Source organism: Sphaerisporangium sp. NPDC004334, assembly GCF_053602655.1.
On the sequence record NZ_JBSGDZ010000034.1, the window covers coordinates 57,672 to 100,614 of the forward strand.

Consider the following 42,943-nt stretch of genomic DNA (forward strand, 5'->3'; position numbering starts at 1 on the left):
AGAAAGGGGCCTTCGTGGGTGCCGGTGACCGTCCATTCCGTCACAGCGGGGTTGTCGGCGTCGCCGAGTTCGAACACAGGCGTCTGGTGGTAATCGGGGAACCCCCCGAAAAACTGCTGGTAGATCCAGGCGATCTGCTCACGTCCTTCGGCGATGCCCACCGGCGAGACGAAAACGGCGTCCGGGCTGTAGCAGTCGAGCACTCGTTCCATGTCGTGAGCGTTGACCGCCTCGCACAGACGATGTTTGAGATCCCAGAAATCAGACATGACAGTGGTCCTCCGCAGGGGGCGCCGCCCTCCCACGCTACCCAGCCAGGGGCCAAGCCGCCCTCACGGCCACGTCATGCCGGGGTCAGGTGTGCGACGCGGACTCTCCCGTGGCCGCCGGCCGTTCCCGCAGGCCGGCGGCTCCTGGCGACTGTGCGCGGTGCCGGGCTCAGCCGGTGATGCTGGGACGGCCGTTCTCGATGTGGCCCATCAGGCGCCGGCCGAACGACGGGTCCTCCTCGCAGGAGACCTGGACGTCGTACCAGCCGTGGGCCGCCTTGGCCGGCCAGGGCACCTGCCTGCGCTCCCCGGGCCGCAGGACGACGCGAGCAGACGTACCCGCCGACGGTCCACGGCGAGACGACGATCATGGGCACGCGGACGCCCAGGCCGATCGGCTTGCCGTCGTAGTACTCCTCGGCCCGCTCGGCCGGCGGCCGCGGCGGCGGCACGTGGTCGAAGAAGCCGTCGTTCTCGTCGTAGGTGATGAACAGCGCGGTCGAGCGCCACACCTCGGGGGTGGAGGCGATCGCGTCGAGGATGTCCCAGGTGATCCGCGCGCTCTGGACCGGGGAGGACGCGCTCGGGTGCTCGGAGTCGGCCGCCGACGGGATGATGTAGCTCACCTCGGGCAGCCGGCCCGCCTCGACGTCGGCGCGGAAGCTCGACGCGAGCGTCCCCGGCCGCACCCGGCGCAGCGCGCCGTCGCACAACGGCATTTCCGGTTAACCGTTGACGAATCTCGGCACGGCGAAGCGCCGGGGCGCCCGGGGGCGTCTCGCGCCGGGCCGCGGCGTGCCCGCGGGGAGGGCCGCCGCTCGTGGCCCTCCCCGCGGTGCGATGCCCTCGGGGGATCAGTACACGAAGACGCTGCCCGCGTTGAAGCTGATGCTCGGGTAGCTGCCGGGGTAAATGGGCAGGGGGGTGCCGGTGCAGTTGGTGTTGGTCCACAGCGTGGCGATCTGGGTGGCGGTGTTGATCGCCGAGTGGGCCCGCCCCGAGCCCCAGCCGTGTGCGGTGAGATCGACGCAGACGCCCGCGGGAGGAACCAGCGACTGCGCGGTGAACCTCGCGCCGGTGTACCCGGTGCCCTCGAATAAGCAGAGGGTGCGGCTGAACTCGCACGTCCCGGCGAGCGCCGAGGTCGACGAGGCGGCGGCGGGGGTGGCGGTGAGGCCGCCGGCGAGCAGCGCGGCCGCCGCCAGTGACGCCGCGACCGCGAACCTGCCCTTGAGGTTGATCCTGGAAGCGTTCACTTTCTCTCCCTTTTATGCTCGATGAAACCCTGACGGCGGCAAGAAGAATGGATTTCCGCCACCTGGCGCATAACGCGGTCGCGCATGCGCGCCTTTGCTCGGTAAGCGTTTTCGGCCGCGCGGAATAGGCGGAACGGGTGCCGGTGCGACCGGCGGCCGGATTACGACGTAGAGCCTCGCGCGTCCCGCGCGGCAGGACACGCGTAAGTGCGCCTCACCGGCCATGTGACCGGCGCGGACACGACTACGGTCAAGATTCGGACGGAAATTCGGGAGGGCGGGCGCGATGGGACGATGAGCGGCTGCGCCGTGCCTCGCGACGGTTCGATGGAAAGCGGTCCGGATGGCCCATGGCTCGCCAGGGCGCCGGCTTCGTGGCTCTGAACAGTGCCTTTCTCACACTCACGGCGTCCCCGTACGCAGTCGAATGGTGGAGAAACAGGAATCACTTACCGAGCAGTCGAACGCGCAGAAAAGTAACACATCATTGACCACAGCCGCAAGATCCCGAACAAGCGGCCATTCGCGGGAATTGCGAACTGCGCGCCGGACATGAGGTCCGCCCCGGCGACCGGACGGTCTTCTCGCGCGCCCGGACGCGTCCCTGGCCGCCGAAAGGTCGCACCGGGAGAGACGACGGTGCCCCCCGGCTGCCCGGCGGCGGAAAGCGGATCTCAGGCGGTGACGGAGGACGCCGGGGTGAGCGCCACCGCCGCCTCGGCGGTGTGCACCAGGAAGGTCAGCGTCTCCTGGAAGTAGAGCTCGACGCTGGTGGCGTCGTGGGACAGGTAGCCGATCGACAGGTCCTGGCCGATGCACAGTTCGAAGTCGCCGCCGCGGCTGGACAGCAGGAAGGCCCCGTCGATGGCGGGCGCCCAGATGATCCGCCCGTCGAGAAGCCGCGCGATGTGCTCGATGACCGGGTAGCCGTGGACGGCGGTCTCGCTCACCGCCGTGTAGGCGTCCGCGCTCAGCGCCAGGTCGTACGGGCCGCCGACGCCGGCCAGGCGCAGCGCCGAGATGGCCCGGCTCACCACGTCGGGGTAGTCGCCCACCTCGGCCGGCAGCGTCAGCGCCGGGTTGGAGGAGCTGTCGCGGATGCCCGCGATGCCCGCCGCCGCGTACCCCTGGAACACGGCGCGGTCCTCGGCGAAGGCGACGCGCTTGGCGGCGTCCTTCACCGGCTGCCAGTCGGCGTCCTTGGCGCCCCGCTCGACGTCGTCCACCTGGCGCCGGTCGACGGTGAACGGCACCCGCAGCTCCAGGATCGGCTGGGACCGCCGGGTGCGGGCGACCACTCCCGACGCGGGCGGCTCGATGGCGTCCAGGTGGCCGGTCGAGACCGCGGCCAGCTCCAGCCCGGCCGGCTCGGGGACGTCGACGACCCGCCGGCCGGCCACGTGGCGTTGGAACGTGCGCCGCGCCTCCTCCGAGAGGTCGGCCCACGCCGCGTCGGAGATGGGTGCCAGTTCGCGGTGCAAGTTGTTCATCGGGACGTGCTCCTCTTGAGATCGCCGATGCCAAGCGACCCGTCGTCCGGGACCTGGACCTCGGGGTTCGTAGCGGCTCCGGCCACGATGCCGGCGCCCGGCGGGTCTGGTAGGTCGTCGAGGAAGTCGATGGTGGGCACGAAGAACAGCGTGCCGGTCACCGCCGTGGAGAAGTCGAGGATGCGGTCGTGGTTGCCCGGCGGGTCCCCGAGGAACATGTTGTCCAGCATCTTCTCGGTGACGGCGGGGGTGCGGGCGTACCCGATGAAGTAGGTACCGAACTCCCCCTTGCCGACGTTGCCGAACGGCATGTTGTCGCGCAGGATGCGCCGCTCGGTGCCGTCCGGGTCGGTGATCGTGGTGAGGGCGACGTGCGAGTCGTCCGGCTTGACGGCGTCCTCCAGTTCGATGTTGGACAGCTTGGTCCGCCCGATCACCTTCTCCTGCTCGTCGACCGGCAGGGCGTTCCACGCCTGGAGGTCGTGCAGGTACTTCTGCACGATGACGTAACTGCCGCCGGCGAACTCCTCGTCCTCCGGGCCGACCAGGACGGCCTCGCTCGCCACCGGGCCGACCGGGTTCTCCGTGCCGTCGACGAAGCCGAGCAGGTCGCGCACGTCGAAGTACTTGAAGCCCTGGACCTCGTCGCGGACCACCACGGCGCCGCGCAGCCGGTCCATGATCTGCGAGGCCAGTTCGAAGCACAGGTCCAGCCGCATCGCCCGGATGTGGAACAGCAGGTCGCCCGGGGTGGACACCGCGCGGTGCCGCGGGCCGTCCAGCTCCCGGAACTCGTGCAGCTCGGCCGGGCGCGGCCCGGCGAACAGGCGGTCCCACGCCTTGGACCCGATGCCGGCGACGACGCTCAGCCTGCCGTCGGCGGCGCGGAAGCCGACCGACCGCTGCAACGCCGGCAGGTCGGTCAGCAGTTCCCTGGCGACCGGCTCGCCGCCCGGGGCGACCGTCACCACCAGGAAGATCGCCGTCGTCGTCAGCGGGCTCAGCACCGGCTGCGGGACGGCCGGTCTGCCGGGCGGCCCGGCGGGCACCTGCTGCGTCATCTCAACGCCCTCCCTGCGTTCGCACCTCAGAAGCACAGCCTGTCAGCCGCGCCCGCCGGTGCTCGTGCCGGGGGCGGTGTCAGGCCGTCAGGTCCAGCGCGAGGGTCGCGACGGCGAGCAGCAGGAATCGGGTCACCGGCGGAACCGAGGGCGGGCCGGGGTCATGGGCGGAAGGCGTCGGCGTGTTCGGCGGCCCATTGGGCGAACGTGCGGCCGGGGCGGCCGGTGACGGCCTCCACGACGCCGCTCACCGTGGAGCCCGCCTTGTGCGCGGCGCCGTACACCTTGAGCAGGAACTCGACCTTCTCGCCGTCGCCGATCGCCGGGTCGTCGCCGAACACCTTGAACAGCAGCATCTCCGGCGGCCTGCCCCGCTCGATCCACTCCGCGCGGGTCTGCTCGGGAGTGAGCTCCTCGAACCGCAGGTCCCGGCCGGTGGCCTCGGCGAGGATGCGGATCTTGTCGCGGGGTGTCAGGACCTCGGGCCCGGTGATGAGGTAGGTGTGCCCCGCGTGGCCGTCCTCGGTGAGGGCCGCCGCCGCCACGGCCGCGATGTCGGACTCGTGGACCGGCGCGCTGCGGCGGTCGCCGTACGGCTCGCGGACGACGCCCCGCGCGCGCAGCCGCCCGGCCCAGTCGGCCAGGGTGTTGCCCATGAACTCGACGGGCTTGAGCTTGGTCCACTCCAGCGCGCTCGCCTGGACGGCCGGCTCCAGGGTGCCCTCCTGCCAGCCGCCCAGCATGGTGACCCTGGTGACGCCGGCCCGCGCCGCCGCCGCCGCGATCTCCGGCCCGTTCCACAGCGGCCGGTAGTCGCCGGCGAAGTTGATCAGGTGCGCGGCGGTCACGCCGTCGAGCACGGGCGCGAGGCCGGCGGCGTCGGTGAGGTCGCCGGCGACGACCTCCACGCCCTGCGGCAGACCGGCCCGCGCGGGGTCGCGGGTCAGCGCCCGCACCTTGTGGCCGGACTCCAGCAGGTGCCGGACGAGGTGGCGGCCGACGGTGCCGGTCGCCCCGGTGACCAGGATGGTCATGGCATGCTCCCTTGTCGGGGTTCGGGATTGTCCGGACCCAAGAGGCACAGGCGGCGCCGGGTGTGACATCGCGGGCGGCCGGTGAGACGCAGGTCACCTCCCGCCGCCGGATGTCACACCGCCGGCCGCCGGCGGCTCTCATGGGGAAGGAGCGGCACGACATAAGGAACATCCATGCCTGACATCCCCGAAGACCCCACCACCGGCCCCTCCGGCCACCCTCAGGCCCCGGACCCCGCCGGCCCGGTTCCCGCGCAGGACGCGACGCGGGTGTTCGCGGGGTATCGGGAGCTGCTGTTCTCGATCGTGTACAACCTGCTGGGGAACGTGGCCGACACCGAGGACGTCCTGCAGGACACCTGGCTGTCGTGGGCGGCCAGACACCGGGACCCGGCGGCCGGGGAGATCGAGAACCGGCGCGCCTATCTGGTGCGCATCGCGGTCAACCACGCGCTGGCGCGGCAGAGCGCGATCCGGCGCCGCCGGGAGACCTACGTGGGCCCCTGGCTGCCCGAGCCGCTGGTGTCCGGCGACCCGCCGCCGGACCCGGCCGAGCCGGCTCTGCGGGCGGAGTCGGTGTCGATGGCGCTGCTGGTGGTGCTGGAGACGCTCACCCCGCTGGAGCGCGCGGTCTTCGTCCTGCACGAGGTGTTCGGCTACGCCCATCCCGAGATCGCCGGCATCCTCGGCCGCACCCCGGCGGCCGTCCGGCAGCTCTCGCACCGCGCCCGCGAGCACGTGCACGCCCGCCGCCCGCGCTACCAGGCCGACCCGCGCGTCCAGCGGCAGGCGACCGAGCGCTTCCTCGCCGCGGCGCTGGGCGGCGATCTGGACGCCCTGCTGCGGATCCTGGCGCCGGACGTGACGATGTGGACCGACGGCGGCGGCAAGGCGCGGGCCAGTGTCCTGCGCCCGGTGCAGGGCCGCGACAGGGTCGCCCGCATGATCGTCGGCGTGACGTCCCGTGCGCCGGAGGAGCTGGAGGTGCGCTACCGGACGGTCAACGGCGACCCGTCGGCGGTGCTGTTCGCCGACGACTCCCCCTTCGCCGTCATGGTCATCGACCTCGCCCCGGACGGCGAGCAGGTCCGCGGCATCTACACCGTCACCAACCCCGACAAACTCTCCCGAGTCCCGGACGGGGCGGAACCACCCGCCGCAGCCGAACCCCCATCGGAGGCCCCCGGCGGGCAAGCGCCGTGACGGCAGGACCCGCGACGGCAGGCCCACGGCCGGCCGTCACCGACGTGACGACCCGGGAGGGCTAGACGGGCCCGACCTCGGTCCTGGCCTCGCCGGCGGTGGGCAGGCCGTGGCCGGCCAGCAGCCGGTTGACCGCCTGCTGGGCGGTGACGACGTCCTCCAGGGCGCCGCGCACGCCGGTGAGCGGCGGCTCGCCGAGGGTGACCATCTCGTGGAAGGCGACCAGCTCGCGCTCGAAGGACGGGGTGACGTCCTGGAAGGACAGGCGTCCCTGGACGCTCACGTCGGTGAGCCGGGCCGCCGCGCCGAGCAGGTACGGCGTGGGGAAGACCACCTCGAAGGAGCCCGTCGCGTGGTGCACGGCCACGGTCTCGCGGTAGGAGGGATAGCCCTCCAGGTAGTGCCAGTGGACGGCGTACCTGCCGCCGGTCCGCAACGGCCCCGACAGCTCCACCGATCGCCCGCCCGGCCCCGGCCAGGTGGCCGCGTGGTCCACCCCGCCCGGCCCGCCGGCGAGCAGGCGCAGCAGCGACAGGTCGTGGCAGATGCTGTTGAGGATCGTCATGTAGAGCCACCGCGCCTCTGTCCCGGCCTCGCCGATGGCGGCGCGCACCAGTTCGTCGTCCCGGGCGCGGAGCCGGTCGGCCACCTCGGCGGGCACGTCACCGGCCGGCGGAGGGAGCCGGGCGAAGGCGAGCTGCGAGCCGTCGCCCGGGTGCAGCACGGTCACCTGGACGGCGCGCACGCCGGTCAGGCGCCCGGCCATCCGCTGCACGGCGGGGTCGTACTGCTTCATGTACCCGACCATCAGCCGGGGCCGCTCGGGGTCCTCCAGCGCGGCGATCCGGTCGACCTCGGCGCGGGTGTAGGCGAGCGGCTTCTCGCACAGGACGGCGTGGCCGCGGCGGAGCGCGTCGGCGACCACGTGGCCGTGCGAGCCGGAGGTCAGCACCAGCAGGGCGTCGAAGCCGCCGCCGTCGAGCATCGCGGTCACGTCGGTGTGGCGCCGGGCCACGCCGTACCGGTCGGCGACCCGGCGGGTCACCGACGGCGAGATGTCGCACACCGCCACCACCTCGAACAGATCGCTCCGCCGCTCCAGCAGGGGCAGGTGCACCGTCTGGGCGATGGCGCCGAGCCCGGCGACCGCCACCTTCAGCCTCACGAACCCACTCCCTCGAGCAACGCGCGGCCGCCCACCGGCCGGCTGGCGAGATCGGGCCGCTGCCACGGACCGGCCCCACCACCCCTGTGAGAATAATGAAGGGTTCGACCCATGTATCCGATGACCACGTACGCAAGATCGCGCACCCGCGGCAGTGCTTCCGCGAGAGGCGGTGGTTCCGCGAGAGTAGGACCGAAGGACGGGCATGGCGAGGATGCGAGGCGGGTGATCTGGACATCGTGCTCACGAACCCGCCCGTGGAGCCGGTGACCGGCGTCGCACCGCATGACGCGGGGGTAGGGGTGATCGAGGTATGAGACTGACCATTCTCGGCGGCGGCGGCTTCCGGGTCCCGCTGGTCTACCGGGCGCTGCTCGCGGACCGCGGACAGGGCAGGGTGACCCACGTCACCCTGCACGATCTGGACCCCTCCCGCATCGCGGCGATCGGCCGCGTGCTCGCCGAGCAGGCGCGGCAGGTCCCCGGCGCCCCGGAGGTGCGGATCACCACCGACCTGGACGAGGCCCTCACCGGCGCCGACTTCGTCTTCTCGGCGATCCGCGTCGGTGGCCTCGAAGGGCGGGCCGTGGACGAGCGGGTCGCCCTGGAGGAAGGCGTCCTCGGCCAGGAGACGGTGGGCGCCGGCGGCATCGCCTACGGGCTGCGCACGCTGCCGGTGGCCGTGCACATCGCCCGCCGGGTGGCCGCCCTCGCCCCGGACGCCTGGGTCATCAACTTCACCAACCCGGCGGGCACCGTCACCGAGGCGATGTCCCGCCACCTCGGCGACCGCGTCATCGGCATCTGCGACTCGCCGGTGGGCCTCGGCCGGCGGGTGGCGCACGCGCTCGGCGTCGACCCCTCGGCGGTCCGGCTGGACTACGCCGGCCTGAACCACCTGGGCTGGCTGCGCGCCGTACGCGTGGGCGGCCGCGACCTGCTGCCCGGCCTGCTCGCCGACGACGCCGCCGTGACCTCCTTCGAGGAGGGCAAGCTGTTCGGCGGCGAGTGGCTGCGCACCATCGGCGCCATCCCGAACGAGTACCTGCACTACTACTACTTCCATCGCGAGGCGGTGGAGGCCGCGCGCGCCGCCCGGAGCACGCGCGGGGCGCTGCTCATCGAGCAGCAGCGGCGCTTCTACGCCGAGACCGGCGGCTCGGCGCTCGAGCTGTGGGAGAGCACCCGGCTGGAGCGCGAGACGACCTACATGGCCGAGAACCGCGAGGCCGCCGGCGCCGGCGAGCGGGCGTCCAGCGACCTCGCGTCCGGCGGCTACGACCGGGTCGCCCTGGCGCTCATGCGCGCGATCGCGCTGGACGAGCGCACGACGCTCATCCTCAACGTCCGCAACCGCGGCTCCATCGCCGCCCTCGACGAAGACGCCGTGGTCGAGGTGCCCTGCTTCGTCGACGCCAACGGCGCCCGCCCGATGGCGGTGGACCCGCTGCCCGGCCACGCCCAGGGCCTGGTCACCAGCGTCAAGGCGGCCGAGCGCGCGGTGATCGAGGCGGCGGCCACCTGCTCGCGCCGCGCCGCCCTGCGCGCCTTCGCCGTCCATCCGCTGGTGGACTCCGTCGCGCTCGCCGGACGGCTGCTCGAACGATACGAACGGGAACTGCCCCAGCTGGGCTACCTGGGCGGAGGGAACTGACCCCCCGCGCACGACGACGCGAGCCCGTCGATGCGCGCATCGACGGGCTGCCGCGGCGACCGCCTGATCACCGCGCGAGCCTGGGTGTGACACACCCACCGTGAATGCGCCGGAACGCCGTACGTTGACAGAATGGAGGTTCTGGCTGACTTGCTGCGCGCGCTGCGCGAGACGGCGCCGCCGCCCGGTGCCCCGGTCCGGGCGGACGGCCACCGGCGGACCCCGGGGCTGCGACGGGAAGAGGTGGCCGCGCTCGCCGGCCTGCATCCCGCGTACTACGCACGGCTTGAGCAGGGGCTCGAGCGAGATCCCCCCGACTGGGTGCTGGCGGCCCTGGCGCGGGTCTTCGACCTCGACGCGGCGGGAGCCGAGCGGATGTACCTGCTCGCCCACCCGCCCGCGGGACCGACCCGGCTCTCCCAGCGGGTGCGCTGGACCGTGGAGAACTGGCACACCGCCCCGGTGTTCGCCGTCAACCGGCGGCTGGACGTGCTGGCGGCCAACGGCATGGCGCGCATCCTGTTCGACGGCATGGACCACACCGACAACCTGATGCGGCACGCCTTCCTCGCCCCCGCCGCGCAGGAGTTCTTCCCCGAGTGGGAGCGGGAGGCCGGCTCGAAGGTCGCCCATCTCCGCGAGGCCGCCACCGAGGCCCCCACCGAGGCCGACCGCGGCCGCCCCGAGCTGTACGAGCTGGTCGACCAGCTCTCCTCGGAGAGCGCCGACTTCCAGCGGATGTGGTCCCGGCAGGACGTCGAGGTCGACGAGTACAAGCGCATGTACCACCACGCGGTGGGCGAGATCCTGCTCCGGCACGACACGCTGACCGTGCGCAGCGCCCCCGGCGTGCTGCTCTACGTGTGCCACGCCGAGCCCGGCACCCCCTCCGAGGAGGCCCTCACCCTCCTCGGCATCCTCGCCGCCGGCGAGACGAGCCCGGGGCGTCCCTAGCCCGCCGAGCCCGGCCGCCTTGCTCGCCCCAGGGTGGCCGGCGATCATCCCCCGCGCCGGAGCGCCCCCCGCGCATGCCCCTCGCATGCCCCGCGCATACCGACCCGGTGGTCCGGGACCGGAGCACCGGGGTCACGCCAGGGCGTGGGCCGGGGTCCACAGGGCGTCGATGGCCCGCTGCGCCGCCGTGAGGCTCTCGGCGGCCTGCGGGATCAGCTCGGCCATCGACGGCTGCACCTCCGCGAGGGTGAGCTCGGCGGTGATGAAGCGCGGTTCCAGGCCCGTCATCGAGATCCCGTGCGGCAGCCACGACTGGGCGTGGTCCCAGCCCTCGCGCGGCGTGCCCTCGCCGTACCCGCCGCCGCGGGAGGCGATGACCACGAAGTCCCTGCCGCCGAGCAGGCCCGCCCCCGTGGCGGGGTCGGTGGACAACCCCGGGGCGATCAGGTGGTCGACCCACGCCTTGACCGTGCTGGGCACGCCGAAGTTGTACAGCGGCAGGCCCAGCACGACCGTGTCGGCCTCCCGGATCTCGCCGATCAGTTGCGCGGTCAGCGCCCAGGAGGCGGCCTGGGCGGGCGTGTGCTGCTCGGCCGGCACCATCCGTGCCAGCCCCCCGGCCTCGTCGAAGTGCGGCAACGGGTGACGGCCCAGGTCACGGTAGGTGACGGTGCCGCCGGGGTGTGCCGCGCGCCAGCCCTCGACGGCCCGGGCGGTGAGCCTGCGGCTGACCGAGTGCTCGCCCCGGATGCTGGCGTCGATGTGCAACAGATGAGCCATGTCGCTTCTCCTCCACAAATCGTTTGTGTAGGACAAATCATTAGTGCCCCGCCGACCGAACGTCAAGTCGGCTAGACTTCTCGCCATGACCTCCCCGCCGGCCGCCGAACGGCAGTCGCACCGGTCGGGCCCCCTGCTCGACCACCTGGCGCGCCGTGTCCGGCTCCGCGCCGAGACGGTGCTCGTCCCTCTCGGCCTGCGCCCGCGCCACCTCGTCGCCCTGACGGTGCTGCGCGCCCAGGGCGGGTGCTCCCAGCAGTCGCTCGCCGCGACGCTCGAGATGGACGGCACCAACATCGTCGGGCTGCTGAACGAGCTCGAGACGGGCGATCTCATCGCGCGCCGCCGCTCCCCCGAAGACCGCCGGCGCCACATCGTCGAGCTCACCCCCGCGGGCACCGATCTGCTGCGCCAGGCCGAATGCGCCATAGCCGCCGCCGAGGACGAGGTCTTCGGCGCCCTCGACCAGGCCGAGCGCGAGAGCCTCTACGCCCTGCTCAGCAAGGCCGCGACCGGCTCCGAGATCCCCTGCGCCGCCGACTCCGCCGCCGAGTCCGCGGCCTCCTGCGCCGCCGCCGAGTCCGCGGCATTCTGCGCCGCCGCCGACCACGACTGAGGGTCGGCGGTGGGCGCCGACCCGGTCGGATATGCCGTCCTGGACCTGGAGACGACCGGCCTGCGGCCCTCACGGCATCGCGTCGTCGAGATCGGCGTGGTGCACTTGGCTCCCAGCGGCCGGTTCACCGGCCAGTGGTGCACCCTGCTCGACCCCGGACGCGACCTCGGGCCGCGGAGCGTCCACGGCCTCACGGCCGCGGACGTCCGCGACGCCCCCGCGTTCGGCGACATCGCGGGCACGCTCACGGGCCTGCTGCGCGGCCGGGTGCCCGTCGCGCACAACCTGCGCTTCGACCTGGCCTTCCTTCGCCGGGAGTTCGACCGGCTCGGCGCGGCGCTCCCGCGCCTGGACCGCATCGGCGTGTGCACGATGGCCGAGGCCGCCCGGCTGCTCGCCTACGCGCCGCGTTCCCTCGCCGCCTGCTGCGCCGCGGCCGGCGTCCGCCTCGAACGGCGCCATGACGCGCTGGCCGACGCCCGGGCCACGGCCGGCCTCCTGCAGTACTACCTCGACGTGACCGCCCCCGCCCCGCCGTGGCACGGGCGCCTGGCCGAGGCCGCCGTGACCTGCTGGCCGGCCGTCTCTGGCACCGCGCCGCCGCGCGCGCGGCCCGGCGCCGCCCGCCACGGGAGCGGCGCCAGCGACCGCTGAGCACACGGGCGTGCCGTAGGACGCCGACGGACCGCGGGATGTCGACCTCCAGGCGCGCGGTCCAGGCGCGCCGGTCGGTCACCCCGCGCCGGCCGCCCGGTCAGGCGGTGGCGACGGCGTCGAGATAGGTCCAGGCGCCCTGGTGGCGGGCGAAGCGGCTCTTCTCCCGCAGTTCGCCGGGGCGCCCACGGTAGGTGTAGCCGGCGCGGAAGGTGACCGTGCCGTCGGTGTGGACGGGGCTGCCGCCGGAGACGTCTCCGATCTCCAGGCCGGTCCACCGCATGCCGCGTTCGAACTCCACGCGCGGCGGCCGGGTCGTCGGATGCCAGGTGCGCAGCAGATACGCCTCGTCCTCGACCGCGAAGGCGGCGTAGCGCGAGCGCATGAGCGCCTCGGCCGTCGGCGCGGCGGCGCCGGCGTGGAACCGGCCGCAGCACTCGCCGTAGGCGGCGGGCAGGCCGCAGGGGCAGGCCCGCTCCGCGCGCGGCGGCGTACGTCGGGGTTGGGAGCCGTGCTTCACCCCGCGAGGCTATCGCGTGGCCGGCGCCTGGAGCGGGCGCGCCCGGCCGCTCCAGGCGAGCCGTCAGCGCCCGGTCCGCGCGAGCCACCGGCACCCGGTCCACACGAGCCGCCGGCGTGTCCGATTCCGTCGTTGGCGTGATCACGCCACGCCCGGCGCGCGGCGCGCGGAGGCGGGGCGGCCGGCCCACCTTGGGACGGTGTTCCCGCAGGTCGCGCCACTTGGCCGGCAGGCGAAGACGACCGGCCCGCGATTCATCCTCACATATGCGTGTTAATTCTTGTTTAACGCTCTTTGTCCCGCTCTTGCCCTGAAAGCCACGATCCAACCACGATGCTCCACGTGGGTGTGCAAGATCCCCTATAACCCCTTTTTCCGTCCCCCACGGGTACCCCACGGCCCGTGAAGGAGATCGTGTGTCCATCCCCCGCCTCTGGCGAGCGGCCCTGATCGGGACCACCGCACTCGCCCTGCTGGCCCCCCAATCAGTGGCGTACAGCGCCACGCAGGCCGCCCCCGCGTCCGACAAGATCGATCGCGTGGTCCGGGCCGACCTGTCCAAGGACGACAAGGCCACCTTCTGGGTGCGCCTGAAGGACGGCGCCGACCTGCGCGCCGCGCGCGCGGCCAAGACCAAGGCCGACAAGGGCCGCCAGGTCTACCGCGCCAAGACCGAGACCGCCGCCTCCTCCCAGGCGGGCCTGCGCAAACTGCTGAAGGCCGCGCACGCCGACTTCACCCCCTTCTGGATCGTCAACGCCGTCAAGGTGACCGGCGACGCGGCCCTGGCGGCCGACATCGCCGAGCTGCCCGAGGTGGCGGCGATCGAGCCGTCCAAGGTCGTCCCGCTGCCCGACCCCGCGCCGGGCACGGCCAAGGCCACGACCGCCTCCGTCGAGTGGAACATCGACCGCATCAACGCCCCCAAGGTGTGGAACGAGCTCGGCGACCACGGCGAGGGCATCACCATCGCCAGCATCGACACCGGCGTGCAGTGGGACCACCCCGCGCTGGTCTCCCAATACCGCGGGACCGGACCAGACGGCACCGTCGACCACGACTACAACTGGTACGACCCCGCCGGCGCCTGCCCCTCCAAGGCCCCGTGCGACGACCGCGGCCACGGCACCCACACCATGGGCACCATGGTCGGCGACGACGGCGGCGCCAACGCCATCGGCGTCGCCCCCGGTGCCAAGTGGATCGCCGCGAAGGCGTGCTTCACCGTCGGCGGGTGCCCCGACTACGCCCTGCTCGCCGCCGGGCAGTGGATCATCGCGCCCACCGACCAGAACAACCAGAACCCCCGGCCCGACCTCGCCCCCGACATCGTCAACAACTCCTGGGGCGGCGAGGGCATCGACCTCTGGTACACCGACATGGTGTCGGCATGGGTCGCCGCCGGCATCTTCCCCGCCTTCTCCAACGGCAACGCGGGCCCGGCGTGCGGCACCACCGGCACGCCCGGCGGCTACGTCGCCAGCTACAGCGCGGGCGCGTTCGACGCGAGCGGCCACATCGCCTACTTCTCCTCCCGGGGCCCCGGCGAGAACGGCGAGATCAAGCCGAACATCTCCGCGCCCGGCGTCGACATCCGCTCCGCGCTGCCCGGCGGCGCCTACGGCCTGAAGTCCGGCACCTCGATGGCCAGCCCGCACGTCGCCGCGACGGTGGCGCTCATGTGGTCGGCCTCCCCGTTCCTGCGCAACGACGTGGACAACACGCGCGCGCTGCTCGACGGGACCGCGGTCGACGTCGACGACGAGGGCTGCGGCGGCACCGCGCAGGACAACTTCGTCTGGGGCGAGGGCATGCTGGACGCCTACGCCGCGGTCAAGGCCACCCCGGCCGGCGAGCTCGGCACGCTGACCGGCAGGGTCACCTCGGGCGGCTCTCCCGTCGAGGGAGCCACCGTGAGCGTCTCGGGCCCGCTGAGCCGCGCCGTCCCCACCGCGCAGGACGGCACCTACACCCTCCCCCGCCTGCTGAGCGGCGAGTACAAGCTCACGGTGAAGAAGTTCACCTACGACGACGCGACCGCGACCGTCACCGTCTCCACCGACCGGACCGTCACCCAGGACCTGACGCTGACCGCACAGGAGCTGAGCACGGTGTCGGGAACGGTCACCAGCGTCGGGCAGCCCGAGCCGGGCGCCACCGTGACCGCGGATGGCGCCCCGGCCACCACGGTCACCGACGCGAACGGCCGTTACGAGTTGCGGCTGCCGCACAAGACCTACGACCTCAAGGCCGCACCGACCTCGCTGTGCTCGGAGAAGACCACCGTGCCCGTCACGGTGACCGGTGACACGGCCAAGGACATCGAGCTGACCGTCCGCAGTGACGCCTTCGGGCACACCTGCAGGAGCGACGCCAAGCCGTTCGTCAAGGGCGCGCACCTGGAGCCGCTGGCCTGGGACGACGAGACCCAGACGGTCGGCCTGCCCTTCGCCTTCCCGTTCTACGGCAAGACCTACACCAGCGGCGTCGTGAGCACCAACGGCTACGTCAGCTTCGGCACCGACCGCTACTCCTTCCCGACCCACGGCCCGCTGCCCTCCACCGACGGGCCCAACGGCGCGATCTACCCGTACTGGGCCGACCTGCAGATCATCGAGGGCGAGGGCGGGCTCTACACCTCCACCATCGGCACGGCGCCGAACCGTACCTTCGTCCTCGAATGGCGCAACGCGCGGTTCCTCGGCGTCGACGGGATCATCTCCTTCGAGGCGCTGCTCGGCGAGGACGGCTCGGTCGAGTTCCGCTACAGCGGAATCGACGACACCTACAAGGCCGGTCAGAAGGCCACGGTCGGCATCGAGAACGGGGACGGCACCGACGCGTTGCAGTACTCCCTGGACGACGCGGCGGTTCGCGACGACCAGACGCTGGTCTTCGCCGCTCGGGGTCACGGACTGGTGGCCGGGACCGTCACCGACGCCAACGACGGCAAGCCCCTGACCGGCGCGACGGTGAAGGTGGGCGACGCGGCCTCCTTCACCACCGCGGCCGACGGCACCTTCCTCGGACAGGTTCCCGCCGGGGACTACGAGCTGGAGGTCTCAGCGGAGAACTACGGCACCTTCACCAAGGAGGTCACCGTCACCGCCGGCGCGCGCAGCGCGTTCGACACCGCGCTCGCCACCGGCCGGGTCACCGCCTCGACCGGGCGGCTCACCCTTGTCATGCCCGCCTCCGCCACCAGGAAGGGCACCGTCGAGCTGTCCAACACCGGCGCGGACGCGACCTACACCGTCGAGACCGACCCCGCCCAGACCTGGCTGACGGTCACCCCGGCGAGCGGGCGCATCGCGGCGGGCGGGTCGGTGACGCTCCAGGTCACCGCCTCCAGCTCCGGCGTGCGGCCGGGCGAGTTCCGCTCCGGCGCGCTGGTCGTGCGCTCCTCCAGCGGCCGGGTCCCGGCCTTCCCGATCGCCGTGACCGTCGTGGTGCCCAAGCTGCGGGTCGCCATCGACGCCGGCGGCGACAAGAGCACCGTCGACGCCGCGGGCGACACCTGGACGGCCGACCGGAAGTACGCCCGTGGCGGCAGCGGCCGCGTGGGCGAGGGCAAGACGTCCACGACGAAGAGCACGATCTCCGGCACCGCCGACCAGGCGCTGTTCGCCAGTGCCCGGGAAGGGATGCACGGCTACCGGTTCGACGGCGTGCCCGACGGCGTCTACACCGTCGAGCTGGGCTTCGCCGAGACCCGGAACAAGCGGCCGGGCCAGCGCGTCTTCGACGTCCGCATCGACGGCAAGGTCGCGGCGCAAGCGCTCGACATCGCCCGCGAGGCCGGCCAGAACGCCGCGCTGACCCGGCAGTACACGGTGAAGGTCACCGACGGACGGCTCGACGTGAACTTCGTCGCACGGACCGGCGATCCGATCGTCAGCGCCATCCGCCTCACCGAACGCCCCGACAAGACGGCCGGCTGATCCTCGCCCGTCCCCCGTCTCCCGACCACCGGCCCGTCGCCATCGCGGCGGGCCGGTCCCATGCCCGGCGGCTCCAGGGGCAGGCTCACTCGCCGATGCGCAGGCCGGCGATGAGGCCGTCTCTGAGGGTGAAACCGTAGGTCAGCCGCACCTCGCCGCCGGGGAAGTCACCCCGGACGAGCGTGTGCGCCTCGTAGTCGTCCCCGCCGGTGTGCGCGGTGTCGAGGACGGTGACCGTGTAGGTCCACCTGCCCGCCGTCGCCTCGCGCCAGCCCCCGATCTCGCTCCGGCCGCGGTAGGTGTGCCCCTCGTCGGAGACGGTGCCGTCCTCGGTGAAGCAGCGGGCGACCGCCTCGTGGTCGTGCCCCTCGGCCGCCCTGAAGTACCGCTCGATCTGCGCGCGCCGAGGTGATGCGGTCGGTGCGGGGCGTGCCGCTGGGACGGCCCGGGCGCCCGGAGGAGGTCGCCGAGCTGGTCGCCTTCCTGGTCTCCGACCGCGCGTCCTGGATCACCGGCGCCGAGTACGTCATCCACGGCGGCTCCATACCCGCCGTCCACTGACCCACCGGCCACCACGACGCCCGCCCGGCCCTCACCTGCGCGGGGTGGCGCCGGTGTCAGCGGCTCGCTCCGTTGGCGGGCGGCCCGTCGAAGCGGATCTCGCGGAGCCGATCGGCGGCCTCGCGGTCCAGCAGGATGACGCTGGCGGCGGGGGGCAGTTCGCCGGAGCGGGCGCGTTCGACCAGCGATCGCCAGCGCCGGCAGTGCCGGGCGAAGGCGCCGACGGTGACGACCCGGCCGCGCGCGTACTGCCCGGCCCGGGCGGTCGGCGGCGGGATGTCGAGCAGGATGACGTGCGTGCCGGCGCCGCGCCGGCGGGCGAGCCAGGCGAAGCCGTACAGGATGTGCGGCCAGGTGCCCCTGGTGTGGGCGACGACGGAGTGCCCGCGCAGCACCGCCCGCGCGATGCGCACCACGTGGGTGGCGTGCACGAGAGGAGTGCGCGCCCGCGGCGGGACCGGCCCGAGGAATCGCGCCCACCAGTTGCGCGACTGCCGCGAGTCGATCACCCGCACCTCCCCCGCCGGCACCGGCCCGGTCTCACCGCCGTCCAGGTCGTACAGGCGCGCCAGCAGGGTGCTCTTGCCGGCGCCCGGCAGCCCGGCCAGCAGCACCAGCGACCGGGCCGGGTAGCGCAGCCGCTCGGCCCGGACCACGCCGGGGGCCCGGCGCGACTCCTCCCGCGGCGGGGGACCGCTCTGCTCAGGGATCATCGACCTCTCGTCCTTCCGATCGAGAGCCCGACGGGAAGCGGGCGGAGAGCACCGGCCCCAAGGGCCCGTTGCCCTGACCAACGCGCGAGCCGCGCCGGGAGTTTCACCTGGCCCGACCCGGCCCCCTGGGCGCCGCTGACACACCGCGCTCCTGGAGCCGTACCTGCGGCTGCCGGACGGCCACGGCCGCGTCCCCATCCTCGCGACGCCTGGGCGTTCGCGGGCACGCCCCCTTTGTACTACCGGCCGCCGGTGGCCATGATCGGTCTGGTGCCCTCCTGGAAGAACGCCGGCCGGGTGCCGCGCTACCGGTTCTGACCCAGCCAGCCCAAGGAGACACACGTGAGCGTCGAGCTTCCCGAGGACCCGTTCCATCGCCGGCTGCACCATGTGGTCCCGGCGGCGATGACGGGCGATACCTCGCAGACCGGCGGGATGCTCCGGCGGGCCGCCATCAGCGGCGCGAGCGTCGGGTCCAGGCGCCTGTGGATGGGCCAGACGCACGTGGCCCCGGCCACGGTGTCCGCCGCCCATCACCACGGCGACTCCGAGACCGCGATCTACGTGGTCAGCGGCACCCCGTCGTTCGTGTTCCTCGACGTGGAGGGCGGTGAGGCGCACGAGGTGCGGATCGACGCCGCGCCCGGCGACTACATCTTCGTGCCGCCGTTCGTGCCGCACCGGGAGGAGAACCCCGACCCCGAGGTGGAGGCGGTCGTGGTCATCGCGCGCAGTACGCAGGAGGCGATCGTGGTCAACCTGCCCGAGCTGAAGTGGACCGGCCCGGTCCGGACGTCCACCTGACCGCGGGACGGCCGCGACGGCTCACCCCGTCGAGGCGCGTGCCCGCGCGGTGCGGATGGACGCCCGGATAGGCGTTCGGACGGGCGTTCTTGCAGGCGTTACGAGCGGACGCGGACGGCGGGCGCCGGGTCTGCGCCGTCAGCGCGCACGGGCGCTCCGGCCGGCGGGCGACCCGCCGGCCGGAGGCGCTGGGAACCGCGTGACGGTCAGCCGTTCAGGCGGCAGCCGTCGGTGGTCCTGCCGTTGTCGCAGCGGTTCAGTTGCAGGCTGTCGAGCAGGTAGGCGAAGGTCTGCCCCGCCGGGCTCACCACCGACAACTGCGCGGTGGCCGCGCCGGTCGGCGCGATCGCCGACACCGCGTACTCCTGCCAGCCGGACGTCAGGGAGTAGGTCGAGCTGTCGGAGGTCGAGATGAGGCCGCTGGAGGAGTTGTACCAGGACAGCCGCAGCTTGACGTTGCCGGAGGTGCCGGTGGTCAGGCGGGCGAAGAACTTGTACCGCTGCCCCGCGGTCACCGCCGGTTTACGGGTGACCGACACCGCGCCCTCGGCGTACGACTGCACGTTCATGGTCAGCGACCGCCGGCCGTCGTAGTACCGCGCCGAGGTCTGCCCGTCGGGTCCCGGCGGGGTCTCCTGCATCCAGCCGCCGCCGGACACGGTGAAGCCCGTGGGGTTGCCGTACGGGGCGTCCGCCTCGATCGTGCGTTCCTGCGCGGTCAGCAGGTCGTTGCTGTACCCCACGTCGCAGCAGGTCGGCGTGGTGAACATCGAGTAGGCGGCGAGGTTGACCTTGCGGGTGTCGGGATAGCTGGAGGTGTAGAAGGTCGCCGAGGTCTCGCTCGGGTCGTAGTAGGTGTTGAACTCCTGGTCGATCTGCCAGTCGTTGTACTGGCTGATCATGATGTCGTTGATGGAGAAGGTGTTGGGCACCTCGCTGACCTTCGCGTGGTCCACGTCGTACAGGTGGATCAGCTCGTGCATCAGCGTGCCGCTGTCCCACTCGTCGGCGGTCGCCACGCAGACGTCGCCGCAGTGGGCGGTCGCGGTGCCGTCGAAGTCCTCGAACACCAGGTACTTGCGGTTGGCGTTGTCGTACCCGGCGGCGAACAGGTCGTCGGCGATGATGTTGGGCGGGGTCTCGCCGGCGATGACGGCGTTCTCGATCTTCTCCGGCACCACGAGCGCGTGGGCGTATCCGGAGTAGGTGCCGGTGTTGTAGCCGCTGCGGCAGCTCAGCTTGACGTGCTGGTCGTAGTCGGTGGACTCGTCGAGCAGCCAGTCCATCCTGTCGACGATCTTGGCGATGCGCTCGACGTAGGATTCGTAGTTGTTGCCGTTGCCGTCGTGCCAGGCGTAGATCACCTGGACGGCGGGAGCGGCGGAGACGGTGTTCTTGGGGTCCGCCGGCGTCGTGGTGCACCCGCGCTGGGGGACGCTCGCGTCCACCGGCTGGGCGTAGGGCGCGACGGGCTCGGTCCCGATGGGGTTGAAGGTGGCGTGCGCCGGGCTCGTCATCGTCAGGACGATGAGACCTGCCGCCACCGCGGCCGAGGCGAAGCGATAAAGCTTCGACGACAAAAGGGGCTCCTCCCGTGGGTAATGCGTGCACGGGAAGACTAATCACGACTTATGGCGAAAAAGTGAACAGGGTGAGTCTTGTCACAATTTATCGATAATCCCGCGCCTAGAGTGACACCGTCTCATCCCGTCCATCGCAGGAAAGTGCTATTCATCCGTCGCATCACCCATTCCCCGAAAATGGCCGTGGACCATGCCATTGGGCCCCTATTTGCAATGATCGGCAGATTAGCGGCCTGTGCACTCATTGGGATATCCATGCCCGACAGCGGCCAACGTCAGCTAGCGCCCCTGTTCATCCCTGATCGTTCGTTTGCTCCCGGTCGCCCGGGAGCAAACGAACCAGGGACGGCTAGTGGTCGTGGTCGCAGGAGACGCGGGCCTTCTCCAGTTCCGCCGGGTCGTTCCACCAGAAGGCCGCGGCGCTCGGGTGGACGGGGACACGGGCCCTGACCTTGCCGCGGGCCGCCAGGGCGGCGGGCGGCCCGGCCTGGTCGGTGGTCGTGGAGGACGGGTAGGGCGCCAGTAGCCCCTCGACCGTGTGGTGCCTGCCGCCGACCACGACGGCGACGACGTTCGCGGCGTCCTCGATGCGCGTCAGCGGGTCGCCGTCGACGATGGCCAGGTCGGCGTACATGCCCTTGCCGATCCTGCCCAGCGGCAGCCCGAGGTAGGCGCCGGACGCGCTCGTCGCGGTGATCAGCGTCTCCCGCGGGGTCAGGCCGTACTTCACCATGGCCCGCAGGTTCATGTGGAGGCTGACCGCGAGGTGGTCGATCGGCGCGTCGGTCCCGGCGGTGACGACGCCGCCGCCGCGGACCATCGCCACCAGCTGCGCGACCTGGTTGGCGAGGTTGGCCCGGTTGGCCGTCTGGTCGGTCGTCCGCGCACCGGTGACGCTCGCCTCCAGCTTGGCCATCCGCCAGTTCGGGTAGAGCCGGCGGACCCGCTCGTCGGTGACCAGCGAGGTGTCCTCCTTGTAGAGGGTGGCGGAGCCGAACAGGGTCGGGGTCCTGGCCATCTTCGAGGCGTTGAACATGGCGATGACGTCGGAGTAGGCGGAGCCGACGTTGGTGACCGTGCGCGAATAGCCGAACCTGTTGGTCGCGCCGACGTGCTCGGTGCCGTCTCCGCCCATCGCGATCGCCGGGTAGTGGTAGTGGGAGGTGACCGGCTTACCCCTGCGGTGAGCCCACTCGATGACCTCCTTGTGCCAGACGACGGGCAGCCGCACGTAGCACTTCATCAGGTCGTAGCCGAGGTCCTCGGCCCTTTCCAGCTCGAGTCTCAGCTGCTGGTGGGAGTAGGTCGGGCGCATGAAGTTGTAGTAGATGCGCGGCCCGTCGATGGCCTCGCCGGTGGCGATGTAGCGCGGCGCGAGCCGGGCGCCCGACTGGACCGACTCGCGCTCCTCGACCATGTGGTAGGCGGGTGAGCCGGGCGAGCGGGTGGTCGTCACGCCGAGGGCGAGCCACAGCGGCCCCTGCCGCGACCCGTAGGCGTACCCCTGCATCTCGCGGTGGTGGTGGATGTCGATCAGCCCCGGCATGACGAACCTGTCGCCGGCGTCGACGAGCGTGCCGCGCCGTCCCGGCCGGTGCGGCTCGACCGCGACGACGCGCTGGCCGCGCACGATGATGTCGACGTCGCGGGCCACGGTGGCGGAGACGCCGTCCCACATGCGGCCGGCGTGCACGACGACCTCGTCCGGGCCGGGGTCGTTGCGCCAGGACAGCTCGACGGGGACGGTGCGCACGTGCCCGCCGTCGACGCGGACGGTCTTCAGCCTGCCGCCGTTGAGGTAGAGCAGGGTGGCGGAGTCGCCCGCCCACACCGGGGCGTCCGACACCTCCCGGGTGACCTGCCGGGCGGGGCCGGTGGGCCGTCCGGACGGGCCGACCGGCAGCACCCACACGACCGACTCCATGGCGAAGGCCAGCATGGTGCCGTCCGGCGACCAGACGGGGCCGTCATCGCCGCGGGTCTGCAGGGACCGGTGCGGGGCCGGGTCGACGTAAGTGCCGGCGCCCGTCGCCCGGTCGACCAGGAGGATCTTGGACAGGCCCTCGCGGTAGCGCCGCGAGTACGGCACGACCGCCGCCAGCGCGATCGTCCTGCCATCTGGCGACCAGGTCGGCCGGCCCGGCTCGAAGGTCGCGTCGAAGACCTTCTGGACCTCCCCGGCGGCGACGTCCAGGACCCACAGGGCGCCGTCCTGGTCCAGGTAGGCGATCTCCCTGCCGTCCGGTGACCACCGGACCGACAGGGCGGCCGAGTCCGACAGGTGGGTGAGCTGCGTGTCGGCGCCGGTCGCGAGGTCGCGGACCCAGATGTTGAGGGTGCCGGTGCGGTCGGTGACGAACGCCAGCCGCCGTCCATCCGGGGAGAAGTCGGGGTCGGCCTCCCACCACCGGTCGCCGAACAGCGGGGACGGCCTGCCCCCGGCGCGCGTCAGGTAGATGTCGTTGAGCGCGCGGAAGGCGATGGCGGTGCCGTCAGGGGACACCGCCGGGCTGCCGATGCCGGCGACCGGGAACCTCCCGGGCGCGTCGAACACGCGGACGCTCTTGCGGTACTTCGGGGTCGTCGTGGTCAGCGCGGCGGTGAAGCCGACCGTGCCGGCGGACGCCGAGCCGAGGCGGCGGGTGCGGACGGCGCCGCCGGAGGTGTAGTAGTAGCGCCCGTCCCGCAGGAACCGGGCTCTGAACGGGAAGACCTCCTCGCCGGAGACGAGCGTGCCCGCGGTGCAGGCCAGTTCGTTGACCCCGTCGTGGAACAGGTGGTAGGCGATGTCGGTCCCGTTCGGCAGGAAGGACGGCTGGTGGACCACCTGGCCGGCCGGGACGGTGACCGCGGTGCGGCGGGCGCCGGTGGCCACCTCCACGACGTCGATCCTGGTGTCGGCGACGACGAACGCGACGCGGCTCCCGTCGGGCGACCAGGCCGGTTCGTACTCCTCGGCGGAGGTGTCGGCCAGGACGCGTGTCGCGCCGGTGGCGACGTCGAGCAGGTGGACGCCGTAGCCGCCGCCGGAGTCGCTGGAGTAGGCGATGGTGCGCCCGTCCGGGCTGTAGCGGGGCTCGCGGTGGTCGAAGGGCCCGGTGGTGAGCCGCCTGATCGCCGACCCGTCGGGCCTGATCGTCCACAGGTCGAAGACGGCGTCGCGGTAGGACTGGAACACGATGGTGGACCCGTCGGGCGACCAGTCGGGCTGGGCGATGTCGTACAGGTCGCTGGTGAGCCGGCGCGCGGTGCCGCCGGAGGCCGAGCAGACCCACAGGACGCCGAGCATGTCCAGGGCGAGCGTGCGACCGTCGGGTGAGACGGCGACGGCGAAGTCGGTGCCGGACGCGACCGGGGTGCGGCCGTCGCGGCCGTCTCCGGTGGTCTCGGCGCGCGCGGGGAGGGTGGGGACCAGCGTGGCGGCCAGAGCGCCTCCGGCGCCGGCCAGCACCGCCCGGCGGGACGGGCGGAACGGTGAACCGGTGGGGAGGACGGATGCGTCGGGGGAGGCTGGTGTGGGGGACATTACGACAGTATGCGCGTTGGAGCGCTGACCGGAAGGTGGCATCGAGCCGACCGGCGACGCCCTGGACCGCCGACCAGCCCTAACGACAGACACCACTAATTCGCCAAAAGCCCTACGTGCCCCGCAAATACCACAATAAAGAAATAGAGCACATCTAGCGACATTCGGAACTTCGTCCCCATAACATCGAGCGGGCCGCCTTCATGGTCCCTTGAACTCCGTTCGGCACCGCGGCCGCGGTCTCGAACCTCTCAGCGTTACGGAAGGTTCGCCGATGTCAATGCCCTGCCCGGTGACAGGCCCCGTGGCGCCGACCGCCGTCCGTCGTCCCGCACCGGCACGCCGCGGCGCCGCGGCGCTCGGCCTCGCCGTCGCCACGACCCTCGCGGGGATCGCCGTCGACCCGGCCGCCGCGTCCCCGGACGCCGCCGTCGGGCCGGTCTTCCAGGACGGCCTCGCCCAGCCGGTGTTCTCCTCCGACCGCGACGACTGGATCCGCCAGGAGGTGTGGGTCGAGACGACGGTCGACAGCGACGGCGACGGGCGCAGGGACCGGGTGCACGCCGAGGTCACCCGGCTCCGGGAGACCGAGACGGCCGGGCTGAGGTCGCCCGTCGTGTACGAGGCCAGCCCGTACTACGCCGGCGGCAACCCGGTCACCGGCCACGACGTCGACCACGAGCTGTACGAGGCACGGCGCCCAGGCCAGGGCGACCGGGACGGCCAGGTGCTGGACCCGCGGACCGACGAGCGGCCGGCCGCCGCCGACGCCGACGGGGCCGGGAACGCCAGGAGCATCGACGGCACCGGCCCCGGACCGGCCATCAGCACCAGCCACGAGGCCGACTGGCTGCCGCGCGGTTTCGCCGTCGTCCACGCCGAGTCGCTGGGTAGCGGCAGATCCGACGGATGCCCGACCATCGGCGGCCGCGAGGAGACCATCGGCGCCGCCTCCGTCATCGACTGGCTCAACGGCCGGGCGAAGGCCTACGACGCCACGGGCGCGCAGGTTCGGGCCACCTGGACCACCGGCAGGGTCGGCATGATCGGCACCTCCTACAACGGCACCCTGCCCAACGCCGTCGCGAGCACGGGCGTCAAGGGGCTGGAGGCCATCGTGCCGATCTCGGCGATCTCGAGCTGGTACGACTACTACCGCGCCAACGGCGCCGTCGTCGCCCCCGGCGGCTACCAGGGCGAGGACACCGACGTGCTCGCCGAGTACGTCTACACCCGCGCCGACCGGGCGGTCTGCCGGAGCGTCATCGACGGGCTCGCGAAGGCGCAGGACCGGGTGACCGGCGACTACAACCCCTTCTGGGACGAGCGCGACTACGTGAACGGCGTCCGCCGCGTCCACGCCGCCGTCCTGGTCGCGCACGGGCTCAACGACTGGAACGTCAAGACCAAGCAGGCCGCGCGGTGGTACGAGGCGCTCAAGGCGCGTCACGTGCCGCACAAGATCTACCTGCACCAGGGCGGCCACGGCGGCTCCCCCGGCCTCGACGTGCTGAACCGCTGGTTCACCCGCTACCTGTGGGACCACCGCAACGGCGTGGAGAACGACCCGCGGGCGCTGGTCCAGCGTGAGGACCGCGGCCTCGTGCAGTACGCCGAGTGGCCCGACCCGGCCGCGGCCGGCGTCCGCCTGCACCTGGCGCCGGGCATCGGCGGAGCCGCGGGCGTGCTCACCTCTGGCCGGACCCGCCACGGCGCGCCGGTGACCGAGACTTTCGTCGACGACGCGTCACAACCGGCGCAGGCCCTGGCCGACGCGGCGGCCTCCGCGAACCGCCTGGCCTACAGGTCCGGCCCGCTCGCCGGCGCGGTGCGGCTCAGCGGCACCCCGGAGCTGTCGCTGCGGATGTCCTTCGGCCGGCCCGCCGCCAACCTCACGGCGCTGCTGGCCGACCACGACCCGAGCGGCAAGGCGAAGATCATCACCCGGGGCTGGGCCGACCCGCAGAACCGCAGGTCGCTCTGGAGGTCCGACCCGGTCAAGCCCGGCACCCCGTACCGCCTGCGCTTCGACATGCAGCCACACGACTACGTGTTCCCGGCCGGCCACCGGATCGGCTTGGTGCTGCTGTCCAGCGACCACGACCACACCATCCGTCCCGCACCCGGCACGACCCTGACCCTCGACACCACCGGGAGCACGGTCACGCTGCCACTGGTGGGAGCGACGAACGCCCTCATCCCGGTCACCGGCTGACCCGCCTCCAGCCGGCGGAGCGGGCCACCCGGACGGCCCCGCCGGGCCGAGGCGGCACCGGACACCCGGACAACAGAGCCGACCGGACTCCGGCGTACCTGCCCTCCGGTACGCCGCTCTCGCGCTCCCCACTCGTCCGCACACCTGAGGCCGCCGAAGATTCCGGGTGATCCCGGTCAACCAGGGGTGGCGCCCGGGGCGTGTCAGGGGTGGCTTTCAGCGACGAGAGGAGACCGGGTGAATGCCGATTTCGCGGATTTCGTACGGCGCCGGGGAGACCATCACCTGAGAACGGCCGTCCTGCTCACCGGGGACTGGCACACCGCCGAGGATCTGGTGCAGTCCTGCCTCGGCAAGTTGTACCGGGTATGGGACCGGCTGGACACGAGCAGCGAGCCCGACGCCTACCTGCGCCGCATTCTGGTCAACACCCACCGCTCGTGGTGGCGCGCCCGGTGGCGGCGGGAGGTCCCCCGTCCCGACCTGCCGGAAGCGGCCGGCTCGGGCGATGTGGCGGATGCCCGGGCGGTGGCCGAGGACGTCCGCAAGGCGCTGGCGAAGCTGCCCGTGAGGCAGCGCACGGCCCTGGTGCTGCGCTTCTTCGTCGACCTGCCCGAAGCGGAGGTCGCCGACCTGATGGGCTGCTCCACGGGCACGGTCAAGTCCCACACGCATCGCGGCCTGCGAGCGATGCGCCTGCTGATCTCATCTGAGGCGGCCGTCAACCAACCCGAGCAAGAAGGGAGTGGAGTCCGGTGAACCACCAACGACAGGAGCCTTCCATGAACGAGAGTGAACTCCGCGCCCTGCTCGTCAGGGCGACCGAGGATCGGCCCGCGGGCATCGACCTCATGCCGGTGACGATCCGCGCACCCCGGCGCACCCGGTCCCTGGTGCCGGTGATCGCCACGGCCGGTGTCGCCGCCACGGTCGGCACGACCGTGCTGGTGCTGCTCGGCGGCCAGCCCTCGGCACAGGCCCAGGTGGCCGCCGCGGTGGACAACACCAGCAAGGAGAGCTACCACATCCACGGCGATTCCGGCGCCGAGGCGTTCGACGGCGCCTTCGACCCGGTCCGGCGCGTCGGCGTCGTCAACGGGCGAAGTGGCGGCGGGACCGACACCATCTTCATCGGCGACCGGATGTACGTCAGGGAGGCCGGCGCGGCGAAATGGCACCTCTACCCGCGCAGCCAGGGGCAGGAGAAGGGCGCGCCGGCGGCCACCTCCCTGGTCAAGCTCGCCCCCCAGGACCCCCAGGCCGCCCTGCAGAAGCTCCGGTCGGCCACCGACGTCCACGAGGACGGCACGGCCTCGGGAACCGGCTGGACCGGCCGGCGGTTCACCTTCTCGCTGAAGGACCAGAAGTGGACCGGCCCCGCCGGTGCTTCCAAGGAGTCGTTCGACGCCACCGGCTCGGTGGAGGTGGACGACCAGGGACGGGTCCGGCGACTGGAGGTCACCTTCAGCGACAACGGCCAGCGTGACGTCATCGACTTCGGCGACTTCGGCACTCCGGTGACGGTCACGGCACCGCCCGCCGACCAGGTGGAGCAGAAGCCGGGCCCCGATCCGGACGACAAGCCGACCGGCAAGCCGGGCGACCCGGCCCGCGAACCGGACGACCCGAACAAGCCGGTCAACAAGCCGGTGGACCCGGGGCAGAAGCCGAGCGAGGAGCCGTCCGCCAAGAAGCCCTGACCGGCACCATCGCAGAACCGCACGATCGCAGAACCGGCGCCATCGCAGGACCGGCGCCATCGCAGGACCGGCGCCATCGCAGGACCTGGGCCGGAGCGGTGTCGCTCCGGCCCGGAGCGCTTTCCCGGTGCCCGTCCCGCACCGGACGGGCTGGTCGCAGCGGGCGGCATCGCGGGCAGGCCGCGCGCAAACCGCCCTCAAGCGCCTCGCAACCGGTGCCCCTGGCGCCTCCACAAGACGCGGAGCCGTCCCCGTGCGACGGGACGGCTCCGCTCGGGCGCGCCGGGGTCTATCCCCAGGGCTGGTCGACGCTCCAGCTCACGTCGGCGGCCCATGCCGTGGCGTTGTCGAAGGTGTTGGAGCCGCCGTTGCTGGCGATGTAGACGGTGTTGTTGTAATGGCGCAGGAAGCGGGTTGAGTAGTTGTAGGAGGCGAAGGACGTGCCCTGGCCGCTCTTTCCGGTCTGCGGGCAGAAGGTGGCGTCGGCGGCGAACTGCGAGCCGCCGTCGTTGTGCTGGCGGTAGAGCTGGTAGTTGTAGTGCCGCAGGAAGTCGCCGGGGTAGTTCCTGGACTCGAACGACACGCACGAGCCACTGGCCAGGCCGGCCCGCACGATCCAGGTGGCGTCGCTCTTGTCCAGAGACGAGCTGGAAGAGTTGATCACCGAGGTGACGACCTGGTCGTTCTGGTGGCGGATGTAGCGGTCGGTGTAGCCGGAGGTCGTCGCGCGCAGCGAGATCGACGAGCCGGGGGTGAGCGTTCCGCCCGGGGTGCCGCCGCCGGAGGTCGAGTACCCGGCCGCGACGATGCTCGCCTGGACGGCGTTCTCGGTGGCGTCGGAGGGATAGCCGGAGGTCATCACGCCCTCGTAGAAGGTGCCGCGGGCGCCGACGCTGTTGTCGCCGCCGATGCCCAGGATGATGGCCCCTTCCTTCTTCATCGGGTTGTAGCCCGACACGTTGGGCCGCACCCCGTTGTAGAAGGTGCCCAGGCTTCCCGACTGGGCGTTGCCGCCGCGGATGGCCCAGTGGTTCGGCTCGCCCTTGACGATCGCCGTCAGGAACCGGTGGCTGATGCTGGGGTCATTGGCGTTGTAGTGCTGGTTGACCCCGGAGAACAGGCCGTTCTCCAGGTCCGCCATGATCCACGGCCCGTTGCCCGCGCCGTAGCCCCACACCTGGATGTTGCCGAAGTAGATGGCCTCCATCGTGCCGTTGCCGTTGTCGCGGCTGTTGGTCTCGGCGTTGCCGTAGTCGAAACAGCAACCCCCGTTGTAGTGCGTCCCGTCGAAGATCGCGTACATCCCCTCGGGCTGGTCCCCCTTGGCCACACCGTTGGTGTTGTTGTTGCGGTAGCCGGTGCCCGGGGCCACGTACACGCCGTAGGCCTTGTGCCCGCCCACCGTGACCGGCGCCGCCGTCGCGTTGGCCAGGTTGTCGTACCCGCCGGCGGCCGGGCCGGAGAACCCGCCGGGAGGCGCCTGGGTCAGCCGGTTGTTACGCCCCGACTGGTCGTAGATGACGCTGATGAGGCACGTCGCATTGGCGCAGAACGAATCCTGCGCGGCGGCGTCGGCGACCCCGCCCGCGCTCAGCACGCCGATGTCCCGGGTGGCGTTGTCGGACGTGCGGCGCACCTGGTACAGCGGGCCGCTGTAGGCGCCGTACAGAGCGCGGGTGGTGCTGTGCGCGGCGACGCACGGCGTGCCGCCCGCGGCGTAGATGTCACACGCCTGCGAGGTGGCGGCCTGCGACGGCGCGGAGACGCCGGACAGCAGGCCGGCGGCGAGCGCGACCACCGCGCCCGCGGACAGCAGTGCCTTTTTGAGATGCCGGAATCCGGACCGGACGACCATGTTCGTACCTCTGCGTTTCCTTGGGCCGCGAATGCCGGAGATTTCGGGCAAGGGACGCCGGCGAAAGGCGTGAGCGGTCACCGCGGGACTATACGCGGACGATATGCCCGTTGACCTGCGGCATCGCGACAGGGATAGAATGGGGGGTGTTTTGTTAGCGCTAACATCTCTGCGGGTTATACGGCCTCCGGAGATGTGGTGCATATGGGGGTGACCGGCTCACTATGAACCGGCGCCGTCAGTTACGTCAAGGTTTCACCGGAGTTATGAAATGAGTTTCACGCCCCCCGGGACTCGTAGGTCGCTCTTCGGGCCCCGCTCCGCGAGGCAGGGCCCGGACGGCCGGGCCGGCTCTCGCGCGGCCTTCGCGGGCCGGCCGCGTGGAAGGCGATGAGGTCGCGGCGGTCGCTTCACCGGCTCTGACCGACCGGCCGTATCGACCACCGACGGGTGATCACCGGAAGGCTCCGGGCGGTCCGGGCGGGGGCCTCAACCCCCTCTTGCGTCGCCGGGCGCCGCGCGAACCCTTCGCGGGGCCCTGTCAAGCCCGGCCTGTCAAGCCGGGCCGGCCACAGGGGCCGCCCACATAAATCCATATAGGCCAATAATCCACGCCCGATCCGGCGGGACGGCCACTCGCTGACGCACCGCCATGAACTGGGCATCTTCCTTCTTCCCGGCCGCCGATCCGGGAAAATTCGTTCGCCCCGGCCGCCCATCCTGCGTCAGCATGGCCTCAGGCGGTGCGTATTCAGAAGGGCTGGCGGCTGTGCTCGGAGCATCTAAATCCCCCGGAGAAGAACCGTCCACCCGAAGGTCGGCCGTTCTGCTGGTGCTTCGGTACTACAGCGGGCAGTTGATGAATCAGTGGAAGATCGCGGTCCCCGCGTTGGTCCTGCCGGCGTTGGGCAACGTGAGCCTGTTCTACCTGGCGCCGCTCGCGGTGGCCGGCATCGTGGGACGCCTGGCCGAGGGCGGCGGGGACGGCGCCATCGGCGTGCTCGTGCCGTACGTGCTCGGCTTCGGCGCGCTGCTCGTGTTGGGCGAGGTGCTGTGGCGGGTGGGCCTGCACTTCCTGAACCGCACCGACGCCCGGGGCATCGAGCGGCTCGGCGTGATCGGCATGGACGAGCTGCTGGCCAAGGACTCCGCGTTCTTCCACGACAACTTCGCCGGCTCGCTCACCAAACGGGTGCTGAGCTTCTCCAGCGGGTTCGAGGGCTTCGCCGACACCCTCGCCTTCTCGATCGTCGCCAAGGTCGTGCCACTGGCGTTCGCCTCGGTGGTGCTGTGGCGGTACCACCCGCTGCTGGTCTTCGTGCTCCTCGGCCTCATCGTCCTGTCCGGCTTCGTCGTCGCCCCGCTCATCCGCCGTCGCCAGAGGCTGGTGGACCGGCGCGAGGCCGCCAAGGTGCGGGTGTCCGGGCACGTCGCCGACGTGCTGGCCAACATGGAGACCGTCCGCGCGTTCGCCGCCGAGCACCGCGAGGCCGTGGAGCACCGGGCCCGGCTGGCCGAACAGCGCAAACTGTCGCTGCGTTCCTGGGACTACGGCAACCTGCGAGTGGACACCGTCGTCGCGCCGCTGTCGGTGCTCACCAGCACCGTCGGCCTGCTCCTCGCCGTCGCCCTGCGCGGCGGCCTGGGCGTGGAGGCGGTCGTGGTGACCTTCAGCTACTACTCCAACTCCATCAGCCTCATGTTCGAGTTCAACCAGATCTACCGGCGCATGGAGAGCGTGCTCACCGAGTCCGCCCAGTTCACCGAGCTCCTGCTCACGCCGCCGGGCGTGGTCGACCCCGACGACCCGCAGCCTCTGCGCCCGGCGGACGCCAGTGTCCGGTTCGAGCGGGTGGTGTTCGCCCACGCCGGCAATCCGCTGCTGTTCGACGGCCTTGACCTGCACATCCCCAGCGGCACCAAGATCGGCCTGGTCGGCCGCTCGGGCGGCGGCAAGACCACGCTCACCCGGCTGCTGCTCCGCCTGGTGGACATCGAGGGCGGCCGCATCCTGATCGGCGGCCAGGACATCAGCCGGCTCCGCCAGGCCGACCTGCGCGGCCTGATCGCCTATGTCCCGCAGGAGCCCGCGATGTTCCACCGGTCGCTGCGCGACAACATCGCCTTCGCCCGGCCGGACGCGACCGAGGCCGAGATCCAGCGGGCCGCGCGGGCGGCGCACGTCACGGAGTTCGCCGAGGCCCTGCCGGACGGCTTCGACACCCTGGTCGGCGAGCGCGGCGTCAAGCTCTCCGGCGGCCAGCGGCAGCGCGTCGCGCTCGCCCGCGCGATCCTGCGCGACGCGCCGATCCTGCTGCTGGACGAGGCCACCAGCGCGCTGGACTCCGAGAGCGAGATCCTCGTCCAGGAGGCCCTGTGGGACCTCATGCGCGACCGCACCGCCCTGGTGGTCGCCCACCGGCTGAGCACCGTGGTCCGCATGGACCGCCTCGTCGTCCTGGACCAGGGCCGCGTGGTGGAACAGGGCGACCACCGCGAGCTCCTCCAGGCCCAGGGGCCGTACGCCAGCCTGTGGCACCACCAGTCCGGCGGCTTCCTGGCCGAGGAGGAGCCCTCGGACGCCGTCCACCGCTGACGCGAGGCGTGGCGCGCAGGGGCCGTACCTCCACACCGCCGGCGCCGCAGCGGGGGGCGGCCGCTCGGCGCCGTCCCCGGGTGCGGAGTGGTGAGCGGGGCGGCCGCTCGGCGCCGTCCCCGGGTGCGGAGTGGTGAGCGGGGCGGCCGCTCGGCGCCGTCCCCGGGTGCGGGGTGGTGAGCGGGGCGGCCGCTCGGCGCCGTCCCCGGGTGCGGGGTGGTGAGCGGGGCGGCCGCTCGGCGCCGTCCGCTATCGCGGGCCGGTGTCCCCGCCCGGCCCCCGGCCGAGGGCCGCCCGCGCCGCGATCACCGCGTAGGCGCCCAGCACGGCGAGCCCGGCCCACCACGGGAGCGGGTAGTACCCGGCCGACGGCGCGTAGTGCGCGGTCACCTGCGGATGCTCCGCCACCGTCTGCTGCACGGCGAACGCCGCGGCCGGGGTGAGCCGCAGCAGCCACTCCGCGGCCGCGTCGGGCAGCAGCGGGACCGCCGTGACGGCGTAGGGCAGCGCGACCAGCGACAGCCCGATCACGATCGCCGCCCAGCCGCGGCGCAGCCACACCCCGAGCCCGTACGCGAGCACGGCGCACAGCGCGAGCACCGCGGCGAGGCCGGCGATCACCTGGACGCCGGTCGGCGCCGGCACCGGCGGCACCGGGAAGCCTTTGCCCCGCAGGATCGCCGTGCCCGCCGGGAAGGCGACGCCGACACCGGCCAGGCCGGTGAGGAAGGCGGCGGCCGCCGCGAGGGCCGCCCGGGCGGCGCGCACCGGCCGGGAGACCGCCTCGCGGCCCGTGCGGGCGCCGAAGCGCGCCGCGACCACCAGCACGATGATCAGCGCGACGACCAGGCCGGACAGGACGGATATGGGCGCCCCCTCCTCGCTCGCCGGCCCTATGTCGCCGGTGCCGGCGACCGTGATGACGCCGTCCTTCTCCACCGCTCCGGATGCGTTGTGGTACTTCTCCCAGTCGGTGTGGTTCATCCCGCCGACGGCGTCGCTGTGCCAGGCGCCGGGGGCGCCGCCCTGGACGGCGACGTGGTCGAAGACGCCGACGGCCTGGGTGAAGCGGACCTCCTCGACCGCGCCGCCAAGACCCACCGGGCGCAGCGTGAGGTCGCCCGGCGAGGTGGCGAACAGCCCGACCTGCACGGTGTCCGGCAGCCCGTCGAGCCTCGCCGTCGCGACGGTGCGCCACTTCGCGCCGTCCGCGGACTCGGCGCCGCTTATGGTGTCGCCCGAGCGGGTCAGGCGCAGCCAGCGCGGCGACCGCTCCGACACGCCGCCGGCGCCGCCGGCGACGTCGTGCTCGTAGTCGTACTGGAAGCGCACGCCGTGGCTCCCTGTCATCAGCAGCGCCGCGTACGGCGAGCCCTGCCGCAGGCCGTCCTTGACGATGATCCCGGCCTTGGCCCACGGCACCAGACCGGGCACGATCTGGTCGTGGTCCGGCGGCGGATAGGTGATCGTCCCGGTCATCGACGTCATCCGCACCGTGATGGCGCCCTCGCGGCCGAGGTCGCGGTGCAGGAACCAGAACCGGTCGGCGACGAGGGAACCGTCGCGGGCGATGGGAACGGCCGGGCAGGGGCCCGCGCAGGAGACCTGGACGCCGGAGGCGGTCAGCAGGCCCAGCGCGATGACGGCGAGCGCCGCGGCGGCCAAGGCGATCAGGCGGCCAGGGCGGCGGAACGCGGCCCACTCCCGCCGGAAAAGTTCGGTGGTCGGCATGCGCCGGTTCTACAGATCGGCGCATAACACCGCCCGAACCGGCGCCGTCATGCGTTTGTCACCCGCCGGACGATCATCGCACTCCCTGCGTCCGCCCTGCGGGGAGGCGAGGAGACCGCAGTGGGCCGGACGCCCACGCCCGCGGTCGCCGCGCCCCGATCACCGGCCGAGGCGGCCATGCCCTGCTCAGGCGAACGCGGGCCCCCGGGATGGGTACCACCATGGTGGGGAGCTGCCCGGCGCGTCGCCCGGGCGGCGGAAAGCGATCGGGGGGTCTGATGAAGGGGTACGACCTTCAGGGACCGGCACTGGAACTCGGGGCCCTGGTGCGCGAGGACGGCGCCGCCGACGCCGCCGAGCGCATCCGGATCTCCCTGAGCATGCTGAACCGGCACGGACTGGTGGCCGGGGCCACGGGAACGGGGAAGACCAAAACGCTCCAGCTCATGGCGGAGCAGCTTTCGGCCCAGGGGGTTCCGGTCTTCCTCGCCGACGTCAAGGGCGACCTGTCGGGGCTGGCCTCGCCGGGCACGGCCTCCGGGCGCCTCACCGCGCGTGCCGCCGAGGTGGGGCAGAGTTGGCGGCCGGCGGCGTGTCCGGTGGAGTTCCTCTCGCTGGGCGGCCTGGGCCCCGGTGTGCCGATCCGCGGCACCATGACGGCCTTCGGGCCGACCCTGCTCGCCAAGGTCCTCGGCCTCAACGAGACGCAGGAGTCGTCCCTCGGGCTGATCTTCTACTTCGCCGACAAGAACGGCATGCCCCTGCTGGACCTCAAGGACCTGATCGCGGTCATCGGGTACCTGACCGCCACTCCGGAGGCGTTGAGCGGGATCGGCGGGCTGTCGGCGACGACGGCGGGTGTCATCCTGCGCGCGCTGACCAACTTCGAGGCGCAGGGGGCCGAGGCGTTCTTCGGCGAGCCGGAGTTCGACGTGCGCGACCTGCTCCGGGTGACGGGGGACGGCCACGGGGTGGTGTCGGTGCTCGAACTGCCCGCCGTGCAGGACCGGCCGCAGTTGTTCTCCACCTTCCTGATGTGGTTGCTCGCCGACCTGTTCCACGTGCTCCCCGAGGTGGGCGACGTCGACCGGCCGAAGCTGGTGTTCTTCTTCGACGAGGCGCACCTGCTGTTCGACGGCGCGTCCAAGGCGTTCCTGCGGTCGATCACCCAGACGGTGCGGCTGATCCGGTCCAAGGGCGTGGGAGTGTTCTTCGTGACCCAGTCGCCGCAGGACGTCCCGGGCGACGTGCTGGGCCAGCTCGGCGCGCGGGTGCAGCACGCCGTGCGCGCCTTCACCCCGCAGGACGCCAAGGCGCTCAAGGCCACCGTGTCGACCTTCCCCGCCTCCTCCTACGACCTGGAACGGCTGCTCACCGGGCTCGGCATCGGCGAGGCCGTCGTCACGGTCCTGTCGGAGACCGGCGCGCCGACCCCCGTGGCCTGGACGCGCCTGCGCGCTCCCGAGACCCTCATGGCGCCGTCGAGCCCGGAGGTGGTCCAGCAGGTCATCGCCGCCTCGCCGCTCCGGGAGAAGTACGGCACGGCGCTCGACCGCCGGTCGGCCTACGAGATCCTGTCGGCGAAGCTGGACGCCGGGACCGCGGCGCCGTCCGGCCCCGGGGCCCCGCGCGAGCCGGACAAGGAGCGGGAGCGGCGGTCGGTCTTCGAGAACGTGCTGGAGTCCAAGGAGTTCCGCTCCCTGGCCCGTTCGGCCGCCTCCGCCCTCGGCCGCGAGATCACCAGATCCATCTTCGGCACCGCCCGCCGCACCCGCCGCTGAGCGGAAAGGCCGGAGCGCGCCCGCCGCGCCGGGCTCTGGCGGGCGCGCTCCGAAGGCGTGGCCTCGCTCAGTCGCACTCCGTGGGCGTGAGGGCCATCGTGGCGAGATGGCGGGCGATGCCGTTGGTGTCGGTGTCCTGCACGTTGCTGAGCACGACCACCGCGATGTCGTCATCGGGCAGGTACATGTTGCTCGCCGCGTAGCCCTGGAGCAGACCCGGGTGGTACCGGAGCCGGTGCCCCTCCAGCCGGTCGACGAGCCAGCCGAAGGCGTACGCGCTCGACGGCAGGTTGAGGCAGCCGTCGGCGGGGCACCGCGCCTGGGGTCTGAAAGCCTGCCTGACGGTGGCGGGCGGCGCGATCTTGTACGCGCCGAACGCCCTGTCCCAGCGGACCAGGTCGTCGACGGTGGAGTAGATGCCTGTCGCGGAGAACGCCTGGGAGCCGCTGATCGGCGGGGCCGGCGAGCCGAGCGTGAAGTAGCCCTTGGCGTATCCGTCGGGTGGATTTCCCCTGCTGTATCCGGTGTCGCGGAGCTTCAGCGGGGCGGTGACCTGGTCGCGCAGGACGGTGCCGTACGGCTCGCCGGTCACGTTCTGGATGATCGCCCCGGCCAGGATGTAGCCGGAATTGCTGTACTCCCAGCTCGTGCCGGGCTTGAAGTCCAAAGGCTCGTGCAGGAACCGCTTGATGAGTCTTCTGGTCGTGGTCGGCTCCGAGAGTTTCGCATAGAAGTCCGGCAGATTCTGGATGTCGGGGATGCCGGAGGTGTGGGTGAGGATCTCGCGGATCGTGATGCGCCGCCACGCCTTCGGGCAGGCATTGATGTATTCCGGGATGAGGTAGGGGCAGACATGGTCGTCGAGATCGAGCAGCCCCTGGTCGCGCAGCTTCAGCACGATCATCGAGGTGAACTGCTTGGTGACCGAGGCGATGCGGAAGACCGTACCCGGCACGTTCGGGATGTGCTGTTCCTCGTCGGCCTCGCCGGCGGCGAAACGCACCATCACCTCGCCATCTCGCACGACCAGCGCCGAGCCGGTGAACTGCCGCTTCGCGGCCAGGCCCTCCAGGTACGCCTGCATCTCCCCAACGACTTGGTCATCGCGCGCCACCGCCGGGGTGACCGGCGGCCCCCATCTCCGGCCGGCCTCGCGATCGCTCCCGAGACGCCCCGCGACGGAGCTCTCCGATGACGCGGCGCCGACCGGCGGGGTCGCACCCATGACCGCACCGGTGATCGCCCCACCCATCACAACAAAGCGAACCACATTTGACCACTTGACCATATTTCCCTCCTTAAATGAACGCCCCTGTCCCGTGATTCCCACTCCCCGAGCCAAGCGAGCGAGCCGGCCGAGCACACCCGCCCGCCGCGCTCGCCTGAAACTGTTTTCTCCCTCACTCCACCCCCGGACACCTCTCACCATCACTTCCTTTCCTCACCTCTCCGCCCACGCCCTCGAATGCCTCCGAATCACCGAACAATAGGGCTGTAAGTGATTAATTATGAAAGCGGGGTGTTCATTCACTCACGCGCTATTTCCAGACTCGGCCGGATGACGTCGCCGGGCCGTGCCGGAGTGAATCGCCACCGGGGCCGACACGGCCATCAAGTAGGCTTCGGCCCATGGGGGTTACCGGTCACATGCCAGCGCGGGACGCTCCTCGCGCCCGGTCCGCGAGCATCTGGGACGTCGCCAGGGCGGCCGGTGTCTCCCAGCAGACCGTCTCCCGGGTCATCAACGGCAAGACCCGGGTCAGTGAGGAGACCCGCGCCAAGGTCCAGCAGGTCATCGCCGAACTCGGCTACCGGCCCAACCGGCTGGCCCAGGCGCTGGCCGGCGGGCCGGTCCGCTCGGTCACCGTGCTGACCTCCGACACCGCCCTTTACGGCGCCGCCGCCACGCTGCGCGGCATGGAGGAGGCGGCCAGGACGGCCGGCTTCTCGGTGGGCATCAGCGTGCTCGACCGCGACTCCCCCCAGAGCGACATCGCCCTGCGGCTGAGCCGGCCCGGCGAGCCGGTCATGGTCATCGCCTTCGACGACGCCGGCCGGCGCGCGCTCCACGCGCTGCCGCCGGACGTCCCGGTGGCCGCCGCCGTCGAACGCCGCGCCGACGACGACATCAACGACTCCGGCGGCGGCCCCTGGCAGGTCTGGCTGGACGACCGGGCGGCGGCCGCGCACGCCACCCGCTACCTGCTCGGCCTCGGGCACCGATGCGTCCACTACGTGGCCATCCCCTCCTCCACCAGCCCGCTCCCCCAGCGCACCCGCGGCTGGCAGGACGCCCTGCGGGGCGCGGGGCGTCCCCTTCCCGAGCCGCTGCAGGGCGGCTGGACCCCGCGCTCGGGTTTCCTCGCGGTGCGCTCGCTGCTGACCGACCGTTCGGTGACCGCGATCCTGTGCGGCAACGACGACCTCGCCCTCGGCGTCATGCGGGCCGCGCGCGAGGCCGGCCGCGACATCCCCGGCGACCTCAGCGTCGTCGGCTTCGACGACTCCCCGCCCTCGGCCTACCTCAACCCCTCGCTCACCACCGTCCGGCTCGACTTCGAGGCACTCGGCCGCGCCTGCTTCGCCCTGCTGCACCACAGGCTGGCGCCGCGGACCGCCTCCGCCGTTCCCGCGTGGAGCGAGCCCGAGCTCATCGTCCGCGAAAGCAGCGGCCCCGCGCCCGCCTGATCCGCGGAACGCGCGAGGAACGTCATCGAAAGGCCGAGATGATCCACCACGATGCCGAACGACGCCTGTGGGTGCTGTCTGGACCGTCCTGCTCCTATGTCGTGCGTCTCGACGACGCCGACAGACCGCGGGTGCTGCACTGGGGACGCCGGCTCACCGCCGAGCAGGCGGCCTCGCTGCTGCCGCCCGAGCCGCCGTACCGCCCCGTGGAGGACGCCGCCGAGGGCACCTGCGACCTGGCCGCGGCCGGCGGCCTGAGCTATGGGGACGCGGGCCTGCGGGTGCGATTCGCCGACGGCACGCGCGACCTGGAGCTCGTCCACACCGGACACCACCGCACCGATCGGGAGCTGGTGCTGGCGTACGCCGACCGTCACTACCCGCTCGCCGTCGAGTGCCACTACCGCCTGTACGACGACAGCGACGTCATCGAACGCCACCTGGTCGTGCGCAACGCGGGCGAGCCGGTCACCGTCGTGCGGGCCGACTCGGCCACCTGGGTGCTCCCCCGCCTCAACGACTACCGGCTCAGCTCCGTACGCGGCCAGTGGGGCGCGGAGACCCGCCTGCACCGGGCCGGCCTGCCGTACGGCGAGACCGTGCTCACCAGCCGGCGAGGGGTGACCAGCCACCAGGCCAATCCCTGGGCGATGGTCGACGACGGCACGGCGGGCGAGGAGCACGGCGCCGTCTACTCCTGCGCGCTGGCCTGGAGCGGGAGCTGGCGGCTGACCGCCCAGCGGCTGCCGGCCGAGCGGGTGACGCTGTCGGCCGGCGCGGGCCACGACCCGGTGACCTTCGAGCTCGGGACCGGTGAGGAGTTGGTCACGCCGGTGTGCGCGGGCCTGTACGCCGAGGGCGGCTTCGGCGCCGCCGGCCGCGCGTGGCACGACCACCAGCTGCGGCACGTCCTGCCGCATCCCGGCGAGACCCGGCCCGTGCTCTACAACTCCTGGGAGGCCACGGGTTTCGAGGTCTCGCTGGAAGGCCAGACCCGGCTCGCCGAACTGGCCGCCCGCATGGGCGTGGAGCTGTTCGTGATGGACGACGGCTGGTTCGGCGCCCGCACCCACGACGCCGCCGGGCTCGGCGACTGGCGTCCCAACCCGCGCCGCTTCCCCGACGGGCTCGCTCCGCTGATCGACCGGGTGCACGAGCTCGGCATGCGGTTCGGCCTGTGGGTGGAGCCGGAGATGGTCAACCCCGACAGCGACCTGTACCGCGCCCACCCCGACTGGGTCATCCACCGGCCGCACCGCACCCGGACCGAGCACCGCAACCAGCTCGTGCTCGACCTCAGCAGGCCGCAGGTCGCCGACTGGCTGTACCGGACCCTGGACGAGCTGCTCGCCAAGAACGACATCGACTTCCTGAAGTGGGACATGAACCGCCCCTTCACCGAGGCCGGTCCGGACGAGCGGCTGTGGACCGGCCACGTCCACGCCCTGTACGACGTCCTCGACCGGCTCCGGGCCGGGCATCCCCATGTTCGGGTCGAGTCGTGCAGCAGCGGCGGCGGCCGGGTGGACCTCGGCATCCTGCGGCGTACGGACCAGGTGTGGACCTCCGACAACACCGACGCCCTGGACCGGCTGGAGATCCAGCACGGCTTCTCCCAGCTCTACCCGGCGCGCGTCATGGGCGCGTGGGTCACCGACAGCCCCAATCCCTACACGGGACGGGAGGTCCCGCTCGACTTCCGCTTCCATGTCGCGATGGCCGGCGTGCTCGGCGTCGGCGCCACCCTGACCGACTGGAGCGAAGCGGAGCTGGCACGGGCCGCCGAGCTGGTCGCGGCCTACAAGCGGATCCGCCCGATCGTGCAGCACGGCCGCCAGTACCGCCTGCTGCCGCCGGACGGCGAGCTGTCGGCCGTGCAGTACCTCGCCCGCGACGGCGCGCAGGTCGCCTTCCTCGCCTTCCGGCGGGCCCGTCGCTTCGGCCACCCGGAGCCGGGCATCCCGCTGCGCGACCTGGACCCGGGGGCCCGCTACCGGGACGCGGCCACCGGCCGGATCCACCACGGCGCCGTGCTGCTGAGCCACGGCCTGTTCCCGGACCTGGCTCCCGGGGACTACGCCAGCGCCATGGTCCACCTGATCCGCGAATAGCGCGCGCGGGCGGGCCGCCGGCGCCCGTGAGGATGCCCTCGGCCTCGCGCGTACCGCTCGGCGCGAACCCGGTCTCGGTGGGGGCGACTCACCCCGGGGTGAGGATCAGGCGGTAGGCGCCGGTGGCGTCCTGGCCGGCGATCGTGATCGTGACGCCGCCGTGGGCGAGGGTGCGGGCGCCGGACCACAGCCGGGTCGCCCCGGCCACGTTCGCCGTGCGCCCCGAGCCGGGGACGGACTCGAGCGTGGCGGTGACCGAGGGGCCCAGGCCGCCGATGCCGTCCACCCGGATCGAGGAGTCTCCCGACCGGCCCGCGAAGACCAGGCTGAAGGTGCGCCCGGCCGCGTCGTAGGCGGCCACGCCGTCGTTGGAGGCGGCCGGGGTGACCTTCACGATGTTCCCGGTCTGGTCGGCGTACCACTTGTACATCCAGTACGACGCCGTCGGCCGGCCGTCGTGCAGCAGCCCGTTGAGCGTGCCCGGCTCGTACCAGAACGCCCGCTGTGCGTCGCGCACGCCCTCCCGCTCGAACTGCGCCACGTAGTGGTTCACGCTGGCGGGCACGTCGATCTCACCGGTCGTGGCGTACTCGTTGATCGAGATGGGCCGCGGCACGATGCCGAGCTCGCGCTCCAGCGCCCGGTGGGCCCGGACGTCGCCGGTGACCCGCTCCCACCCGTTCAGTTCGTGCCAGGACACCACCTGAGGCAGGGTGCCGGCCGCCTTGGCGGCGGTCAGGAAGGACCGCATCCAGTCGAGGTCCCACCGCGAGAAGCTCGGGCCCATGATCGCCTGGTCCGGCGCGCTTCGCCGGATCCGCCGGTAGGTGCGGACCCATCCCTCCTCGAAGGGGACGCCCGCCTCCGAGGGCCAGGTCCAGTCCGGCTCGTTCCACGGCTCCCAGGCGTCGATGCCGGCGACTCCCGCGGACGTGGCCGCGGCGATCATCTCGTCGATCCGGCCGTACCAGTCGTCCCAGCTCGTCCAGCGGTACGGGAAGCCGTCGAAGCTGTCGGCCATGTCGACGGTGATCGCGGCGCCGATGGCCTCGGCGCTGGCCGCGATGACCAGCGTGTCGCCGATCGGGACCGGGGAGCCGTTCGGCCGGTGCTGGTGCAGCGGCGGCGGCTGCCGGAGCCGGTGGAGCCTCAGCGGCCGCATGATCGACACCGGCGGGGTGCTCGCGTCGGAGAGCCCGTACAGGGTGCCCGACCCTACCCGGGTGACCGGACGCACGACGGTGCCCGCGTCCACGACCAGAGTGCCGTCTTCTCCGGCCGTGCCGTTCATCTCCGCTTCGCCCGTCCGTCGCCGGCTGAGAAGGCGGATGGCCCGTGCATGCTCTCCTCCTGGGGTGGGGGGCCGTGTCACGCACGTCGTGCGGCGTCGGCGGCCGCCGGTCTCGCGTCACAGGAAACCGGGCGCCGGACGGCGAGGCCGGGTGACCGCCCGGGGCCGGCGCATCAGGTGGCTTTCGTGGCGTTCTCTGAGTGTGATCGCTAACATGACGGTCTAAGGCGGTATTCGCCCCATGTCAAGCCCCAACTTCCCCCGGCGCCGCATGACGACAGGAGCAGGAATGCCGGATCTGACGGCCCCCACGCCGGCCGAGCATGCCCTCAAGCGGATCAACACCGCGGTCGCGCACCCCGCCCGCATCTACGACTACCTGCTCGGCGGCAAGGACAACTACGCGGCCGACCGCGAGGCGGCCGAGAACCTCGTCAAGGTCTCGCCCGGCACGCGCGAGGGCGTGCGCGCCCACCGCGCCTTCCTGCGCCGGACGGTGCGCCACCTCGCCGCGGAGGCGGGCATCTCGCAGTTCATCGACATCGGGGCCGGCATTCCCACCCAGGGCAACACTCATCAGATCGCGCAGGAGTCCGATCCCGACGCGCGCGTGGTCTACGTGGACAACGACCCGATCGTGCTGATCCACGGCCGCGCCCTGATGACCGGCAGCCCGACCGGGGTCACCAAGGTGATCGAGGCCGACCTGCGGCGGCCCGAGGCGATCCTCTCCCACCCCGACGTGACGAGCGTGATCGATTTCGACCGTCCGGTGGCCGTCATCCTGGCGGGCGTCATGCACTTCATCACCGACGAGGAAAGCCCGTACGAAACGGTCGAACGGTACAAGGCCGCCGTGTGCCCGGGGAGCCGCCTGCTGCTGTCGCACATAACGCTCGACTTCGCGCCCCACGTGCAGCAGGAGGAGTTCACCAAGCCCTACGACAAGAGCACCGCGCCGATGGTGCCGCGCACCCACGCCGATGTGCTGCGGTTCTTCCAGGGCTGGGACCTGGTCGATCCGGGCCTGGTGGAGGTGGTGCGGTGGCGGCCGGACCAGAGCGAGCGGCACGACCACATCCCGGGCGGCGGCCACGCCTGGGCCTACGGCGGCGTCGCGACCAAGCCCTGAAGCCGGCCGCCCGTGCCCCGCGGTGCGGCGGAACAGTGCGGTCTGTACTGTTCCGCCGC

The 42,943-nt window shown here is 72.2% G+C and carries 32 protein-coding genes and 1 pseudogene (1 of these 33 running past the window's edge); 16 read left to right on the forward strand and 17 right to left on the reverse strand.

The window, feature by feature from the left end; translation table 11 throughout:
- From ACWEN6_RS34300 to ACWEN6_RS34325, 6 genes are all read right to left on the reverse strand, one after another.
- Positions 1-269: the 5' portion of an ester cyclase gene (locus tag ACWEN6_RS34300; protein WP_452576139.1), read on the reverse strand. It extends 193 nt beyond the left edge of the window; only the first 269 of its 462 coding nucleotides appear in the window; the start codon lies at positions 267-269; its stop codon lies beyond the left edge, outside the window.
- A 74-nt stretch (positions 270-343) separates the two neighbouring features.
- On the reverse strand, positions 344-988 hold the full coding sequence (locus ACWEN6_RS34305; RefSeq protein ID WP_452576141.1) for an alkaline phosphatase family protein: 645 nt from the start codon (positions 986-988) through the stop codon (positions 344-346).
- A 135-nt stretch (positions 989-1,123) separates the two neighbouring features.
- The gene (locus ACWEN6_RS34310) at positions 1,124-1,525 is read right to left on the reverse strand and encodes a peptidase inhibitor family I36 protein (RefSeq protein WP_354929381.1); all 402 of its coding nucleotides are present in this window, start codon (positions 1,523-1,525) and stop codon (positions 1,124-1,126) included.
- Between the two features lie 674 nt (positions 1,526-2,199).
- Positions 2,200-3,015: a family 1 encapsulin nanocompartment shell protein gene (locus ACWEN6_RS34315; protein ID WP_452576143.1), complete on the reverse strand. Its 816-nt coding sequence runs from the start codon at positions 3,013-3,015 to the stop codon at positions 2,200-2,202.
- Complete coding sequence (locus ACWEN6_RS34320) at positions 3,012-4,076, reverse strand: Dyp-type peroxidase (RefSeq protein ID WP_452576145.1); 1,065 nt, start codon at positions 4,074-4,076, stop codon at positions 3,012-3,014. The genes ACWEN6_RS34315 and ACWEN6_RS34320 overlap by 4 nt, the downstream gene beginning before the upstream one ends.
- 161 nt (positions 4,077-4,237) lie before the next feature.
- Positions 4,238-5,110: an SDR family oxidoreductase gene (locus ACWEN6_RS34325; RefSeq protein ID WP_452576147.1), complete on the reverse strand. Its 873-nt coding sequence runs from the start codon at positions 5,108-5,110 to the stop codon at positions 4,238-4,240.
- Positions 5,111-5,284: 174 nt separating this feature from the next.
- Between ACWEN6_RS34325 and sigJ the strand changes: the two genes are divergently transcribed.
- A complete protein-coding gene (sigJ, locus tag ACWEN6_RS34330; RefSeq protein WP_452576149.1) occupies positions 5,285-6,313 on the forward strand; it encodes an RNA polymerase sigma factor SigJ in 1,029 nt (342 codons plus the stop codon).
- An 808-nt stretch (positions 6,314-7,121) separates the two neighbouring features.
- Here sigJ and ACWEN6_RS34335 read toward each other — a convergent pair.
- Positions 7,122-7,685, reverse strand: a pseudogene (locus ACWEN6_RS34335) (Gfo/Idh/MocA family protein); the annotation flags it as partial.
- Positions 7,686-7,791: 106 nt separating this feature from the next.
- Here ACWEN6_RS34335 and ACWEN6_RS34340 point away from each other — a divergent pair.
- Both ACWEN6_RS34340 and ACWEN6_RS34345 read left to right on the forward strand, forming a co-directional pair.
- Positions 7,792-9,132 carry a 6-phospho-beta-glucosidase gene (locus tag ACWEN6_RS34340; RefSeq protein ID WP_452576151.1) on the forward strand — a complete coding sequence of 447 codons (1,341 nt, stop codon included), beginning with the start codon at positions 7,792-7,794 and terminating at the stop codon, positions 9,130-9,132.
- Between the two features lie 132 nt (positions 9,133-9,264).
- Positions 9,265-10,086, forward strand: a complete 822-nt coding sequence (locus ACWEN6_RS34345; protein ID WP_452576153.1) for a helix-turn-helix domain-containing protein — start codon at positions 9,265-9,267, stop codon at positions 10,084-10,086.
- 132 nt (positions 10,087-10,218) lie between these two features.
- On the opposite strand, the gene ACWEN6_RS34350 is transcribed toward ACWEN6_RS34345, so the two are convergent.
- Positions 10,219-10,866, reverse strand: coding sequence for an FMN-dependent NADH-azoreductase (locus ACWEN6_RS34350; RefSeq protein WP_452576155.1), 648 nt, complete (start codon positions 10,864-10,866; stop codon positions 10,219-10,221).
- Between the two features lie 85 nt (positions 10,867-10,951).
- Between ACWEN6_RS34350 and ACWEN6_RS34355 the strand changes: the two genes are divergently transcribed.
- Together ACWEN6_RS34355 and ACWEN6_RS34360 are read left to right on the forward strand one after the other, a co-directional pair.
- Positions 10,952-11,482: a MarR family winged helix-turn-helix transcriptional regulator gene (locus ACWEN6_RS34355; RefSeq protein ID WP_452576157.1), complete on the forward strand. Its 531-nt coding sequence runs from the start codon at positions 10,952-10,954 to the stop codon at positions 11,480-11,482.
- Positions 11,483-11,491: 9 nt separating this feature from the next.
- Positions 11,492-12,136 carry a 3'-5' exonuclease gene (locus ACWEN6_RS34360; protein ID WP_452576159.1) on the forward strand — a complete coding sequence of 215 codons (645 nt, stop codon included), beginning with the start codon at positions 11,492-11,494 and terminating at the stop codon, positions 12,134-12,136.
- Between the two features lie 100 nt (positions 12,137-12,236).
- Here the strand turns inward: ACWEN6_RS34360 and ACWEN6_RS34365 are convergent, their stop codons facing one another.
- Positions 12,237-12,656 (reverse strand): YchJ family protein, encoded by a 420-nt coding sequence (locus tag ACWEN6_RS34365; RefSeq protein ID WP_452576161.1) that lies wholly within the window; start codon positions 12,654-12,656, stop codon positions 12,237-12,239.
- A 416-nt stretch (positions 12,657-13,072) separates the two neighbouring features.
- On the opposite strand from ACWEN6_RS34365, the gene ACWEN6_RS34370 reads away from it, so the two are divergent.
- The gene (locus tag ACWEN6_RS34370) at positions 13,073-16,597 is read left to right on the forward strand and encodes a S8 family serine peptidase (RefSeq protein ID WP_452576163.1); all 3,525 of its coding nucleotides are present in this window, start codon (positions 13,073-13,075) and stop codon (positions 16,595-16,597) included.
- A gap of 85 nt (positions 16,598-16,682) precedes the next feature.
- Here ACWEN6_RS34370 and ACWEN6_RS34375 read toward each other — a convergent pair whose 3' ends face one another.
- On the reverse strand, positions 16,683-16,991 hold the full coding sequence (locus ACWEN6_RS34375; RefSeq protein WP_452576203.1) for a nuclear transport factor 2 family protein: 309 nt from the start codon (positions 16,989-16,991) through the stop codon (positions 16,683-16,685).
- A 17-nt stretch (positions 16,992-17,008) separates the two neighbouring features.
- On the opposite strand from ACWEN6_RS34375, the gene ACWEN6_RS34380 reads away from it, so the two are divergent.
- The gene (locus tag ACWEN6_RS34380) at positions 17,009-17,158 is read left to right on the forward strand and encodes an SDR family oxidoreductase (RefSeq protein WP_452576165.1); all 150 of its coding nucleotides are present in this window, start codon (positions 17,009-17,011) and stop codon (positions 17,156-17,158) included.
- 56 nt (positions 17,159-17,214) lie between these two features.
- Here ACWEN6_RS34380 and ACWEN6_RS34385 read toward each other — a convergent pair whose 3' ends face one another.
- Positions 17,215-17,871: an AAA family ATPase gene (locus tag ACWEN6_RS34385; RefSeq protein ID WP_452576167.1), complete on the reverse strand. Its 657-nt coding sequence runs from the start codon at positions 17,869-17,871 to the stop codon at positions 17,215-17,217.
- 342 nt (positions 17,872-18,213) lie between these two features.
- Between ACWEN6_RS34385 and ACWEN6_RS34390 the strand changes: the two genes are divergently transcribed.
- Positions 18,214-18,675 (forward strand): cupin domain-containing protein, encoded by a 462-nt coding sequence (locus ACWEN6_RS34390; RefSeq protein ID WP_452576169.1) that lies wholly within the window; start codon positions 18,214-18,216, stop codon positions 18,673-18,675.
- Between the two features lie 206 nt (positions 18,676-18,881).
- On the opposite strand, the gene ACWEN6_RS34395 is transcribed toward ACWEN6_RS34390, so the two are convergent.
- Both ACWEN6_RS34395 and ACWEN6_RS34400 read right to left on the reverse strand, forming a co-directional pair.
- A complete protein-coding gene (locus ACWEN6_RS34395) occupies positions 18,882-20,255 on the reverse strand; it encodes a hypothetical protein (protein ID WP_452576171.1) in 1,374 nt (457 codons plus the stop codon).
- A 352-nt stretch (positions 20,256-20,607) separates the two neighbouring features.
- Complete coding sequence (locus ACWEN6_RS34400) at positions 20,608-23,784, reverse strand: amidohydrolase family protein (protein WP_452576173.1); 3,177 nt, start codon at positions 23,782-23,784, stop codon at positions 20,608-20,610.
- Positions 23,785-24,076: 292 nt separating this feature from the next.
- Here ACWEN6_RS34400 and ACWEN6_RS34405 point away from each other — a divergent pair, with 292 nt between their 5' ends.
- The 3 genes from ACWEN6_RS34405 (at position 24,077) to ACWEN6_RS34415 (ending at position 27,699) form a co-directional block, all read left to right on the forward strand.
- A complete protein-coding gene (locus tag ACWEN6_RS34405) occupies positions 24,077-25,999 on the forward strand; it encodes a Xaa-Pro dipeptidyl-peptidase (protein WP_452576175.1) in 1,923 nt (640 codons plus the stop codon).
- Positions 26,000-26,236: 237 nt separating this feature from the next.
- Positions 26,237-26,758: a SigE family RNA polymerase sigma factor gene (locus ACWEN6_RS34410; RefSeq protein ID WP_452576177.1), complete on the forward strand. Its 522-nt coding sequence runs from the start codon at positions 26,237-26,239 to the stop codon at positions 26,756-26,758.
- 23 nt (positions 26,759-26,781) lie between these two features.
- Entirely contained in the window at positions 26,782-27,699 is a 918-nt protein-coding gene (locus ACWEN6_RS34415; protein ID WP_452576179.1) for a hypothetical protein, read from the forward strand.
- Between the two features lie 289 nt (positions 27,700-27,988).
- Here the strand turns inward: ACWEN6_RS34415 and ACWEN6_RS34420 are convergent, their stop codons facing one another.
- On the reverse strand, positions 27,989-29,554 hold the full coding sequence (locus tag ACWEN6_RS34420; protein ID WP_452576181.1) for an alpha-L-arabinofuranosidase B: 1,566 nt from the start codon (positions 29,552-29,554) through the stop codon (positions 27,989-27,991).
- 832 nt (positions 29,555-30,386) lie between these two features.
- Between ACWEN6_RS34420 and ACWEN6_RS34425 the strand changes: the two genes are divergently transcribed.
- Positions 30,387-32,150 carry an ABC transporter ATP-binding protein gene (locus ACWEN6_RS34425; protein ID WP_452576183.1) on the forward strand — a complete coding sequence of 588 codons (1,764 nt, stop codon included), beginning with the start codon at positions 30,387-30,389 and terminating at the stop codon, positions 32,148-32,150.
- Between the two features lie 249 nt (positions 32,151-32,399).
- Here ACWEN6_RS34425 and ACWEN6_RS34430 read toward each other — a convergent pair whose 3' ends face one another.
- Positions 32,400-33,881: a hypothetical protein gene (locus ACWEN6_RS34430; RefSeq protein ID WP_452576185.1), complete on the reverse strand. Its 1,482-nt coding sequence runs from the start codon at positions 33,879-33,881 to the stop codon at positions 32,400-32,402.
- A 278-nt stretch (positions 33,882-34,159) separates the two neighbouring features.
- On the opposite strand from ACWEN6_RS34430, the gene ACWEN6_RS34435 reads away from it, so the two are divergent.
- The gene (locus ACWEN6_RS34435; protein ID WP_452576187.1) at positions 34,160-35,662 is read left to right on the forward strand and encodes a helicase HerA-like domain-containing protein; all 1,503 of its coding nucleotides are present in this window, start codon (positions 34,160-34,162) and stop codon (positions 35,660-35,662) included.
- Between the two features lie 67 nt (positions 35,663-35,729).
- Here the strand turns inward: ACWEN6_RS34435 and ACWEN6_RS34440 are convergent, their stop codons facing one another.
- Positions 35,730-36,746 (reverse strand): serine hydrolase domain-containing protein, encoded by a 1,017-nt coding sequence (locus tag ACWEN6_RS34440; protein WP_452576189.1) that lies wholly within the window; start codon positions 36,744-36,746, stop codon positions 35,730-35,732.
- Positions 36,747-37,309: 563 nt separating this feature from the next.
- Between ACWEN6_RS34440 and ACWEN6_RS34445 the strand changes: the two genes are divergently transcribed.
- Positions 37,310-38,350, forward strand: a complete 1,041-nt coding sequence (locus tag ACWEN6_RS34445) for a LacI family DNA-binding transcriptional regulator (RefSeq protein ID WP_452576191.1) — start codon at positions 37,310-37,312, stop codon at positions 38,348-38,350.
- Between the two features lie 38 nt (positions 38,351-38,388).
- Positions 38,389-40,461 (forward strand): alpha-galactosidase, encoded by a 2,073-nt coding sequence (locus tag ACWEN6_RS34450; RefSeq protein ID WP_452576193.1) that lies wholly within the window; start codon positions 38,389-38,391, stop codon positions 40,459-40,461.
- A gap of 88 nt (positions 40,462-40,549) precedes the next feature.
- Here the strand turns inward: ACWEN6_RS34450 and ACWEN6_RS34455 are convergent, their stop codons facing one another.
- Positions 40,550-41,752 carry a hypothetical protein gene (locus tag ACWEN6_RS34455; protein WP_452576195.1) on the reverse strand — a complete coding sequence of 401 codons (1,203 nt, stop codon included), beginning with the start codon at positions 41,750-41,752 and terminating at the stop codon, positions 40,550-40,552.
- Positions 41,753-42,041: 289 nt separating this feature from the next.
- Here ACWEN6_RS34455 and ACWEN6_RS34460 point away from each other — a divergent pair, with 289 nt between their 5' ends.
- Positions 42,042-42,884, forward strand: a complete 843-nt coding sequence (locus tag ACWEN6_RS34460; RefSeq protein ID WP_452576197.1) for an SAM-dependent methyltransferase — start codon at positions 42,042-42,044, stop codon at positions 42,882-42,884.
- Positions 42,885-42,943: the final 59 nt, after the last annotated feature.

Coding starts and splice junctions, on each gene's coding strand:
- ACWEN6_RS34305 (WP_452576141.1), bottom strand. CDS start 988: ATGCCGTTGTGCGACGGCGCGCTGCGCCGGGTGCGGCCGGGGACGCTC.
- ACWEN6_RS34315 (WP_452576143.1), bottom strand. CDS start 3,015: ATGAACAACTTGCACCGCGAACTGGCACCCATCTCCGACGCGGCGTGG.
- ACWEN6_RS34320 (WP_452576145.1), bottom strand. CDS start 4,076: ATGACGCAGCAGGTGCCCGCCGGGCCGCCCGGCAGACCGGCCGTCCCG.
- ACWEN6_RS34325 (WP_452576147.1), bottom strand. CDS start 5,110: ATGACCATCCTGGTCACCGGGGCGACCGGCACCGTCGGCCGCCACCTC.
- sigJ (WP_452576149.1), top strand. CDS start 5,285: ATGCCTGACATCCCCGAAGACCCCACCACCGGCCCCTCCGGCCACCCT.
- ACWEN6_RS34340 (WP_452576151.1), top strand. CDS start 7,792: ATGAGACTGACCATTCTCGGCGGCGGCGGCTTCCGGGTCCCGCTGGTC.
- ACWEN6_RS34345 (WP_452576153.1), top strand. CDS start 9,265: ATGGAGGTTCTGGCTGACTTGCTGCGCGCGCTGCGCGAGACGGCGCCG.
- ACWEN6_RS34350 (WP_452576155.1), bottom strand. CDS start 10,866: ATGGCTCATCTGTTGCACATCGACGCCAGCATCCGGGGCGAGCACTCG.
- ACWEN6_RS34355 (WP_452576157.1), top strand. CDS start 10,952: ATGACCTCCCCGCCGGCCGCCGAACGGCAGTCGCACCGGTCGGGCCCC.
- ACWEN6_RS34380 (WP_452576165.1), top strand. CDS start 17,009: ATGCGGTCGGTGCGGGGCGTGCCGCTGGGACGGCCCGGGCGCCCGGAG.
- ACWEN6_RS34385 (WP_452576167.1), bottom strand. CDS start 17,871: ATGATCCCTGAGCAGAGCGGTCCCCCGCCGCGGGAGGAGTCGCGCCGG.
- ACWEN6_RS34400 (WP_452576173.1), bottom strand. CDS start 23,784: ATGTCCCCCACACCAGCCTCCCCCGACGCATCCGTCCTCCCCACCGGT.
- ACWEN6_RS34415 (WP_452576179.1), top strand. CDS start 26,782: ATGAACGAGAGTGAACTCCGCGCCCTGCTCGTCAGGGCGACCGAGGAT.
- ACWEN6_RS34420 (WP_452576181.1), bottom strand. CDS start 29,554: ATGGTCGTCCGGTCCGGATTCCGGCATCTCAAAAAGGCACTGCTGTCC.
- ACWEN6_RS34430 (WP_452576185.1), bottom strand. CDS start 33,881: ATGCCGACCACCGAACTTTTCCGGCGGGAGTGGGCCGCGTTCCGCCGC.
- ACWEN6_RS34435 (WP_452576187.1), top strand. CDS start 34,160: ATGAAGGGGTACGACCTTCAGGGACCGGCACTGGAACTCGGGGCCCTG.
- ACWEN6_RS34440 (WP_452576189.1), bottom strand. CDS start 36,746: ATGCAGGCGTACCTGGAGGGCCTGGCCGCGAAGCGGCAGTTCACCGGC.
- ACWEN6_RS34445 (WP_452576191.1), top strand. CDS start 37,310: ATGCCAGCGCGGGACGCTCCTCGCGCCCGGTCCGCGAGCATCTGGGAC.
- ACWEN6_RS34450 (WP_452576193.1), top strand. CDS start 38,389: ATGATCCACCACGATGCCGAACGACGCCTGTGGGTGCTGTCTGGACCG.
- ACWEN6_RS34455 (WP_452576195.1), bottom strand. CDS start 41,752: ATGAACGGCACGGCCGGAGAAGACGGCACTCTGGTCGTGGACGCGGGC.
- ACWEN6_RS34460 (WP_452576197.1), top strand. CDS start 42,042: ATGCCGGATCTGACGGCCCCCACGCCGGCCGAGCATGCCCTCAAGCGG.